Consider the following 57671-nt stretch of genomic DNA (forward strand, 5'->3'; position numbering starts at 1 on the left):
GTATTTAGCAGGGCGTTCCCTGATTGCCAGCACAATTAGATTGTATATCACATTAAAATTATTATAAATTGAAAATCCCTGATTATCAATGATTCTCATTAATTTTATTATAAATGAGCTTCTTTTACAAACGCTGATCTACAATTTTCAGGGCTATAGGACTGGCATCGGCGAACATTCTCTCCCTTCAAGCTAGATATACATGAATTATAGCTTTTGTGACAGAAGTCTACAAATTTTCATGAAGCGCATCCCTCAATCAACAAGAAGAGCCTCCCGCCGGGAGGCTCTTTTGAATCCTGAACTATCATTATTTAACTCAAAATGACTTGTCTGCTATCCAGCAGTTTTATCCCAGAAAAGAACGTAGCATCCATTGCTGCTTCTCCAGATCGCTGCGGATTTTGATGAACAGATCGGCTGTCGGCTGATCGTTTCCTTTTTCCGCCAGTTCAATCCCTTCCGTCAGCTCCTCCGATACAGTCGCGAAGTCTTCAATCAGGGTCTGAACCATCGCCCGTGTATCCTCCTTGCCCGTTGCTTCCTGGATGGTAGCCAGTTCGAGATATTCCTTCAATGTAGCGGCAGGACGTCCCTTGATGCTCAGCAGGCGCTCCGCCACCTCATCCATTTTGAGCGTGATATCGTCATATAACTCTTCAAATTTAACATGCAGGGAGAAGAACTGCTCTCCTTTTACATACCAGTGATAGTTATGAATTTTTACGTACAACACATTCAGGTTGGCTACCTCACGGTTCAGAATTTGTTCCAGCGATGCAGTATCGACTTTATTCGTTGCTTTAGCCATTCTCTATCCCTTCCTTATCCGTAGATTAACCGGCTGCAGGTTTCTGTCCGGCCTAGCGTTGTCTATTCTCCATTTACCCTTCCGTATGTAGGATGAACCAAGAAGCAGCCCCTTATGCCCCCTTCATGACATTCAAAAAAGGGCCCGCAGGCCCTCTGGACTTCTTATCCTCAGTAAAAGATATCTGGAATCTCAAAGCATGCGGAGCAATGCTTCCGATCCGGGCATACCCGGAAGAATCCCCAGATTTTCTGCTTCTATAGTTACTGACTCCAGTGGTGCTTCGAGTAGTTGCGACAACGTCCGCACGCCTACTGCACGCGCAGCGATGATCCCGCGGTCGCTCAGCTTCTCATTCAGCAGGCCTACGTCCAGGGCACCGCACATAATGTAACCCCGGCTTGTGCTGATGGTAAGCAATGTTGTTTTGGGGAGTTTGACTTCCACTCCGACCAGGACATGGCCCCCTACCGTAATGGGCTCCAAAGTAACCACAGACAACACCTCCTTGTTTTGACGATCCACGATGTATTTGTATTCATACCCAGCTCTCCGCGTGTGGACGATAGACCTATAATTTCCATATGGGCAAAAGAGAAATGAAGTCCGCGTTCCCCCATTACGAGGTATATGCTTTCGTCCTGTTTAGTGGTATAGTTTATTAAGCTTTATTATTATTTTGAAAGATCGTTTTCAAACGATTTGAGCTGGGGGAAATATGGACAAGAAACTGCAAAACACGGACGGTAATTATCTTTTCAACGTCGACATCCTGATCAATGCCCGTACTAACCCGCTTGCCTTGCAATATTTGCTTGAGATGTTGAACAACAATGACAAGATTACCGATTTTAACATTAATTCGGGCCTTGAATTGGGGCGAACAATAGACAGTCTTCTCCGTTCGGCTAAAATGGCTCTGCAGCAGGAGACTCCCCCTCCTACACCCATAAAATTGCCAGCGAAGCAGACGAAGAAGCAAACACCGCAACAAGCGGAGCCAAGCGCAGAGAAAGCTCCCGACAACGGGCCTTCCGATGTGCATGGAAAGATCCGTCAGTATATTCAGAATAATCAGTTGGTCCGCCTGAGAGCGAACCGCCGCGGACAGCAGGTATCCATTCCCTGCCGCATTTTGAATTTTGATGAGACAGACAACTCGATCAGCGTCTATCATGTCGATGAGAAGCAAGTCTACACCTTCAGTTTGTACGAGATCGACGAGTTTTCGTAAAGAACGGCATAACAGGCCAACAATAAACAAGCACCCGCCTTATCATCAAGGTCGGGTGCTTGTTTATTGTTAAATCCAAGACATTCTAGTAAATAAGATCATATAGTGTGCGACTAGCGTTGAGGTTTGCGTGCAAAGGCTTCCAGTGCCAGACAGATCCAGCCTGCAATGAAGCTCACACCACCAAGAGGCGTGATAGCGCCGAGCACCTTGATTCCGGTGATGCTCAGGACATACAGGCTTCCTGAGAACAGCACGATGCCAATCAACAGCAGCCATCCAGCCCAGCGGAGCCGGGCACTCTCTCCCCATTGTCCCGCAACCAGAGCAATCAGCACTAAGCCGAGCGCATGGAACATATGGTACTGCACGCCAGTCTCATAGACCGTCATGTAATGCTCGCTGATGACCGGCTTCAGTATATGGGCACCAAAAGCGCCAATAGCTACCGCCAGCATCGCCAGCAAGGCGCCCCAAGCCATAAATGTGCGTTGCATCATAGACAACTCCTTAGAATAAGCTTCCCCTATCTTAACGTATCACCGCAGATCATTTCCAGCCGGAATCCATGAACTTTTTGCGTCCGGAGACTTGCTTTTAACTCCACCTTATGAAAAAGTTAGGAGTACACATTTATTCTTAATATAAGGCGAACTTAAGATACTAACCTAAAGCTCGGTCGTCACTACGGTGAATTTTTGGACTTCCGGTCGCTGTTGCCCCCAGATTTCTTCTTTAAAACCGCTTCGAGCGGTTGAAATCTGGAGAGCTTATGCTTTCGAGGCGAGCTTTCCTGAGGAAAGCTTTCAGGCGATCGCTTTCGCTCCTACAGTTCCAAACCTTCCCCTTCGTTCCTTCTCCCTTTTCGTTCCTTTCTTTTGTTCATCTTATATAAATTCTAAAGGAGTGTAGTCTGTGGAGTATAATCCTCAATCGAAGCAAGAGCCGCTGGACACAGAATCAGAAGACAGGTTTGCCAGCGAACAACCGTCTGAATTCCAGCAACCCTATCACTACCAGGAGATGAAGCAGAATTTCAAGCATTCCGGGCCCGGCATCGCTTCATTCATCATCAGTATGGTCACCGTGCTTGGTTACGTCATTGCTTTTGTGGTTGTAGGCGCGATGGCAGCCTCCGTATTCGATCAATCAGGAAATCTATTGGCCAGTGCATCTGAAGTCATTATCACTATTGGTATTTCCGTACTGATTCTGTCAGCCCTGAATGTGATTGGCGTAGTTGTCGGCATCGTCGGGCTCGCCCTGCGCAACCGCCGCAAGGTGTTTGGTATTATTGGTACCATTATCAATGGGGTCATCGTACTTCTTTTCATGATGCTGATCTCTACTGTCTTCGTCAACGCTGGCGGACTTTAATCACGGTAATTCACCGTAGACACAAACGGGTGTGCCCTCCTTTTCAGGAATGGCACACCCGTTTTCCTTTATAAGTACACTAGTCGTGCGTCAGCCTCCCGTATCTGCCAAAGAAAGGTTCAACAGGATATGCTGCTTTACACTCTCATCGCCTTCTACGGTTTTCTCCACATATTCAAAGATAACAGAGTCGCCTTCATTCAGGGTCTCCGGCACATTCTCCGTCCCGAGTCCCAATTCGAATGAAGTAGCTCCATCCTTCGTCTCAATCTCCACAGAATGGTTGTCAATCTGACCATTATAAATTCCAGTTCCCATGATTGCATCAGCTTCGGAACTAGGGGAAGGTGTGGGCTCATTACTTTCAGCCGGGGTCACTGTCGGCACCGGTGTTGCATTGTTGCCGGCGGGCTGCGCCGAGTTATTTCCGCTACAAGCGGTCAAAGCCATCAGCAATACAGCAGCTGCTGCTGTGGCAGGGAATAAACGTTTCTGTCTCATCTTGGCTGCCTCCTTGGGGTTCAGATCGTATTCTCTATCAAACTATTTAACCTACCCCATTATTAACGTAAACCTGGGAGTCTTGGTTGCAAAAATATCCCGCAGACACCTCTGCGTCCTTACCATGGCTCAGGTCGCGCTATACGCCACCTGACCATTCACGACGGTCATTTGGACCTTCACCTGCAGCAGCTCCTGCGGATCAGCATGAATATCACGGTCAATAACCGTAAAGTCAGCCCAGCGCCCGGCAGCGATGGCGCCACGCTCATGCTCTTCGCCGGCTGCCACAGCACTCCCCAACGTGAACAGTCCCACAGCTTCTTCTACGCTGAGCTTCTCCCCAGGCAGATAGCCGTCATGAGTCTCCTCCGGTTTACGGCGGGTGACGGCGGCATGCAGGCCAAGGAATGGATTGATTGGCTCAATCGGAGCGTCGCTGCCACCGGCACATGGGATGCCTGAGGACAGCAGCTTGTTCCAGGCATACAGATATTCTCTCCGCTCTGTCCCCACCCGGTCCAGTACCCAAGGAAAGTCACTGGCAACGAACCGGGGCTGGATATCTGCGATCAGCCGCAGCTGCTTCATGCGCTGGACCAGTCCGGCATTCAGGACCTGGGCATGAATGAACCGGTCCGGCAATGCAGCGGACATAGGGAGCGGCGCATGCTCCATGGCGGTAAGCGTCATGCGCGCAGCGGCATCCCCGATGGCATGAACCGCAATCGGAAAACCAAGCCTGCGGGCAGCAGCGGTGATCTCATGAATCTGCTCCTGCGTATAGATGGCGATGCCTGACGTATGCGGAGCATCGCTGTACGGCTGCTCCAGCAGCGCCGTCCGGCCGCCGATGGCTCCATCGGTAAACAGCTTGACCGCGCCAAGCCGAAGCCACTCATCGCCTTGACCAGCATGAAGACCTAGCGCCTCCACCTCAGGCAGATAGGTGTTGTACAGCAGCTGATGAGTGCGGAAGAACAATCCTTCCTCCTTCAGCTCCCGGTGAATCCGCAGCATCGTCTCCACGCTGTCCAGTAACCGCAGATCCTCAGTGTGGACTGCGGTTATCCCATGCGCCAAGGCGTCCAGATACCCGCGGCGCATCGCCTCTTTCTTGGCCGCATAGTCTGGCGCGGGCTGTACGGCCATGAACGGCGCGGAAGCATCCTCGTACACCCAGCCGTTCAGACGGCCGTCCTCGCCCCGTCCGTACGCACCTGAAGCGAAGTCTGGTGTGCCTTCCGTAATCCCGGCCCGGCGAAAAGCCTCGCTATTCCCAAGATAAGCGTGGAAGCAAGTCCGGGTCAGGAACACGGGGTGACGGTCCGTGATCTCGTCCAGCTCTCCGACATGGGGAGCAACCGCCGGGCTGAACTCATTCTCGTTCCAGCCCAAGCCGAGAATCCACTGTCCGGCGGGCGTCACTTCTGCGCGTTCCCTGATCATGCGCAACATCTCTTCCTTGGAGGACACGCCGGTAAAATCAAGCATGTCCAGCTTCATCCCATGCATCCCCAGATGCAGATGGGAATCGACCAGACCGGGCAGCACATGGGCGCCCTCCCAATCCACAGTAGAGTAAGACCGGCCTGCAAGCTGCAAGGCCAGCTCCTTGCCGTTCCCTACGGCGGTAATTACGCCGTTCTCAGCTACGATTGCATCTGCCGCTACGTGGCGGAACGGCAGCTTTCCATTTTTATATAGAATCGTTGTCATTAAGCTCTGCTCCTTTACGGGTCACTTCACCTTTTACTTTCTGAGATTATCACATATCCCTCGTCGCCATGAATATACTTTATTTACAAGCCGGCAAGGTCCGGCTTCATAGCGCAACTTATATCCATGGGGAGGTGGTCATCCTGTCGCAATCATCCGGTCCCTTTACCTTTGTCGTATCCAAAGAAGACTGGTCCCTGCACCGCAAAGGCCATCAGGATCAGGAACGCCATCAGCAGAAGGTCAGGGAAGCCATCAAGGATAATCTGCCCGACCTTGTTACCGAAGAGAATATTATATTGTCGGACGGCAAGCAAATCGTCAAAGTCCCTATCCGCAGTCTGGATGAGTATCGCATTATCTATAACTTCCGCAAACAGAAGCATGTCGGGCAGGGTGATGGAGACAGCCAGGTAGGAGACGTGCTGGGACGCGATTCTTCCTCTGCCCAGCCGGGCAAAGGCGAACGGGCAGGTGATCAGCCAGGCCAGGATACCATCGAGGCCGAGGTCGATCTGGAGGACCTGGAGGACATTCTGTTCCAGGACATGGAGCTACCGCACCTTAAGCCGAAAGACAAGGAAGAGATTGAAGTGAAGTCCATCGTCTTCAACGATATCCGCAAAAAGGGTATGATGTCCAATATCGATAAAAAGCGCACCCTGCTGGAGAACCTGCGCCGCAACGCAAGCAGAGGAACGCCCGGCATTCACGGCATCAGTCCCGATGATCTGCGCTACAAGACATGGGATGATATCACGATCCCCCATTCCAATGCCGTCATTATTGCGATGATGGACACCTCAGGATCTATGGGTTCTTTTGAAAAATACTGCGCCCGCAGCTTCTTCTTCTGGATGACCCGCTTTCTGCGCCGCCAGTATGAGAAGGTCGAGATTGTTTTTCTGGCCCATCATACGGAAGCCAAAGAAGTCAGCGAGCATGATTTCTTCACCAGAGGCGAGAGCGGTGGAACCATCTGCTCCTCCGCCTACCAGAAGGCGCTGGAAATTATTGATCAGAGGTACCCACCGTCCAAATACAACATCTACCCCTTCCACTTCTCGGACGGCGACAATCTTACTTCTGATAACGAGCGCTGCGTCAAGCTGATCGGCGAGCTGCTAAAGCGCAGCAACCTCTTCGGCTACGGTGAAGTGAACCAGTATAACCGCAGCAGCACGCTGATGTCAGCCTATCGCCACCTGAAGCATGAGCAGTTCATGCATTATGTGATCAAGGATAAGAAGGAAGTCTATCAGGCACTGAAAACTTTTTTCGGCAAAAAAGAATCCGTGAACAGCTGATAACGCTCCGACCATCCACATTGAAAAGGGGCTATCCCAAAACAGGTATATTCCTTGATGAGAAGCCCATCTGCTTAAAAAATAACGTAGAAAAAAGAACATGGCGGTGTTCAGGAGGATTCCTGAACCTGCCGTGTTCTTTTTGTGGTCGGCGCTCCCCCTGCTTGAGCAAGGGATGGCAAAAGAAAAAAACAAGCTGATAAGCAAGTCGATAGGCAAATGTGCGCCGTTCAGTCTTCGGATGTGCAGATGGCATTCGAATAGGTAATCAAAGTCACTCAGCCTCGGGGGTGCAGATGGCATTCGAATAGGTAATCAAAAACACTCTGCCCCGGGGTGCAGATGGCATTCGAATAGGTAATCAAAAACACTCAGCCCCGGGGTGCAGATGGCATTCGAATAGGTAATCAAAAACACTCTGCCCCGGAGTGCAGATGGCATTCGTAAGAGGTAATCAAAGACACTCACCCCCGGGAGGTGCATATGACATTCGAAGAGGTAAACAAAGACACTCTGCCTTCGGACGTGCATATCCCTTAAAGTAAAAGGGTATGTCATACAGCGAATAAATAACTGGAAATTCTCCCGTTATTTATTTAAAACGATGGATTCCAAAAAAATTAACTGGAAAAACTCCTGTTAATCTCTAAGATCTTCCCCGATTTTCTTATAAAAAGGATAATTAACTGGAGAATTTCCCGTTAATTCGAGCAAAACCCTTGAATGGGGAGAATTAACGGTACATTTTCCTGTTAAAACAAAACTCCGCTCAGAGCCAATCTCCATAATTAGGGGGTAAGGAACTGAACCGGGCTCTGACAAGTCCACCATGCTGCGCGACATGCGCATGGCGGTTCAAGATTCCCTTTTATCTATAAATACTGCGCTTTATTACAATTTCTGTGCTTCAGGTCCTGCATATGAGAGGGAGCCTGCTGAGGATCCCTGAAAAGAAACCAGCGACTTCTTCAATTCCTCAGCTAACCCCTCCAGCTTGCCAGACAGCGCCACCAGCTCTTCGCTGACCACGGACTGCTCGGTAGACATGGATGCAACCTCTTGCGTAGAAGCGTTACTCTGCTGCACCACGGCGCTGACATTACCCATAGCGTCACCAAGCTGCCGCTGAAAGGCAATCAATTCGTTAACCGCAGCTGTAGAATTCGTAATGTGCCCGAGAAACTGTTCCATCTCTGACCGGACTTGGTCAAAGATCGCGGAAGATTCCCGTACCGAGGCAATCTGCTTCCCAAATAGCGGTGCTGCTTCATTGACCACCGTCACCGTGTTTTCGATATTCTGCCCGATTTCCTCCGTAATCTGGGATACGGACTGGATGGACTGATTCGACTGGTTAGCCAGTTGACGGATCTCATCAGCGATCACCAGAAAACCTCTTCCCGCCTCTCCTGCTCTTACCGCTTCTATAGAAGCATTGAGGGCTAGGATATTCGTCTGCTTGTTGACAGCGATCATGGGGCTGAGGATGCTGCGGATCAGATGTGTGCTTTCCCGCAGCTTGGCCGAATTCTCCTGAATGAGATTCATGAGGTTCAATACTGACTCACTCTGCTCCACCAACTGCCGCATGGTTTCCGAGCCTTGGCCGCTGATGGCAACGATTTTACCAGTTGAACTGTCCATGGTAGCGTTCAGATCCGTGACCTCCTGCATTTTCTCACCCATGACCTCCACATTGCGATGGCCTCGTTCGGCCTCTGCGGCCAGGCTGGCTGCACCACCAGCGATTTCACTGGTCGCAGCAGCCACCTCTCTCGCATGCAGCGAGATGGTGCCCGACACCTTCACCAGCTGCGCTGAGGTCGACAACACTCCGTCTGCTGACAGACGACTCTGGTCCGCCAGCCGTGAAATCTGCTCCATCATCCGGTTGAAGCTATGGCCGAGCCGGCCGATCTCATCTTGGCTCTTGAAGTTCGTACGAACCTGAAGGTTGCCCTTCTCCCCCTCCTCCATCAAACCAACCAGCTTCCCGAGCGGCTTGCCAACCAGGCGCAGCAGTAAATAACCGATCAGTACGGCAACAACACCCGCTGCCAGCACAACGGATAACGTTATGTATAACAGCTTGTTGGCTGAGCTTGTAAAATCACTGACCGGCGCATAGCCCATCATCGTCCAGCCACCGATGCCCAGCGGCTGATAGACTACCAATTGGGACTGCCCCTGCTCATCCGCTGCCGTGAAAGAATGATTGAGCTGCGGCACTCCTGCAGCATCCGGCTTGTCCCGGCCTTTTGACATGTCCGGAACCTTAATGAAGGCTTCCTGACCCAGCAGCTTGGAGTCAGTTGCATACACAATCCCGCCTTCGGGTGTGACAATGCGGATTTCACCACCTGCCCCGATTTGAAGATTGTCCAGCAGACTGGTGATGGCGCTCCCTTTTACCTCAATCAGCATGTAATATTCAGCCTCGGGATGCTGCATATTTCTCAGCAATCGGCCCATCGTCAGAGAAGGCTCGCTGTACACGTCGAAGAATCCTTTCTCCCTCACAGGGAACCAGACCGGATTGCCCTTTGCGTCTTCGATCTGCTTCACCCGGGCGGCTACACCCTCATCACTCCGGACAGCACCGGTCCCCGTAGACTTGTAGGAATCAACATCAATCAGACTTTTCGAGAGCAGCCGGATCCCGGCCATCCGTTTGTCCGAATCCCGGACGGAATCCAGCTTGCGGCGGATGCGATCCTCCGCAGCGGCTTTTGACACCGTTCCCACCTGTTTATTGTTAGCGGTCTCCGAATCAGCTTTTAATACCGGATCTACAGCGAACTGCCGGGAGAGCGCCTCATATTCGGCCAGCAGAAAATCCAGCTTGTCGGCAGCCTGTACGATAGACTGGCCCGAAGCCGCCGCCACCTCATCCATGATGATCCCTTTTGCCGTATAATAAGAAGTCAAACCAAGCACAGTGGACAGTAGGACTATGGAACAGAACACAATGAGAAATAGCTTCATGCCAACTGACTTGAACCGTATAATCCATGACCGTTTCATAACTCTTTCTCTCCCCATGATTCTTTAGATATCAAAAAGGGTACAGCCCTCACATCTTGCGTACAGGCTGTACCCCTTTCCCTTGAAGCTTATGTGTTTACTTGCCAGTTGAATCTTATAATAGTAACAGCGTCGGAACTAACCTTTGCTAGCCCCTGCTGTCAGACCGTCTACAAGCAGACGCTGCAGGAAGCCGAACAGAATCATGATTGGCACCGCGATCAGCACCGCACCGGCAGAGAATAACGTAAAGTTAGTATTCTGTTGGCTGTTGACCATATCCCACATTCCGACCGCCACGGTCCAATTCTCCTTGGAGCGCAGAATCAGGCGGGCAAAGATAAAGTCTACCCATGGGCCGACGAACTGGGTCAACGCCATGTAGGTAATCATCGGACGGGACAGTGGCAGAATGATTCGGGCAAAAATCCCGAAATTGCTCGCGCCATCAATCCGGGCCGCTTCATCCAGCGAGCGCGGAATGGTGTCCAGGAAACCCTTGGCGATAAAGGTACCACCGAGTGGTGCGCCAGCCGCGTAGACGATAATCAGCGCCAGATGCGTATCGAGCAGATGGAACTCTTTTAACAGCAGGTAAATCGCGATCATACTCATGAACCCAGGGAACATGCCGAGTATCAGAATAGTGGACAGAGCCGTCTTGCGAGCCTTGAACCGGAATCTGGATACCGCGTAGCTCGTGAGCAGGGTAAGCACGACACCAATCAGCATGGACATAATCGAGATCTTCAGCGTATTGGCATACCACTGGCCGAACATATAGACCGGCGAAGTAAACAACTCGGTGTAATGAGCCAGTGTAAATTGCTCAGGAATAAACGTTTTGCTATACAGCGATTTACCGGGACGGAAGGACGCCAAGAGAATCCAAAGCGCCGGGTACAGCGCGGCTATCGACAGTATGACAAGGACGATGTAGCTGGCGCTCAGGCGAACGGTTTTACCAAATTTGCGTCCGATCATTGGATCATATCCTCCTCTTTGAACGACTTCGTCCGGCGGTAATTATACAGGGAGAATGAAGCTACAATGATAAAGATGATAATCCCTATTGCCGAAGCCATGTTGTATTTGTTCTGGTCAAGCGTCAATTTGTACAGCCAGGTTACCAGCAAGTCCGTTGACCCTGCATATTGATAGTCTCCGTTCACCGGACTGCCGCCTGTCAGCAAGAAGATCGCATTAAAGTTGTTGATATTGCCCGCAAACTGCGTAATCAGCGTAGGCGCTGTGGAGAATAATATCATCGGCAGCGTTACAATACGGAATTTCTGATACGCAGATGCCCCGTCAACCTCAGCTGCTTCGTACATATCACGTGGAATAGTAGTCAAAACGCCCATAATCAGCAGCATGGATACCGGAATTCCGACCCACATGTTAACGAGAATAACCGTTACCTTAGCCCAGAATGGATCAGTCAGCCATGGTAAACCTCCAAGCCCGAAATACCCGAGATACTGATTGATCGGCCCGAATTGGCCATTGAACAGGTTGCGCATCAAGAGGAGTGAAATCAACTGCGGTACCGCGTAAGGCACAATCAGGATAGCTCTCCAAATTCCTTTGAAACGGATGCCCTGTTGGCTGACCAGTAATGCCACAAGCAAACCGCCGAAATAGGTAGTCACTGTAGACAGTACCGCCCAGATAATCGTCCAGGTCAAGACCCCATAGAACGTATGGCTCCAGGATTTCAACACTAGAAGGCTGCGGAAGGTCTCGAATCCGACCCAATCCACCAGCTTCGCCGGCGGCATATGTCCGGGTGCAGAATAGTTCGTGAACGCCAGCATGATCATGAAGATGATCGGCATAATGGTGAAGAACAGAATACCTACGGTTGGCAGAATCAGAAACGTCTGCGCAAACTTGTAATCCATAATATAGCGAACCGTCTGCTTGAAGGAGTTCGCTTGATGACCGGCCTCGCGCTCAGCACCGATCTTATAGGCATCTCTAATATTCATATACCAAGCGGCAAGAAAGATAATAAGTACGAGAATGGTGATCAGGCTTTGAATCAGGATGAAGATGGAATGGTCTCCCTGAACCATCTTGCTGACGCCCTTCACTTTCTCCAGGTGGCTGGGGGTTTCCCCGAGCGTCACGATTCCCCATAAGGCTCTTCCGAGATTTTGAATAAAATAATAGACGGCTAAAGCTTCAGCAGCTATGAAAATAAGTCCCTTGATGAATTGGCGATTATATATTTGTCCCAATCCCATAAATATCGTCGACAGTATTGCGGCTCTCGTTCGGTGTCGCTGCATTTCTCTTCCGTTCTCCTCTCCGCGCGGAATTCAAGGAAACTGCCCGCCGTGTGGCGGGCAAGTGGATTCCACTGTGTGCTGTTCAAGCTATCGCTAAGCGCACTTGCTATTATTGAGCCGATGTACCATTGTTCAGATCCTTGATCTGTTGAACTGCTTTGTCCATGGCTACCTTAGGATCAACATCCTTATCCCAAATTTCAGGAAGTGCAGCATTCACAGGACTCCATACGTTGCCCATTTCAGGAATGGAAGGCATCGGTTGCGAGTTCTTCGCTTGTTCTGCAAAAGCAGACACATACGGATCGTCCTTGATTTGCGGATCTTCCAGCGCTTCTTTGTTCGTTGGCACCGAACCAATAATCTTGTTCAGCTCAAGCTGGGATTCCTTGGAGGTTGCAAAATGTGCATACAACTTGGCCGCATTCGGATACTGTGAGAACGAATTGACGGCATAAATTTTGATACCGGAGAACGTGACTGCTGTTTTACCAGCAACGGTAGGCACTGGGGCAATTCCCAGGTTGTCGCCCAAAGCTTCTTTGTAACCAGCCAGTTCCCACGGACCTGTAATATCCATAGCTACGTCTCCGGAGTTGAACAGACTGCGCTTGATATCAGCATTGATATCGCCGCTCTTGATTGGCAGGGCTTCTTTCAGCTTGGCAAAAGTATTCAGGCCTTCGATTGCGCCTTCATTGTTCAAACCAATATCATCCTTGTTCGTACCGTTGTCACCAAAGAGGTAACCGCCAGTTGAAGCGATGAACAGATAGTTGTAATACAGGTTGCCAACTTCCCACATAATTCCGTATTTATTCTTGGATTTATCCGTGAACGTTTTGCTGAAAGCAAGAACGTCATCGAAAGACTTCGGCGCTTCTTTTACCAGAGATTTATTGTAGTAGAGAGCATACGTCTCAGCCGCTCTTGGATAGCCGTACAATTCCCCCTCAAACGTCGAACCTACGATCGAAGCTTCTGTGTTGTCAGCCTTAGTCTGTTCGGCAAAAATATCGTTTGGAAGCACAAGGCTCGCACTTGCAGCTTTACCCAGGTTGTCATGCGGAATGTTGATGACATCGGCTGCAAGCCCGGACGGTCCGTCCTGGGTCAGCTTGGTCACTTGATCCGGACCTGCTACTTCTTCGATTTTGACAGGAACATTATATTTGGCCGTGAATTGCTTCGCGATTTCTTCCGTGAATGGTCTTTCCTCTTTGCTCTCCCAGACGATCAGGGATGCGCCGTCTTCAGGGACGATGTCACCGGCAGCTGCGTTCCCGCTGTCTGTACCCGCATTATTTGCTCCCCCATTGTCAGCAGGTGCGTTCGTCGCGGCTGCATTCCCTCCGTTATTGGCTGTATTGCTGCCGCACGCTGTAATGGACAGGACCATAGAACACGCTGCAGTGAGAACCATGAGCTTTTTCAACTTCATTGCAATAACCCCTCCCAATTTGAATACCACTTTTGATGAAGCATTATGATGATGACAAAATGTTGTGCAAGAACTTGCGCAAACGATTTCAGAAGATACAAAAAAAATATTCGTTTTTCTGTTCGTTCTGTATGTATTCGCTTAAACAAGTTTTAGAAAGCGCTTCATCGCTGAATTAATCATACAACAGGAATGAATGATTGTAAAAACGTTTGCACATAGTGTATTTAGCGTTTTTCACTTATTTATATAATAAAATAGGCATATATCTCTCTTTTTCACACGATACCTCTTATTTATTCAGAATTATTAAGATTTCACTATCAAATTTCCCTTTAATAGATACTTATATATCTTAGCAAGCGCTTTAAGTAGAGAAATTAGAACCCTTTAGGACCAAGAGTAGTAAGATTACAAAGTGAAAAATAGTGCAATGGTTTGAACAAAGTTATTGAACCCCCTCCCCTTCCATGCTATAATCCAAATCTATACAGGGTGCTTTATCCAATACAAAGGCAATGTTACTTTCAGGTACAACCTCGGCAGGCTACTACGCTAGGTTGTGCCTTTTTTGCCTTGATCGGGCAAGAAAAGTGCGGGAGTTCCCTTCAATACCCCAACCCGCGCCGCCTACGCTGTCTGTTCTATCTGGAATGCGTATCCTGGTCTGTACTGAAGTTTTGGTAACCGTTTTCCGTTTAGGAATTATGCTTTTTTTGCACAAAACTTTGTGCAAATCCATTATCTGTATGCATAAAAGGGCACACTAATTTCATAAGTTCCCTTCAGGCATACGACAACCACTTTTTGGGAGGAATTCATTCATGTTACTGGAAGCTATATACCATCGTCCGCGCTTGAACTGGTCTTATGCCTATGATGAAACTACCATCCACCTCCGCCTCCGGGCCAAAAAAGGAGATCTCACCGAAGTATTCGCCTGGGCCGGAGACAAATACGCCTGGGATGCCACCAAAGAGCTGATTCCGATGACGCTGTTCACCTCTGATTCTATGTTCGACTACTGGGAGTGCGAATCGGTGCCGCTGCACCGCCGCTTGAAATACGGATTTCTGCTGCAAAAGGATAATGAACGCATCTGGATGACTGAGAGTGAATTTCAAACAAACCGTCCCGAGAACCCTAACAAGCTTTTTGAGTTCCCGTTCATTAACCGGATTGACGTCTTCACCCCCCCGGCATGGGTAAAAGACACTGTTTTCTATCAAATTTTCCCTGAGCGATTCGCCAACGGTGATCCGAGTCTGGACCCTAAGAACGTGTTGCCTTGGGGTGGAACCCCGGCACCGGACAATTTTTTTGGCGGCGACCTGCAAGGCGTGATTGACCACCTCGACCATCTCAGCGAGCTTGGCATCACCGGCATCTATTTCACACCCGTTTTCTCGGCGACCACGAATCATAAGTACGACACCGAGGATTATATGAGCATCGATCCCCACTTTGGCGACACGCAAACGTTGAAAAAGCTCGTTGACGCCTGTCATGAACGCGGAATCCGCGTGCTACTGGACGCTGTATTCAACCACTCCGGGCGAACCTTCGCGCCGTTTGTGGATGTGCTAGAGAAAGGTGAAGCCTCCCGCTATAAGGACTGGTTCCATATCCACAGATTCCCGCTGGAAGTCATCGATGGCATTCCGCCTTATGATGCCTTTGCGTTCGAACCGATGATGCCGAAGCTCAACACAGAGAATCCTGAGGTCAAGGAATATCTGTTAAAGGTCGCTGAATACTGGATCAAGGAAACCGGGATCGACGGCTGGCGCCTGGATGTGGCTAACGAGGTCGATCATGAGTTCTGGCGCGATTTCCGCAAAGTTGTGAAAAAAGCCAATCCCGACGCCTACATTCTCGGCGAGATCTGGCATGAGTCCGCTCCTTGGCTGGAGGGCGACAAGTTCGACGCTGTCATGAACTATCCATTCACAGATGCTGTGCTGGATTTCTTCGTTCACGGCTCCCTCGATGCCGAAGGCTTCGCCAACTCCATTGGCAGACAGCTGTCGCGTTACCCGCTGCAAGCCAGCGAGGTAGCCTTCAACCTGCTGGACAGCCATGATACACCACGCCTCCTAACGTTGGCTGGCGGCGACAAGAAGAAAATGAAACTGGCCGCATTGTTCCAGTTCACCTACATGGGCACGCCTTGCATCTACTACGGCGATGAGATCGGTATGGACGGGGGCGGCGACCCCGATTGCCGCAAATGCATGGAATGGGACCCGGAGAAGCAGGACCGTGCCCTGTTCGACTTCTACCGCAGACTGATCGACATTCGTGCCAGCCATCCGGCACTGCGTACCGGTACAATCACTTTCCTGGAAGCAGCAAGTCATGGGACCAAGCTGGCTTATGAACGCCGCCTGGGTGACGACATCGTCATTGTTATGGTGAATACCGATGAGACGGCTCAGACCTTACGCATTGACGCTAGCGAGTCCCGCTGGGAGAATGTGCTCACGGGCGATCCACTCCGTGCTGACCGCGGCAAGCTCACCATCAAGCTCCCGGCTTACGGGTACACAATCATTAAGGCTGTTGTTTAAACAGCTTGCTAGCTTAAGCCGCCCCCTCCTGTCTTCGTGACAGGTCAGATAGATAAAGAGAAAGGACTATCCTCTTAGCGATATGCTCCCCATATAGTAGACAGGTGAAATAATAAAAACCTGTTTCTGTATGGGGATCATACCATTGGCGCCAGAAATGGCCTGAGGGATAGTCCTTTTTTTAATGATAAGATCGGGTCTTGGGTGGAGCCTGTGTTGCTTTTCTCACGATCTTTACTATGGTACAGCTATAGAATAAGACCTAAATAACTGATTCGTTGAGTTACTTTTACTAAACCGTAGAACAAAACCTCTTGAAGACCTCCTAACTGGCCTGTCTCTGCTTCATTTTTTCCCCATACCTACACACTTCTGTTTTTGTTGATTTGGAGACTTGATGATTATGCTCTCAGTTTTCAGTCAAACATGGCGTGAAATTTCAGTATAAAAAAACAAATTTCCTTTGCAGATAAAACACAACTGACAATACAAACCCAATGTATAAATTAAAGTCATCGCAAGATATTAATATTGTTTTATCAATTATGGTTATAACTCAAAACCAGTGCTTGGCTCGTATTTCAGCTTGTAACGGACTCCAGAGGCTTTATGACCTGTAGTTTCAACCATTCAGGAAGATAACGGACTCCAGAGACCCTATGCGCTGAAATACTGTTCATAATCCACTGTTTGGGACGAAATAACGTCACCTGAGTACGTTGCACGTTCCGTGGGCATTTTCATGCACAAATAAGGATTATACAGTCCGTTAGAATTCCACGTTTTAAAAAGCCTTGACCTCAACTTAGGTTTAGGTTGTATCTTTCTAATTGTAACTAACTGATAGGAAAATTGGAGGAAATAGACATGAAGAAATTCGCCTTTGTAACAGGTGCCAATAAAGGAATTGGATATGAAATTGTGCGTCAATTAGCTGAACAAGATTATCATGTATTTTTAGGAGCACGGAATGAGGAGCTAGGACAAAAAGCCGTGCATTCCTTAAGCTTTTCAAATGTCTCGTTTGTTCCTGTTGATATTTCTGATACACTATCTATCCAAACCGCAAAAAATAAAATTCTTGAAGTAACAGATCACTTGGATTTATTGATTAATAACGCCGGAATCGCACTTGATTTTGGTATTCTACCCAGTGAATTGAAACTAGAGACACTACGACAAGAGTTTGACGTTAACTTCTTTGGTACATTCCAAATGATTCAAACCTTCTTACCTTTAGTGAAAAAATCTCAGGGTGGCAAGATCGTTAACGTAACAACAGATATGGCTTCACAAACCATGTTCGCGAATGGAGAAATTCCTCAACTCAATATACTGGGCTATAATTCAACAAAAACAGCTGTTAATTCATTAACATTAGCATTCGGTACAGAATTTGGGACGAGTGGGCCTGAAATTTTAGGGGTTACACCTGGTTTCACAACTACGGATCTTAATCATAATTCTCCAGGTGGTAAAACAACTGCTGAAGGTGCACAAGTCATTGTTAAATACGCATTGAGCGATACAAACTATAACGGAAAAATTCTAGATAAAAATGGGATTATCCCTTGGTAATCACCTGAGGAGAGCGTAATGAATTATACTATTGGACAAGTTGCAGCAATGAATCATTTATCCATCTCACAGCTACGTTATTATGATAACAAAGGACTGTTTCCTTTCCTCAAAAGAACTGAAAAAGGCGATCGGGTATTTGACGAGGATGCACTTAAATTTCTGGAAATTATCTTATGTTTAAAAAATACCGGGATGCCAATAAAGGACATTAAGCAATTTGTTGATTGGTCGATGAGTGGGAATCATCACTCCCCTCAACGGCTAGAAATGATGAGAAAGCACGAAATTACTGTTTTACAACAAATTCGAGATGCAGAAGAAAATCTAAAAAAAATTCAACAAAAGATCGTTAGAATTGAGTCTGAAATGAATTAAGGCACTAAGCATTTAGCTACAAAAAAAGACCTCATCCTCCACTTAATCGTGGATTTTGAGGTCATTTTCAGGTTATTCCCGTTCAATGTAAACACTAGTTGGGAAGCGTTAGTAGCACTTGGTTAGTACATTGGGTTAGTAGCGTTTAGAGCTTGGAGCGATGCCTACTCTGCAGCTATTCAAAGCCAGGGGCTGCCACTCGTCAGGCACTGCCCTCCCTAGCGCTAACTTTTAGCTGTTAGGCCTTATAGGGCCAGCAGATTATAGATTACCTGCGCGCTTTCAGCACGAGTCAGTTGTTCCTGAGGAGCAAATCCACCGTCCTCCCGTCCTTGCAACAGCCCTAGTTCCACAGTTGTATTCACCTCAGACTTCGCCCAATTGCTGATACGCAATGCGTCGGTAAAGTCACTTGAGGCGGCTTGCACATTAAATTTCTTGCCTTGCTTGATCTCTAGCGCTCGGACGACCATAACGGCCATCTCTTCGCGGGTAATTGTCGCACTAGGCGCGAATATACCCCCGCTTCGTCCATTCACAATCCCCAACTGGGCTGCTGTCGTTACATAAGAAGCATACCAAGCGTCACCTGCAACATCTTTAAATTCGTTCTTTCCTTGCCCGCTCACGCCAAGCGCACGCATTAAGAGCGCGGTGAATTCCGCACGGCTGACGCTGCGTTTCGGTTCGAACACAGTAGCGGATACACCGGTTACGATTTGCTTCGCGGCCAGGGATTTAATTGCAGGAGAAGCCCAGTGTGTCTGCGGCACATCCTTGAATGTGGTATTGATCTCAAGTGCGGCATATTTGCTGAAATGCGTAATCCCGGCGGTTATGGTATCGTCCTGAATCACGCCGCCTGCATACTCTGGTTTCCCTTGCTCCGGCAAATGGAACACGCCGGTCCAATCCTTGTTCGGCTGGCCTTTGAGCTTGAAGGACAGGGTCAAAGGCTGCTGGAATACCGTTACCGGGATGCGGCTTCCGTCTTTTTTAACAACATATAGATTGAATTCATAGATATTTGATACTGAAGCAACGCGTACGCCATCCTTGCTCAGTTCGTCCAATAGTGACCGGACCGCAGTTTCCTGCAACCCACTAACTTCGAAAAGAATCTGGGCCGTCTCCGTATCTTCCCCAGATACGTACCCTAACAAGTCTGCAAGCACCTTGTTCGGAAGAGTAATATTAAGAGAATCCGTCTTAATAACCAGACTACTTGTTCCCAATACCTGTGCAGCTTGAACCGGCAGCAGAACTGCAGTCTTGCCTGGGGTAAGCTCCACTTCAACCTTGCCGTCTTGGCCACCCTTCAGACTGTCCAGGGATACAATCTGCGGGCTACTGGACGGTGTAGCCGTTGAGACCGTGCCAGGGATAGGGCTCTGCATTGGTTGTGCCGTGAACGGCGACGCAGGATCTGGTCTAGGTGTTGCCACCGGTACTGGCGTTGCTTCCGGCGTAGGAGTGACACCCGGTGTAGCTGTAACATCAGGAGTCTGTGTCGCTACCGGTGGGGCTGTGACCACGGGTGTTGGCGTTACTATAGGGGTCGGGGTCGGTGTTGGCGTCACCACAGGCGTTGGAGTCGGCGTCGGCTCCACGCCAGCCACAACCGCCAGAATCACTGTTCCGCCTTCATTACGACCAGGCAGCTCAATCGTAAGCTTTTGATCACCCGATACGGTATAGGTTGTGCCGCTATATTCGTCTTTGACAAGCGTTCCAGCTGCAAAAGGTACCGGAACCTCAGCAGAGACAGCGTCCGTCTTCGTGTTGATAACTGTCACTACATTTTCATTGTTGTACTGCTTGTTAAAGGCCAGATAACCCACCGCATCCGAGCCAGCCAGCTTAGTTCGTTCTCCCTTGGCGAATACTTTGGAGTACTTCGCCCGGATGTTCAACAGCTTGCTGTAATGATCGTGGAGCCCTTTCTCCGCAGTTAATTGCTCCCACGGCATATCGGAGCGGTTCTCGCTGAACTCGCCTTTGGACATATCTCCGGCATTTTTACCTGAGCGGCCCAGTTCTTCGCCGTAGTAAATCACCGGCTGTCCCTTAGCCGTAATTTGCAGCGCAGCTGCAACTTTCAACTTGCCTTTGTCCCCGCCGACATATTCGGACAGGAAGCCGTCTTCATCATGGCTGCTCAGGAATTGAGCCATCATCCGGGTATTGCCGATCTTGCCTTCCCGGTCCTGAAGATAGGCGTCGGTATCATTGATTTTACCATTTGTGAAATCACGGGCAGCGCCCTTGAAGCCAAAGTCCAGCAGACTGTCCATCTGCCCGCTCTCCAGCGTTCCCCCGTCGTTGTCTGTTGTTCCGCCAAAGTATTCTCCTACTAATTTAAAGTTCGGGTCGATGGCAGTCAGTGCATTCTTGAAGGCTTTCCATGTGGTATCCTCCACATGCTTCACGGTATCCACACGGAAATAGTCGATGGTGTCCCCGCGCTGCGTCCGGGCATTGTCCAGCCAGTCACTCTGCCAGGCAACCACTTGCTTCCGCACTGCAGGGTCCTCTGTCCGGAAATCCGGCAGACCTGCTAGTTCACCACGGATCGGGTCTGTGTCGGCAGATACGCCATCTGTGCGCAGCATCCCGGCAAAACGGGCTTTATCTTCCGGTGTAATCGTAGGACTGTTATCCTCAGGCTTCAAGCCATACCCGGTATGATTGAGTACAACGTCCACCATGATTTTGATGCCCTTGTCGTGCGCCTTATCGATCAGTTCTTTGAAGACCTCCATATCGCCAAGATGCTCATCAAGCTTAGTAAAGTCCTTGGCCCAATAACCATGATAAGCGTATTGCTTGCCGCCAAAGCCAGTACCCTGATTAAAATCTATGTTATCTACAATCGGCGTGATCCACAGCGTGTTGATGCCAAGTTCCTGCAGATAATCCAGACTGTCGATCATCCCTCTGAAATCCCCGCCGTGATAGGCTTCGAGGTGATTTTTATCAACATTCTCGTTGTTGTTCGGATCTCCATCCTTGAATCTGTCTGTCAGGGCAAAATATATCCGTGCCTCATCCCAGTCAAAATCAAGGGGGTCACCGGAATAGGTTCTGGCCTTCACTTCAAGGGTAGCCGTGTGCTTATGCTTGTTGCCATACTGGTCGACCAGGACAACCGGAATATTCTTTATTCCCGCCGGGACGGTGTCTTTGGCAGCAACAGTCTGCTGCATCAGCTCTGTATCAAAGTCCACCTTGGCAGGTCCGCCCAGTGACGTTAAATCCATATAGGCTTCCTTATAGGTTACAGTTTCGCTGGAGTCTGTCTTAAGCGTTACCACCGCATTCTGATTGGAATGAATTGCTGCGGGGGATACCTCCGAGACAATGCTGACGTCTGGAATATGGTAGACGACCTGGGACTCGCCATTCACTGTATTTTTGGGATCTGTAAATTCAGTTGTATTCCCGTCTTTGGTGACCAGGAATGTGTATTTATAGGTTCCCTGCGCTATGTCAGTCAGAGAATAGCTGAACCATTCGCTTGCCTGATCATACACCATCGGATATTCCGTACCGTTCACCTTGACCTTAACGCCTGTGATTGCGTCTTGACTGCCACTACGGAACAAATTCTCGTCACGGTACCGGAACGTAATCGTTCCGTCTTTCAGCACCGGACCACTGATGTTCGGCTTGATATCCAGCTCTTTGACCATGCTGGTGACATTAACCTTGGTGAACGCTTCGCCAGGCGTGAGCGGAATCAGACGGTCGTCTGGATAATCCTGCTTCGCCGTGTTCCAGTCCGTACCTTTGCGGAGCACGAACCCGACATTCGTGGCGTTCGGTGCCACTTCGATCAGAACGCTTGCCGTTCCTTTTTCAAACGTTGTGAAGTCAATCTGGTCGTTCTTGGCTCCGGTGTTCCAAACCCAGAGATTCCAGTCTGTATAGTTCTTATCCTCACGGGTATAGGTAAACTGGACATAACGTTTGTTATTCACCGGTTCTGTCGTTACTGTAACTGCAACTTTGGTAGAGAAACCGCCATAGGATGCAGTAATCACAGCGGTTCCCGCTGATTTGGCTTTAACCAATCCTTTGTTCGTAACCTCAGCCACAGCCGGTTGATCGGACACAAAGGTTGCTTTTGCCGTCACATTGCTTCTGCTGCCATCATCGTATTTGGCGAATACAGCACTCTGATGAGTGTCGTTCACCTGAAGCGTATAACTCGCAAGATCACTTTCCAGTGAAGTCAGGGCAGCTGCGGCAGAGTCTTTTCTGATCACCACTGCGGTGAGCGGCTCTAGCGTAATAGAATGGGTCGTCAGATTGAACCCGGTCTGGCTCGTGACAGGAATAGGCATTGTTCCTGCCTTCGCACCGTCAACCAGCACCTCACCGTCTGTCAAATCCTCAGATAGCGTAAGCGTTCTTGCAGTGCTGTCCCCGTTCATGAAGACATAATAGGTACCGGTGCCATCGGTTGCCTTGTTTTTGTAGCCAATGACCAAATCGCTGGCCTTAACCTCAAGTGCCGTAATAAGAGTCACATTGGAATCCACGAGACTTTTGTCAGCCAACCGGAAAGCATTGGTTGATTTCCTCAGTTCCACCAGGCCAGTCGTGTATTCTCTCGTGATATTCTCTACGGGGAAGCTTGCTTCATCCGTTGCCTTACTCCAATCGAACATGTTGATAGCATCCGAGGAATCATAAGAATCATGGATAAAATAACCGAAGGAGACTCCATCCTTATCCTTCATCTCCGTATATTTATCCTCGGGAACGCCACTCGACTTCCACTGCTTTGTGCGGCCGTATTCCTGACCCGCATGGATAAAGGCTGTTCCCTGGGAAGTCAGAACCAACAGGTTGCCCAGTCTGATCCGCTTCTGGATCTCCAGCTCATTTTCCGGGATCGCCGGATCTTTCTTAATCGACTGCGCAATCACATCATGAAGCGGCAGATTGTCATGGGCATCAATATACTGCACCATATCGCCCGGACTATCTGCAGGTGTATTGGACGGCTGTCCCTTGATATTGTTCAGGATCGTGCTGATCTGGCGTGCACCGCCTGTAATGAATCTTGGTTCGCCCTCGGAGCCGAAGCCGGATTTCAATTCATTACGGAACTCATCAGAGAATACCCCGACACTATCCGTCTTATCCATCCAATCCTGATCTGCGCCTTTGCCGGCAAGGGCTGGATCGGACGCTGCACCACCGAAGGTCCGCCAGCCTTCACCAATGAACAGCGCCTTTGGATTCAGCGCGGCAGCGGCATCATAGGCGTTCTGCACCGATTCGTACGTGGCATCGCCCATCATGTCCCAGCGCATCCCGTCGATTTTATACTCGGAGAACCAGTACTTTACAGAATCGACCATCAGCTTCTCGGCCATCTTGTGGTTGGTTGCCAGATTATTGCCGAAGCCGCCGATAAAATTACCATTCGCATCCTGGAACGCATAGTAGTTCGGCACGATGTCGTTCAGCAGCTCGGTCTTCGCCATATGGGTGTACACCACATCCAGCACCACACCCATCCCGGCTTTATGCACAGCATCGATCAGGCCTTTTAATTCCTTGACCCGTAGTTCCGGGTCGGCAGGATTTTGCGAATAAGCCCCGTCCGGGGAAAAATAACTGTGGGGATCATAGCCCCAGTTGTATTCATTTCCTTTTGCCGAATAATTCAGCTCCCGCTGATCCATCTTCGTCTCGTCCCCATAATACCAAGCCATTACAGGCAGCAGCTGAACATGAGTTACGCCCAGGGATTTGATGTAATCCAGCTTTTTCTCAAAAGCCGCATAAGATCCCCAGCGCTCGCCGTCCAAACTGACTTCGATAGAAGGATCAGAGGTGAAATCCCGGACATGCACTTCATAAATGATAGCGTCTTCACGATTCTCATAGCCACTAATATCGGCATAGCTGAAGTCAGCAGGATTGCTACCGTTCAAATCGACAATCGCCGCTTTGCCGACGGTATCGCCGCCCTCTCCTGGTGCCCCTGTCGTGTCTACCGTGAACACTGCCATGGATTTCGCATAGGGGTCCAATACATTCTTCGTTACCCCGTCATTAGTGACTTCATATTGATAATAAAAACCTCTCACATCGCTTGCAGCTGCACCAGTCAGATCCTCCGGCTTCAGCTTGACCGACCAGACACCCTGTTCGCCCCGTGCCAACGCGACTGTGCCTACAAGAAGATTGGAATCATTCTTATCGTATACCTTGGCCGATACCGAGCTGGCTTTCGGAGCCCAGAGCTTCAGCGTCGCAGTCTTCTCCTCAGGGTGATAAGTTGCTCCAAGATCGTCCCCTGTATAGTTGTACATCTCATCCAGCATTCTCCAGCCGGAAGAAGCCGCTACGGTCTTGCCCGCGTAAGTTATACTCAGTGGTGTCTGATCCAGCTCAAAGGCTTCGGTATCCACCTCGATCGCGGTGGGACTGGTGATCGATACGGATGTAACCGGAATGACGGTTCCCGCGTTGTCCTTCACGGAAATCGCTGACTGTAATTCAGCTGAATCCAGGCCGTCCGTCAGGGTGAAGCCGAGAAGGATTTTTTGAGTTGACAGAACCTCAGCAGATACTAATCCGATCGGCACCTCGCCAAACGGAGAGACATAAACATTATTATCGCCTTCCCGTACCCAGAGCTGATTGTAACGGTCCAGCAGTGTAAAACCTTTATCACCGCCATCCTTATCACCGCTTGCCGGGTCCAGGACAAGAAAGCCGATTTTCTTCGCATTCTCTTTCAGCGGAATATCGGCATAGGCCCCGAAACGGTCTCTTTGTCCATCCGAGAATGGCGTTGCCCCAGTAGGCCAATTCGTGGATTCTGCCGTAACATCTCCCCACAGCCACAATCCATGCGAGCGATAGTTGTTATCCGCTCTCATGTAATGCACCCGCACCGTATTGGCAGGAAGTATAACCGGCTCATATGGCGTAATTACGTCAGAGCCTTCCTTGATCCAAATCTCGTTTGTCTGCGGTGTGTTAATGGCAAACAGCTTATCCCCGGCATCCTTCGCCTGCGTACTGCGGTTTACCACCAGGAACGAGAATTTCTTGGCCCCTTCCTTCAGCGGGATATCGACATAAGCCCCGTAGGCATCCCTCAGTCCTTCCGGAAATGGTGTTGCCCCACCCGGCCAGTTCTCGGAAGGCGCTGCGGCACCATCCCACACCCACAACCCTTGGTCGGCATAATCGTCAGACGTCCGGTTGTAGTGAACCCGCATGTGCCCGTCTGGTACAGGATTTACTGCACCGGGTTCCGAAAGGACGTTCGTTTCAGCACTGTCACTGTGGTTCGTTTCATTGAATTCTAAAGCCTCTCCTGGCGCTGCCGATTGAGAAGTTTCCACAAGCACGCTTTCCAATGCCGTTGCCTGTGCAACCGCCGGATGAATCCCCAAGCAGGATAACAGCAGAACTATAACCATTCCTGCCGCAAAATATTTCTTGATCCAAAGCGTCCGTTTCATTCCGTTAACCCCTCCAATGATTCCATGATTTCACTACAAGTGCCCTTTAGTAATAGATTACTGCTCTACTTCTCTCACCCGATTCAGCTGCCTGATCCTGAAGTTCTTAAGGAACCTCTTTATGTAAGTTTTGCCCCAGCAGTCATCGAATGGCAGGCACATTATGTCATATAACGGCTTGTCAGGCCTCTGATAGACACACATCCTCCTTCACAGAATAAGCCAATGATATTTTCAGGTAGTGCATAGCGAAGTGAACATCTGATAACATCAATCTCTAACAGTGAATACTAGCAAAAATTGCGCAAACGTTTGCAAAAAGTTCCAAGAAAAACTTACTCTAGTAACGATTACATAACCATTCTGTCATGTTCCAATAAAAAATATCACTTGAAAGCGCTTGCTACAATTTGATTAACATACTAATCCCAAAATTAAGAAGTTGTCAACAAGAAATTGTAGTAGCTCCGTTCAACTTCCACTTTAAAAAATTCCTTCAATGCACAACGTTTGCACTAAAATATCAGGGACAAATCACTATTTACACCCTGTTTTCTCCAAGAAACTCATGAAATCAGCGCTATTCTAGCACTTTAGTGAAAATATACAAACCTGGTGGCAAAAATCCTGCACCCTCTCCAAAAGTGGCTTATCCCCTGTCCTGACGGACTTTTTCTATTTACAATTGGCAGTACTTCGATTAATATTACTGTGTAAAGCAAACGGTTCCATAAGGAGGTTTCTATGACAGTTACCATTAAGGATGTGGCGAAAAAAGCGGGAGTATCCCCGTCCACAGTATCCAGGGTGTTGTCAGGCCATCCCAGAATCAGCCTGGAAACCTCACGTAAAGTTAAAGCGATTATGGAGGATATGGGCTACACTCCCAATATGATGGCCAAGAGTCTGGTATCGAAGACTACCAACAGTATTTGCATTATCCTCCCGAAACCGGCTGAAGAGTTGTTCTCCAACCTGTTCTTCATGGAATTGATTCGCGGGATTGTCACGCAGGCCAGCCGATCCGGCTACGATGTACTGATCAGCTCCGGCGCGAATGAAAAGGAAGAACTGGAAGCCGTCTCCCGCCTCCTGAAGGGGCGCCGTGTTGACGGTGTAATTCTGTTGTATTCACGCAAAGATGACGCTGTGATTGATTTTCTACAGGGTGGTGGCTATCCCTTCGTGCTAATCGGAAGAAGCGACCGCTATGAGAATATATTATCTGTCGATAATGATAACGTCATGGCAGCGTATGACGCCACGAATCACCTGATTTCCATGGGACATGAGCGTATCGGCTTCGTCAGTGGCCCACCCAATCTCATCGTTTCCCGCGATCGTCTGGAAGGTTACCGCAAAGCTATGGAGAACAGCGGATTGACCATGCGACCGGAATGGATTGTGGAAGGTGAATTCTTACAGGATAGTGGCTACAGGGCGATGTCTTTCTTCATGAATCTCCCGAACCGACCCACTGCGCTGGTCGCGGTGGACGATATGGTGTCCTTTGGTGTGCTGCGCGGATTGAACGAACTGAAATATAAGGTTCCCGATGATCTGGCGATTGTCAGCTTTAACAACATTCCGTTGTCCGAGCTGTCCAGTCCCCCTATCAGCAGTATTGATATCGGTATCTACCATCTGGGCTACACTGCCTCGCAGGTACTGATTCAGGGCATACAGAAACCTAATAATGATGCGGGTTATACGAATAGATTTGTGATTCCGCACCGCCTCATTGTCAGAGAGTCCTCCATGCATACACCAAGCAAGCCGTAACAGACCGGGAACGAACAGGAACGAATAAATGAAGCGTAGATGCTTCATTTATTTTTTGGATCTTTGTTCAAACGTTTGCGCTAATATGCAGATTAATGATTCCTGAGTCCATTCTAATACGCATGGACAGAAGCAATTCCGCGTATATCTTTCTAGGAGGTTCCATTCATGACAACTATTCATGCCTGTTTATTTGATTTGGATGGTGTGCTTGTAGACACCGCTAAGTATCATTACATTGCCTGGAAAGAGCTGGCTGACGATCTAGGCTTTCCTTTCACCGAGCAGGATAATGAACGCCTTAAAGGTGTCAGCCGAGCGGCGTCACTCGATATTTTGCTAGAGATAGGCGGGCTAACTATGGATGAGCACGAAAAAGCGAGGCTCGCTGATAAAAAGAATGCCCGTTATGTTGAGTACATCTCCTCTATGGACAGCTCAGAGATTCTGCCCGGCGCCCTTCAATTCCTGATGGAATGCCGCCAGAATGGCATCAAGGTCGCTCTCGGCTCCGCCAGCAAAAATGCGATGACCATCTTGAACAATACTGGCTTGACCCCATACTTTGACGCCATTATTGACGGCACCCACACCAGTGCTGCCAAGCCTGACCCTGAAGTGTTCCTGCTGGGAGCCAAAGCTTTGGGCGTAGAGCCGGGGCACTGTGTCGTCTTCGAGGATGCCGAAGCTGGCATAGAAGCCGCTATCCGTGCCGGAATGACCAGTGTCGGCATCGGCTCTCCAGCCACCCTTGGAGCCGCCAATATAGTCATCCCTTCCCTGCAAGAAATGAAAGTTTCGACGCTTAGGGAATCTTTTACCAGTAATTAAGCAACATTAAGTTATACACCTATCGCGGGATGTACGATTGCTCCCTGCCTCTCCCTATTCATAAAGAACCATGTCCTAGTTTTACTCCGAGCGGAGAAGGCAAAAGGATTGTAGAGAAGCGCAACGTTCACCTGAAAGCTTTCCGCAGGAAAGCTCGCATCGGAAGCCTAAGCTGTCCCCGGATGCTTACATAACCCTATAAATTCAGTATATCCGGGGACAACAGCGATCGGAACAACCTTAGCCATCGGAGCGGTCTGCGTATAACCTCAGTAGTTATAGTTCTATATATTATCCCCAACTTAAAAGGAGCCGATAATCTTGAAGCAATATTTGAAAATTGATGAATGGTCCATTATCGAAGAATCATTTGATCCGGGAACCCAGGAAATTTCCGAGAGCGTATTCAGCATCGGGAACGGATATATGGGCGGACGCGCCAATTTCGAGGAGCAATACAGCGGCCACAGTCTGCAGGGCAGCTATATGGCTGGCGTATACTATCCGGATAAGACACGGGTCGGCTGGTGGAAGAACGGCTATCCCGAGTATTTTGCCAAAGTGCTGAACAGCACGAACTGGATCGGCATCAACATTGATATCGACGGCACCCCGCTCGATCTCGCGAAATCCACAGTGACCGACTTCCGCCGGGTCTTGAATATGAAGGAAGGTACGTTATCCCGCAGCTTCACCGCTGAACTGGAAGACGGCAAGCAAGTCAAAGTAGAGAGCATCCGCATTGTCAGCATGACCCGCCAGGAGATCGGTGCGATCCGCTATTCCATCGTTCCTCTCAACTTTGCTGGCCAGCTCACAATCACGCCTTACCTGGATGGCGACATCAAGAACAAGGATGCTAACTATGACGAGAAATTCTGGAATGAAGTCGAGAAGAAAAGTGCAGGGGATAGCGGTTATCTCACCCTAAAGACCAAAAAGCTCGATTTTCACGTTACCTCGGCTATGGCCTTCGATATCCTCGTGAACGGCGGGAACACAACGGCGCAAGCGGAAGCCATCGAGCAGGAAAAATATGTTGCTAGCCGAGTTGCTGTAGCGGTACAGCCGAACGATCAAGTCGTGATTTACAAATATGCGGCTAATGTAACCTCCCGCAATCATGGTCTCGGGCAGCTGGTGGATGCCGCCAAGACTGCACTGCAAAGCGCACGGGAAGCCGGATTTGTAGCGCTTTTGACCGAGCAGGCAGATGCCTGGAGAGACAAATGGAAGGAAAGCGACATTATCATCGAAGGCGACGTGTCTGCGCAGCAGGCGATCCGCTTTAATATTTTCCAACTGAATCAGACGTATAACGGTGAGGACGATCGTCTGAACATCGGGCCGAAGGGCTTTACCGGGGAAAAATACGGCGGCAGCACGTACTGGGATACCGAAGCATATTGTGTACCTTTCTATCTTAGTACGGCGGATGCGTCCATCGCCCGTAACCTATTGATCTACCGTTACAAGCACCTGGAAAAAGCTAAGGAGAACGCCCGCAAACTCGGCTTCACTAAAGGCGCCCTCTACCCGATGGTGACGATGAACGGCGAGGAATGCCATAACGAGTGGGAAATTACATTCGAGGAGATTCACCGCAACGGGGCGATTGCCTATGCTATTTATAACTATGTGAACTACACCGGCGACCAATCCTACCTTGGCCAGTACGGACTTGAGGTGTTGGTAGAAATCTCCCGCTTCTGGGAAGAGCGCGTGCACTATGTACCGCACAAAGACAAATATGTCATGCTAGGTGTTACTGGACCAAACGAGTACGAGAACAACGTCAATAACAACTGGTACACGAACCGTATCGCGTCCTGGACGATGGAATACACGCTGGAAGCTCTGGCTTACCTGCAAGAGAATGAACCCGCCCGCTACGCAGAATTGCTGGAGAAGCTCGGACTTCAGGACAGTGAAACTGGCAAATGGAGCGAGATTATCGCCAAAATGTACTATCCGGTGGATGAAGAACTGGAGATTTTCCTCCAACAGGACGGATTCCTCGACAAGGAGATCATTAAGGTTAAGGATCTGCATCCAGAGCATTTGCCACTGAACCAGAAATGGTCATGGGACCGCATCCTGCGTTCCTGCTTCATCAAGCAGGCGGATGTGCTGCAAGGGCTATATTTCCTCGGTGACCGTTACGATCTAGATACAAAAAAACGGAATTTCGACTTCTACGAGCCGATCACCGTCCATGAGTCCTCCCTCTCCCCTTGCATCCATGCGATTCTCGCCTGTGAGCTGGGCTACAAGGAAAAGGCTTATGAGATGTATCTGCGCACCTCTAGACTGGATATGGACAACTACAATAATGATACAGAAGACGGTTGCCATACCACGAGCATGGCGGGTACGTGGATGTCAATCGTTCATGGCTTCGGCGGTCTGCGCGTGCTAAATGGACGGTTGAACCTGAACCCTTCTAATCCAGGTCACTGGACGTCCTATTCCTTCAAAATTATGTTCCGTGGATCTCGTCTTCTGGTCAGCGTAACCGATACCCAGGTAACTGTGACCAACGAAACCGATATTCCGGCCTCGCTCACGATTTATGGCCAGGAATATACAGTGAATGGACTTAGTAGCGTTACTGCTCAAGGAACCAACATTACCGCATAATCAGCCCGTATTCTCCCGGCCCCCGAGGCTGTCTGCTTTCGGGGGCCGAGTACTGTTTAAAGGGTTGTACAGGCTGGACTATAAACAACATTTAAGGAGATCTCACAATGAAAAAAGCTTTTTGGAAAGAAGCCGTAGTATACCAAATCTACCCTCGGAGCTTCATGGACAGCAATGGTGACGGCATCGGCGACCTTAAGGGAATTATCTCCCGTCTGGATTATCTCCAGCAGCTCGGCGTTGATGTCGTCTGGCTCTCCCCCGTCTACAAGTCGCCGAATGATGACAACGGTTACGACATCAGCGATTATGAAGATATCATGGATGAATTCGGTACGCTTCAGGACTGGGAGGAACTACTTGAGGGCCTCCATACCCGGGGCATCAAGCTGATGATGGATCTCGTGATCAACCATTCCTCGGATGAGCATGCCTGGTTCGTGGAATCCCGTTCCTCCAAAGACAACCCTTATCGCGATTATTACATCTGGCGCCCCGGCGGTCCGGACGGCAAGCGTCCTAACAACTGGAGCTCCATATTCAGCGGCCCGGCTTGGGAACTGGACGAGACTACCGGTGAATACTATCTGCACCTGTTCTCGCGGAAGCAGCCGGACCTTAACTGGGAGAATCCGCAGCTGCGTGAGGCACTGTACAAGATGATAACCTTCTGGCTGGATAAAGGGGTAGACGGACTGCGGATGGACGTCATCAACCTGATCTCCAAAACGCCAGGCCTCCCTTCGTCAGGCGATGCCGAGCTTGGCGGTGGTGGTGAATACTACATGAACGGTCCAAGAGTGCATGAATTCCTGCATGAAATGAACCAAAAGGTACTCTCCAAGTATGACGTCATGACTGTCGGCGAAACGCCGGGGGCGTCTGTAGAGGATGCCATTTTATATACCGGTGAGGACCGGGAAGAATTACAAATGGTCTTTCAATTCGAGCATATGGACGTCGACTCCGGCCCCAGCGGCAAGTGGGAAGTAACCCCATGGACTCTTCACCAACTGCGTGGAATCCTGCATAAATGGCAGGTCGGCCTGGCCGAACAAGGCTGGAACAGTCTGTACCTGAACAATCATGATCAGCCACGCATGGTATCCCGTTTCGGTAATGACGGCGAGTACCGTGTCATCTCCGCCAAAATGCTGGCAACCCTGCTGCACACGCTGAAGGGCACCCCGTATATTTACCAAGGGGAAGAAATCGGGATGACCAACGTGAAATTCCCTGTGCTGGAATACTATCAGGATATCGAGACCCTGAACATGTACCGTGAAAAAGTCACCGAGGGCGGCGCCGATCACGAGACGATCTTGAATGCCATCTATGCCAAAGGACGGGACAACGCCCGGACGCCTATGCAATGGAATGGTTCTGCCAACGCAGGCTTTACTACCGGAACACCTTGGCTGCGGCTGAATCCGAATTATAGCGAAATTAATGCGGAGCAGGCAATGGCCGATCCCGATTCGGTGTTCCATTACTACCGCAAGCTGATCGCGCTGCGCAAAGAAAACCCGATCATGGTCTACGGAGAGTACAAGCTGCTTCTACCAGAGCATGATAATATCTATGCTTACACCCGTACCCTGGACGATGAGCAATGGCTCGTGCTGCTGAACTTCAGCGATGTTGCGCAGCCTGTCGATCTTCCTGAGGAGCTGGCAGCCGTCAAGGAACTGGTGATTGGAAACTACGGGGATGTATCCTCTGACCTTAGTGTTCTGCGGCCGTACGAAGCAGGCGTGTACCGACTGGGGAACTGACGAGACCCGTCTAGCTGAGTTATACTATTAGAAAGATTGAACTCAAAGTCTCCCTGTCACCTGTCTTCAGAACGCACGGAAGAACCGGATGAACAGACCAGGGAATGATAGTATGGATTCAGAAGGAGATGGCGCACTTGGAATGGTTGATTCGAATGAAGGATGCTCTGAATTATGTAGAGGACAATTTAGAGGAACCGCTGAATATTGATGAGATCGCAAGGGTAGCTTGCTCTTCGCCCTTTCACTTTCAGCGTATGTTCAATCTCCTGACCGGATTCACGGTATTCGAGTATATCCGCAAGCGGAGATTGTCGCTTGCGGCGCAGGAGCTGAGCGTGTCAGATATTAAAGTGCTAGACGTAGCACTGAAATACGGCTACGATACCCCTGAATCTTTTTCCAAAGCGTTCCGTAAACTGCATGGGGTGTCCCCTTCAGCCGCCCGCGAGAAGGGCGTACAGCTCAAGGCCTTTCCACGCCTCTCTTTCCATCTATCATTGAAGGGAGATAAAGAAATGGAATACAGAATTATCGAGAAAGATAGCTTCAGAGTGATCGGCAAGTCTATCGAGGTATCCTTGAAGGATGGGGAGAATCTGCGGGAGATCCCGGCCTTCTGGAGTGCCGCCAACGGAGACGGAACGTCTGACCAACTGACTGAAATCGGCAAAAAAGAGGATATCCTCGGAATCTGTATGGGTGTGGATCATCCCAATGAGAAGCTCTCTTATTGGATCGCCGTAGAAGACGATTCCAATACGGACCCACAAGGCTATGAAACGGCTATTGTACCTGCCTCCACCTGGGCTGTCTTCACCTCGGTTGGACCGATGCCGCATGCGATTCAGGACGTCTGGAGCCGAATCTTCCAGGAATGGTTCCCCAGCACAGCGTATGAACATTCGGGCGGACCCGAACTTGAACTCTACCCGCTTGGTGATGTGAACGCAGAAGACTATCGTTGTGAAGTATGGATTCCGATTAAGCAGAAATAAGCATTATATTCGTCACTATCGAAAGATCCTCCATAACCCAAGAGGCCGCCCGAACAACGGGGGGTCTCTTTTCATATCATAGAGTAGAAGCTTAGTAATCCATCCCCGTGGCTATTTTCCATTTTGAGAAATGGCTTCGTCTTGGTATAATAAACAAATTATGTGGATTTTATAAAAAGTCCGATACTCGGTGAAGGAGAATTTCATGTCTACTGTGAAAATTTTTTCAGACAGCACTTCCGATTTGCCGCAAGGCTGGAAAGAGAAGTATGATGTCGGCCTCGTCCCGTTATATGTAGTATTCGACGATGGTACTTATAAGGATGGAGTGGATATTACGCCCGAAGAGGTGTACCGCAAGGTTGCTGCCAAAGGCAGTCTGCCCAAAACGGCTGCACCTTCGCCAGCTGACTTCATGGCAGCATTCGCGCCAGTTATTGAGAGCGGTAGTGATATTGTCTATATCAGTTTGTCCTCTGCCTTATCTTCTACATATCAGAATGCCCTGCTGGCCGCAGGTGAGTTCCCTGAAGGAAGAGTGGAGGTCGTAGATTCGGAGACGCTGTGCGGGGGAATCGCCTTGCTTGTCATGAAGGCCGTGCGCGCCGCTGCCAAGGGGCACAGTGCAGCTGAGATCGCAGAGCTGCTTAAGACAGCCCGCAAACACATGGATACTCAATTTGTAGTCGATACGCTTGATTACTTATATATGGGCGGGCGCTGCTCCGGCATGCAGAACTTTATCGGCAGTCTGCTCAAAATCCGGCCCGTGCTGAAGCTGATTGACGGCAGTATTGTCCCGGTCAGCAAAGTCCGTGGCAAGAAGGAAAAAGCTGTCGAGCAGATGCTTCAGAACGCGCTTGCCGACATCAAGCAAATGGATAAGGAACTGCTTATTGTAGCACACACCCTGGCTGAAGAAGATGCGCAATATTTAAAGAGTGCGCTGCAGCAAGCCACTGGCGCCCAAGAGATTGCGGTGATCGAAGCCGGCTGTGTAATCGGCAGTCATTGCGGTCCGCAAACGGTAGGTCTTATGTATTTGCGTGAATCATAATTTCAATACGATAAAAGCAAACATGGCGGGCTGCCCGGAAGTCAGAAGATGACTACGGGCAGCCTTTTTTGGGCTCTGGTAGCTAAAGCGCCTGGTTACCGATGAGATAACGATTCGACGACTGTGGCCCACCAGCTAAACCTACAGTTCAAATCCGTCCCTGTCTTCCTCCTTCAAAAAGGGCAGCATAAAGCGAAAGGTAGACCCTCTTCCCTCCTCGCTTTCCACAAAAATCGTGCCCCCCATCAGCTCTACCAGCTGTTTGCAGATCGCCAGTCCGAGGCCTGTCCCCCCATATTTGCGGGTATGCGACGGGTGAAGCTGTGAGAAGGACTGAAACAAGAGATTCAGCTTGTTATCGGCGATGCCGATACCTGTATCCCGTACCGAGAACTCCAACAGGTAATTCTGGGAATGCGGTAGCACGATGTTCTTCACGGACAAGGTCACGCTTCCTTGCTCTGTGAATTTCAAGGCATTGCCTACGAGATTGACAATGATCTGCCGCAAGCGGCTAGGATCAGTAGTCAATACCTCTGGGACACTGGTATCGGCCCACCACCGCAGGGCCAGCTTCTTCTCCTCGGCTTTGGGCGTGAACAGGTCCACAATACTGGACATCATTTCCCGCAGGTCGAACATTTCAGACTGCAGGATCATTTTGCCCGCTTCCATTTTGCTAAAATCAAGGATATCGTTCAAGATACTCAGCAGACTGTAACTGCTGCTGCGCAGAATCTCTGCATAGCTCCGCTGCTCCTCGCCGAGCTCCGTCTCCAGCAGCAAGTCCGCCATCCCGATCATCCCGTTCATCGGTGTCCGGATCTCATGACTCATCATCGCCAGAAAGTCGGCCTTAGCCCGGGCAGCCTTCTCCGCAAACTCCTTGGCCCGGATGATCTCCCGTTCATTCGTAATGTCGCTGAATACAATAACAGCGCCTTCGATCATACCATTGTCCACAATTGGAGCTACCCGATAATTCACCAGAAAGCTCGTCCCATCTTTACGCCAGAAGATTTCTTCCTCCATGCTGCGCGTAACTCCGTCTCTGACCGTCCGATTAATCGGAGATTCCTCCAGGGCGTAATGAGAGCCGTCCGACCGGGTGTGCTGGATATGTGAGAAACTATGAATACCGATGAACTCATCCAGCGTATACCCCAGCATCTCCATCCCCGCCGGGTTTATGAAGATCGTATGCCCCGTTTTGTTCACCCCGAAGATGCCCTCTGATACAGAATTTAGGATCAGGCTGTGCCGATCGTTCAATTCTTTGAGATGCCCAGGACTGCGGATGTCGTCCACACCAATATAATTGGTGATGTCTTTGACGATCGCGTAGACACCTGCCACTTCATTCTCAGCTTCAATGGGTAAAAAAGTAATGACCACCCGGTGAAATTCCCCGTTAGGACGGACCGTATCCATCTCAAAGCTGGACGATTCACCCTGAAGCGCCTGCGCAAACTGCCGCCGGCATACCAACTGATAGTCCGCAGTGGAAGCCTCCAGCACCGAATGGCTGTTCAGTCCTTCAAATTCCACTCCCGACCGTTCCCTCGCAGAACGGTTCACGCCCAGGCAGTTCCCCTCCGTGTCCAAAATGTAGATGGGATCAGGGTGATTCTCATATAGAATAGAGTGGTTTTCCTTATCCATAGTTTTCATCCTCTCCGTACTCAATCCACATATTATAACAAGTTCTGCAGGGTAAATCATGAGTAAAGAGAGGTGTTTTCTATACCCAAAAATAGCCACCTGCACGGGTGCAGGGGCTATTCTATGGCCTACGGCATCAAGCGATATCATCTGTTTCGATCTTACGAATGGATACATAGGCAATGGCGATTCCAATGAGGCCAAGGCTGATGGAAATGGCCGCAAAATTGCCTAGCCGAGCCTGGTCAAATCCTCCAGAAATCAGAGTCACAAGCACCACCGACGAAATGATCGTGGCTGAGACCGATTTCTTCCGCATCCCAAAATACAATGGAATGAGTCCAATCCCTGCCGCATAAAGTGCCCCTGTCCCCAGCTTCACCAGTTCGTCTTTCACCAGGATCCAAGTTAGTTGACCCGGAATGATCTGTAAGTAGTGATTGATCCAGAACAACAAAGCCCCTAGCACCAGATCTGAAATCATAATCGTACAAAAAGTGAAGAGGAAGACGATAATCAATTTGGCGGTAAGCAGTTTTTTACGTGGGATAGGATACATGAAGAGCAGGCTGATCGTATTGCTTCTGTATTCTTCGATAATCAGTCTGCCCAGCAGAGCTGAAGCAAAGATGATGAATACCGCCTTTACAAAAACGAAGAGTCCTTCAAAAACATCCCCGAATGATGTGAATGTCGAAACCTGCTCATTCTGGTCCACAAACAATACAAGTACCATAAAGCTTAGGATGATGAGATTCGCGATGAGCACGCCCTTGATGAGTCCTGTCAATTTATGCTTACGGATTTCCAGTGACATCAATTTAAGCAATGCCCTCACCCCCGATCAATTGCAGAAAATAATCTTCGAGCGAATGCTGCTTCCTGCTAAGGCTCGCAATATAGACATCTCCGAGAACGAGCGCTTTGTTCAGTGCCTGCTGCGAAACGCCATCGTCATATATGCGGATGATTCCAGCGTCCATCGCCTTGAAATTGGTGAGGCTCAGCTTATGCTGCAGTACATAGACTGCCTTGGTGACTTCCGGGGTGGATAGCTCGATATAATCTGTATTCAGTCCACGAATCGTATCCATCGCCACTTCTTCTAACAAACGGCCCTCACGGATGACACCGATCGTATCCGCAACCTGTTCGATTTCGCTCAATAAGTGACTGGAAATCAGAAGGGTCATGCCATACTCTCTGCTCAGCATGCGGAACACCTCGCGCATCTCCTTAATGCCCACCGGATCGAGACCGTTGATCGGCTCATCCAGAATCAATAGCTCCGGCTTCGTCATGATCGAACGAGCAATGCCCAGCCGCTGCTTCATCCCCAGAGAGAACTGCTTTACCGGCTTGTTGTCGATGCCCGAAAGCTTCACTAATGCTAACGCCTCTTCGATTGCTTTCTTGTCATAGTAGCCCATATATTCTCCATGCAGAAGGAGATTCTCTCTGGCGCTCAATTTATCGTAGAACACCGGGTTCTCAATAATGCAGCCCATCCGCTTGAGCATTTCGTAAGAACCGGGGGTCACTTTTTCCCCGAAAAATTCAATCTCTCCGCCCGTTGGCTTCACCAGATTGGTGATCATTCTCATCACTGTTGTTTTGCCGGCACCATTCGGTCCCAGAAATCCGTAAATCTCGCCCTGCTTGATCGTCATATTGACACTGCTTACCGCTTCCCTGCCATGGTATACCTTGGTTAAATCCCGTGTACGAAGGATTGAAGTCATATCCGCTATCTCCTTTGTGTTCATCTCTCTTCCATGTTTTTATTGTACACACCACAATTTTCTTTTTTCTTACCCTATTCTTACGAATTTCTTAAGTACAGTTCTTTAGAAGCGCATCCGGGGAAAAGAAACCGTAAACGCTGTTTTGACATGCGGTTTGCTGATTAATGTGATCGTTCCGTTCATCTGCTCAGTTAATCGCTTTGTAATAGTCAGTCCGAGACCACTGCCCTGATAATTCCGGTTGCGCGAGTCCTCCAGGGTATACAGCCGCTCAAACACCTGATCCTGATGGGAGGCGGTGATTCCTTTCCCCCGGTCCCACACCTCCACACTGACGTTCTTGTCATCAAAAAAAAGCCGTAAACCCAGTATCTTCCCCGCATCGCCGTAAGTGATTGCATTCGAGATCAGATTGGAGAGAATCCGGTCCATTGACTCTTCATTGCCCATTATGTACAGCGGCTCATCCGGAATCTCGATCTGCACCTCACTACCCTTACCGTTCAGAATGTCGTAGAAAGATAAAATGTTCTTCCTGCACACCTCATTCATGTTCAACCGGGAGAGTGGAAGGTTACAGTCACCTGATTCCAGCTTCGCCAGGTCAAAAAAAGTATTCATCAGCGTAATCACCTCACCCGCCTTCCGGTGAATGATCGTCAGCATAGCATCCCGTTCCGGTTCTGTCATATCTTTGTCCTGCAAAATCGTCTCGATATAGCCGAGCACTACCGTCAGCGGGGTCTTGAGATCATGCGATACATTGGACAGCATCCCCCGCATGGCTTTCTCCAGTCGCCGCCTCTCCACGCCGCCTCTATGATTGGCATCCAGCAGGTGGTTCAGGTCAGTCAACAATACACGCAGCTCCTGGTTGCCGCTAAACAGCAGTAGCCTTTCCTGTGTCCCGGCATCCAAAATACTGTTCAGCTTCTCATGAATATAGGTGAGCTGGCTGGCAGTAGCTTTGGCCGATTTAAATTGCCACAGGATAACGAGCAGCAACAGTACAATAACTACGCCAAGAACAGCGATCATTGCACTTCCGCTCCCAGTTTGTATCCGATTCCCCACAGGGTCTTGATATATAACGGATGCGAGGGATCGTCTTCGATCTTCTCCCGCAATCTTCTCATATGGACATTAATCACATTCTCGTCCCCGTAATACTCATCAGCCCACACGCTGGCATAGATCTGCGCCTTGGTGAACACCCGGCCAGGGTTCGTCACAAACAACTTAAGAATGTGGAATTCCTTGGCTGTTAACTTCACTTCCTCCCCATGCTTCAAGGCCGTGAAATTGTCGAGATCCACAGTCAGCCCTTCCAAACTAATCGTCTGGCGCGCCGCAGCGGCTGCTTCCGGCTTAACACCTGCGGCTACACCGCCGTATCCCGCCCGGCGGATCGCTGCTTTCACTCTCGCTACTAGTTCAATCATAGAGAAGGGCTTCGTGATATAGTCATCCGCCCCGAAGCCCAGACCCAATGCCTTGTCTACATCGCTGTCCTTTGCAGACATGATCAGCACAGGGACAAGGCTATTAGCTCGGATCGTCTGCAGAATATCAGTCCCGCTTCGCTTGGGGAGCATAAGATCCAGCAGAACAAGCTCATAGGTGCCGCTGCGAAAAACACGCTCTGCCTCCTCACCGTCATACACTGACTTGACCTCAAAACCCTCTTTTACAAGATAAGAAGAGACCATTTCACTGATACTTTCATCGTCTTCAATCAGCAAGATCCGCTGCTGCATTCCATCGTCGCCTCCAATAATAAAGCTATAAAATAGCTGGATAATCTTCTAAATAGAAAGGATTTTAAAAAACAAACATACCAAGAAAAAAGAAAGCTTATATAAGCAGGATCGAAGTGTAATTAACGGCATTTTTGTACCTTAAATCCTCAGTAGCTAAGGCTTAGTAGAGATTAAGTGCAAAATTGTACCTTAAATCTTCCAGAATGCCCTGTCCAGCGTGATTTTCCGAAAAATAAGATACAATAATGCCTCTATTTCCCTATTTTTACGATATTAAAGAAAAATAAGGTACAAAAATGCTGCTAATTGGAGAGGTTGCCCTCTTTTTCACTGTTTATATAGCTAAAATTCATATTCTTTTTCAAAGTATACCAATAACTTCTAAATCTGAGTAGCGAAAACAGGCCGCTCACCAGTCAAGAGTGACTGCGAGCGGCCTGTTTATCTATATATTGCAGACGACTATCTGATTATCGAGCAGCCACCATCAACCATAAGCACATGACCTACGATATAAGAAGCCATGTCGCTCAGAAGGAAGACTACCGCGTTGGCTACTTCTTCTGGCGTTCCGTAGCGTTTCAGAACCGGAAGCTGGGCAATAGCTTGCTCAAGCGCCTCAACATCGTCTGTGAGCAATTCTTCATAGCGTCTCATCATTTTGGTAGGAACCGGTCCTGGAGCGACAATATTTACCCGGATTCCTTTAGCTGCGAACTCCGCCGCTGCTGATTTACCTAAACCAATAACCGCATGTTTACTTGCAGAGTAAGCTACATCACCCGCCATAGCAATCGTTCCATGCAAAGAAGCACAGTTAACGATCGCACTTCCAGGTTTCATGTGAGGCACGGCATACTTCATCAGAAGCTGCTGCCCTCTGACATTGACATCAAACACTCTGTCGAATGTTTCAGTCTTATAATCCTCTAGAAGCTCATTATCCCCTGTAATCGCCGAGTTGTTGTACATGTAGTCAATCGAACCAAAACGTTCAATAGTTTGGTTGACCAGGGCAATAATTTGTTCTTCCTTGGCCACATCCGTTTGGATGAATGCCGCACTTCCTCCAAGCTCCTCAATTTCGCGTACAGTCGCAACTCCATCCGCTTCAGACCGGCTTGCGATAACAACATTGGCTCCGAGCTCCGCTAAACGCAGTGCTGTAGCTCTGCCAATGCCTGTACCCCCACCTGTGATAATTGCTGTCTTCCCTTTGAATTCCTCAAATACTCTGAACATTATGAAGCACCTCGTTGTTAGTTTTTCAGAATACGATTGAACCATATACACCCTGTGGAGGTATAGGAAAATCTATCCTTTATCTATCATAACATCTCTAGAATTAATTCATATGTAAATTGTTCCAGATCAATATTAATTTAGCTCTTAATTTCAGATAAAATCCTGGGCGATGCTGAATTAAGCCGCTACGGGTTCGGAGGTTTCTTACGATTGCTGTTAAAGCCCGATCTCTAGATTGTAAAAGGAATTACAAGGTTGAAATCGGCCTTTAAAGGCGAACACTTCGTTTCTCCAGAAATCCTCCAACCCTCCGCTCTACTTTCAGCATAAAGTCAAACTCAGATTCTAAGATAGAATCAGCATTAATAGGGACAGAAAATGTCTGTCCCTAGTTTGTGGAAGTCTTTTTAATTGATGAGATTCTCTTCGTGTTTGATAAAATGAGCAAAAGGAAGGTGACTCAAATGTCTATTCCCAAGAATCAATTTTGGGAGAAGCGTTGCTAGTTCGACTATGCCTAAATGGATATCCGCAAAACTTTTCATAAAATGAAGTTTCAATATGATTTCAAAGAACAAAAATAACCGGTCGAGATTATATCTCGCCGGCTAGTTGTGTGTGTTGTTATAGACTAAATAACGTGTTCATTGGAACTTGTAAATCTTTAAAGACAACGGACTGGATCGTCTCCTGCTCTGTATATAAATGGCGCACCTGATAACTGCCGTCCTCCAAAGTATAGATGTGAGCCGTCTGATTTCCAGGATCAACAATCCAATATTCCTGAACTCCGTGCTTCTGATATAAGTTGAACTTCTCATTAAAATCCTTCAGGGCAGTGGCAGGTGACAGCACTTCAATAATGAGTGTCGGGGCACCGTTACAGCCGTTCTTTGATATTTGGTCCTTAAAACAAACAATCGAAAGATCTGGTTGAGTAACCTGATCGGGTGATTGATAATCTTCACTTTCAGAGAAAAGCACATCAAACGGATCGATGCTAATTTTCACTCGTTCAATATCGGTGCGCAAATCACAAATCCTGACCTTTGCTTCTTCTGACAAATGCCATGCTTTCCTTTCTCAGGCATCTCCCTCCTCATCATACTTCCATCTCTCCACCCATATACATAAGAAGAACGGCTCCCGCTTAAGCTGGGGAACGTACTTTAGACTCTGCCAGTACACGGTGCGTTAGAAGAAGGAAGGAGAGATGGGTTCATGCCCGGCGATGATGAACTGAAAGCGCTAGAGAGGGCCATTGCGGAGATTACGGAGATTGCTACCGGCTTCGGGCTGGATTTCTATCCGATGCGCTATGAGATCTGCCCTGCCGATATTATTTACACGTTCGGTGCCTATGGAATGCCAACCCGGTTTGGCCATTGGAGCTTCGGAAAAACTTTTCATAAAATGAAGTCTCAATATGATTTCGGCTTGAGTAAAATCTACGAGTTGGTCATCAACTCTAACCCGTGCTATGCGTTCCTGCTGGACGGCAACTCGCTCATCCAGAACAAGCTAATTGTGGCCCACGTGCTGGCCCACTGCGATTTCTTCAAGAATAATGCCCGCTTCTCTATCTCCAACCGGAATATGGTCGAGAGCATGTCGGCAACCGCCGATCGGATCGCCGACTATTCGGTGACCTACGGCACAGAGGCTGTAGAGAGCTTTATTGATTCCGTGCTCGCGATCCAGGAACATATCGATCCCAGCCTGATCCAGCCGCGTAAGCTCGGTAAGACCCATCTGCTGGAAGCAAAGATGAAGGACCGCAAGGACACACCACCCGGCAGCAACACTCCGGCCAATCCTTATGACGAACTATGGAATCTGGATCAGGTCAGCGCAGGTCCCCCAGAGCCGGCACCTAGTAATCGGGCTTTCCCGCCAGAGCCGGAGAAGGACATCGTGTGGTTCATCCAGCAGTATTCCACTTCGCTCGAAGATTGGCAGCGGGACATTATGACAATGCTGCATGACGAGATGCTCTATTTTTGGCCACAGATGGAAACGAAGATCATGAACGAAGGTTGGGCTTCCTACTGGCATCAGCGGATCGTACGCGAGCTAGACCTGACGTCTGAGGAAACAGTGGAATACGCCAAGCTAAATTCCTCAGTGGTGCAGCCCTCCCGCCAGAGCCTGAACCCCTACTACCTCGGCCTGAAAATATTCGAAGATATCGAGCGCCGCTGGGATCGCGATAAAATCTTCGAGGTGCGCGAGCTGGATTCCGACACCTCTTTTATCCGCAGCTATCTGTCCAAGGAACTGGTCAATGATCTGGATCTTTATGTCTTCGAGAAGAAAGGCCCGGAGTGGAAAATTACCGATAAGGCCTGGGAAAATGTCCGGGATCAACTTGTGCTGGCCCGCGTGAACGGAGGCTCCCCTTATCTCGTCATCAAGAATGCGGATTATGAGCGGAACGGCGAGCTGTATATTGAGCATCAGTACGAGAGTATTGAACTAGACCTGAAGTATCTGGAGCGGACGCTCCCGCATATCTACAACCTGTGGGGCCGTACAGTGCATTTACAAACAGTTGTGGAAGACAAGAGAGCACTTTTCACCTATGACGGAAAAAAGGTGCAGCGGCGGTTTGTGTAAACAAGAGGTTTGACCACCGCCTTGAGCCAAGCACCTGCGCCGGGAGGCGCACCCGGTGCGGAAATTGCAAGAAGATGTATATCTACTGGAAAAGCCCGCTCGCACTATTCTGTGCGCTGCGGGCCTTTTTGTCGATCGATACAATAGAAATACTATCAGACAAATCTTGTGAGGGGCGTAGAAGTCCAATCCCTCGTCAGTTAGACTTTTAACCGAACCACATCAGGCACACGGATCTTTATTGCTCCAGTCGCTCTTTTACAGGCACATAAATCTCCATCACTGTATCCACCCGGGAATGACAGCGCTCGTCGTAGAACTCAAAGTCCAGTTTGCCCTCATCATATATATAATTGCTGCCAGGAAACCATTCTTCAAAAATATACTTCCAAGTGCTCTTTATCACCTTAACAAAATCCTTCTGATCCTTCCCCTCCGAGGTATCCAGAGGCGGCGTGGTAAAGACAGCATATTCCGCTTCAGAGACGCTCGCAGTCAGCATATCCCCGGTCACCTGGTTGAAGTCTTCTACAATCACGCCCAGGAGATATGTGGCGTTACCACTATCCAAGGCAGGAATACACAGCCCTACCTCCCCATGCTTAGGCGGATTCAGAATCTCGTACATTTTGGATTCCAAATTTTCTCCTTCATATTGACTCCAGAAAGAAGCGACATCCTTCGTATAGTTGCCTTCAGCCACATTCGTTTGAATGCCGTAACCGGCAACCTTGAACGCTGGCTTTTTTACAATAACAGGGTTCATCAAATAACCTCCGATTTCGAAAATAGATTCATTCTGAAGAAATCCGAGGCAGCGGCAATATTTTCAGCTGTTAAATTTTCTTTAATATTTTGTTCAATATATTCGATGCATCGCTCAATATCCTTACTGTAATTCAAGCACTCACCCAGCCTTTCCCCGTACGGTGATTTCATTATAGCAATTGGCTGCCAAGGTGACTGTTCCTGTTTTGCTGAAAAAATAGGGTCTGGGAGGATGCTCTCAGCGCTTTATGCTGTGTCATTCAGGTTCCAGGATGAATAGAATAGGCTGATATCATTATTTTACTAATGGAGGTATTTCGTATGACCTATGGAAATGGATATCCAAACCATCAATATCATCAACAGCCAGTTTATCTATATACACCTCGTTACATTCAGTACCCTTATTGTCATTACTTTCATCACCGCTCGGAAGTCAGTCCAACATCTCCTCCCCAAAACACCCAGAACCCGAAACAGCATATTGTGAATGGTCAGTTGAACGCAAGTGTGGGTAGCGGGCAAGGCGTTACTGTAAAAACAGGGGCGGATATCGGCGGTAAGCACGGGGTTGGCTTTAATGCCGGTGGAAATCTGAATTACAATGGCGTAGGTACGCATGCCGATGCCCACCTGGGGTCAGAGCAATATGGCATCCATGCGCAGGGCAACGCTCATCTGGACAGCAGTCAGGGCTTTGGATTCAATACTGAGGCGCAAGCCTTGGGCCAATACGGAATTAATGCACAAGCGAATTCGCATCTCAGCATTGGTCAAGGCGTCGGATTTAATACTGGAGCGCAACTGGGTGGTCAGTACGGCTTAAACGCTAACGCAGAAGGTCACTTGAGCCAAAGTCAGGGTGCCGGGTTCAATACCGGATTACACCTCGGGGGAGATAATGGTGTCGGGGCACAGGCCAAAGCCCAGTTCGGGGGCGGGCAAGGAGCAGGTCTCGGAATTAACGGTCACTTCGGCAAATATAACGGGGAGTTAGGCTTTAATCTAGGCGGCAAAATCAATGAACCCAAGGATTCGGCCGAATAAAGAAAAGGAATATCCTTAGCCAGTTGTGACGGCTTAGGATATTCCTTTTTAAATTAGCGGTTCAGCAGGCTTCCGACATAGCGCAGCAGTTCGTTGGCGCATACCGGGCAGTAGTTATGCTCGTCGATGAGACGTCTCGTCACCTCGTTGATCCGTTTCAGCTGGCTCTCGTCCGGTGTTTTGGAAGAGGTGGTGATTTTGACAATATCCTTGAGATCGGCGAACAGCTTCTTCTCGATGGCTTCACGCAGACGGTCATGATTATTGTATTCGAACTTCTTTCCTTTGCGGGAGTAGGCGGAGATTCGAATCAGAATCTCTTCCCGGAAAGCCTTCTTGGCATTCTCGGAGATGCCGATCTGCTCTTCAATAGAGCGCATCAGCCGCTCATCCGGCTCCATCTCCTCATCCGTGAGGGGATCACGGATTTTGGCCCAGTTGCAGAAGGCCTCGATGTTGTCGAGATAATTCTCGAACAGCGTTTTGGCCGACTCCTCGAAGGAATAGACGAATGCCTTTTGCACTTCACTTTTCGCCAGGACATCGTATTCCTTGCGGGCAATAGAGATGAAGTTCAAATACCGCTCCCGCTCCTCCTTGGTGATGGAAGGGTGCTGATCCAGACCGTCCTTGATCGCCCGCAGAACATCCAGTGCGTTCATGCACTGCAAATCGCCTTTGATCAGCGCACTGGAGATCCGGTTGATGACGTAACGCGGATCGATGCCGGACATCCCTTCGTCCTGATACTCGGTTTGCATTTCTTTCAGATCCGCTTCCTTGTAGCCCTCGACCTCTTCCCCGTCATACATCCGCAGCTTCTTGATGAGATCCATCCCCTGCTTCTTGCTCTCCTTCAGACGGGTCAGGATCGAGAAAATCGCCGCTGCACGCAGCGCATGAGGAGCAATATGCACATGCTTCATGTCACTCTGGGAAATGAGCTTCGCATAAATCTTTTCCTCTTCAGACACTCTGAGATTGTACGGAACGGGCATGACGATCATGCGGGACTGCAGTGCCTCATTCTTTTTATTCGAGATAAAGGATTTGTACTCCGTTTCGTTGGTATGGGCCACAATAAGCTCATCCGCACTAATTAACGCGAATCGCCCAGCCTTAAAGTTCCCCTCTTGGGTAAGCGACAACAGGTTCCAGAGGAATTTCTCATCGCATTTCAGCATCTCCTGGAACTCCATCAGTCCCCGGTTGGCTTTATTCAATTCCCCGTCGAAACGGTATGCGCGCGGATCAGATTCTGAGCCGAATTCGGTAATGGTGGAGAAGTCGATGCTGCCGGTCAGATCAGCAATATCCTGTGACTTCGGATCAGATGGACTGAAGGTACCGATGCCCACCCGTTCTTCCTCTGATAAAATGACGCGGACTACGCCAACCTTCTCAATGTCGCCACCATATTCATTCTTCAGCCGCATTTGGCAGGAGGGGCACAGGTTGCCCTCAATACGCACGCCAAGCTCTCGTTCAATCTCGGGACGCAGCTCATGCGGGATCAAATGCAGTGGGTCCTCATGCATCGGGCAGCCCTCAACAGCATACACGGCACCTTCCGGTGTTCTTGAGTATTGCTCCAGGCCACGTTTGAGTAGCGTAACGAGTGTCGATTTCCCTCCGCTGACTGGCCCCATCAGCAGCAGAATCCGTTTGCGAACATCCAGGCGCCGCGCGGCAGAATGGAAATATTCCTCCACCAGCTTTTCCACAGCCCGGTCCAGACCGAAAATCTCCTGTTCAAAAAACTTATACCTTTTGCGTCCATTAATTTCCTCTACGCCGTGAGATTTGATCATGTCGTATACACGGGCGTGAGCGGTTTTGGCGGGAGATGGGTCTTTCTTCAGCAGTTCAACATAATCCTTGAAGGTGCCGTTCCACGCCAAACGGTCGTTCTCAGCCCGATACGAAGCTATACGCTCAAAAATGTCCATTGCTCGCTGCCTCCTCTTGCGCTCCTAATGCTCCTCTATGGCTCCAAATGGCTTTCAAAAGTGTATTACATACCTATGCGGCAAGCTCCGAATAGTTGACCTATTTTTTGCTGTGCTATAATAGAGAATCAGTAAATCACCCCACAAAGTTAGAGATGGGCGATCATGCCTGTTTTAAATAACGGGCAGCAGACCCTGCGAATATGGGTACAGGAGTGACAAACTATGGCCGTACGGCATGAGACGGAGCTGTATGCTCCATTGAAAGTTTTTTTTGAAAAGCAGGGTTATGAGATCAAGGGTGAGGTGCGGACCTGCGACCTGGTAGGCATCCGGGAGAACGGAGAACCGCCGCTGATCGTGGAGATGAAAAAATCCTTCAACCTTGCCCTGCTGCTGCAGGGGGTTGAACGGCTGAAGCTTAGCCCAAGCGTCTATCTTGCGGTCGAGCGCAATCGGGACAAGAAAGGCGCGGTCAATCAGCGCTGGGGCGAATTGAGCGGACTCTGTCGCCGGCTCGGTCTCGGGCTTATCACCGTAACCTTCTACAAGACGAAGGCTCCGGTGGTAGAGGTGCTGGCGGAGCCGGACGAGACCCTGCCCGCCCAGCGGGGCGGCGGTCGGCGGCGCGAGCGCCTGCTCTATGAGTTTCACGAGCGCAGCGGCGACTACAACACCGGCGGCAGCACGGGCGTCAAGCTCGTCACCGCCTATCGTGAGAAGGCACTGCGCGTGGCTCTGGCTCTGCAGGAGGCGGAAGCCGAGCTGCAGGGCGTCCGTTCAGCGCGCGGCAGCGCTGAACGGGACGGAGAGGCGGCTGCTGCGCAGCAGCCGCCCGGGACCGCTTCCGCTGCATCGCCGGAAGCGGAACAGGCCGGGCAGCAGCTGCTGGCTGCCCCGTCTGAGATTGCCGCCGCTGGCAGCACGCTGGCAGAGCGCTCCGCCGGCATCACCCCGGCGGAATTGCGCAAGCGCAGCGGAGTGCCCGGCGCAGCGGCCATCCTGCAGCACAACTACTACGGCTGGTTCCTGCGGATCACCCGTGGCCGCTACACCCTCACCAAGGGCGGGCATGCCGCCCTGGTGGAATATGCCGCTGTCACCGGGAACGTGACAGCGGGCGTGTAACAGCCGCGCCGCCCCATAACAAAAAGCATCCCGGCCCACGGGATGCTTCTTCACGTTATTCAAGTCACGCCTGTTCCGGGGTGTTGTACACCCGACCGGCGCTTTAACTACGGGCGGTGAACTCGGTAACCGCCTCACTCATCAGATTCATGCCGAGCAGCAGCTCGTCGCGGCCCGGATGGGTAAAGTTCAGGCGGATATATTGCCCTCCGCCATCCACACTGCACAGAGGCCCGGGCAGAAAGGCAACGCCCTTGCCAAGCGCGCAGCGGAGCAGCGCATTGACATCCAATCCATCTGGAAGGGACACCCAGAGAAACATGCCCCCTACGGGAAGCTCATATGAGCTCTGCTTCCAGGCGGGTCGCTTTAGCAGCTCGATCATCAGCTTGAAGCGTGTATGATACTCCCGATTCAGCAGCTTGATATGTTCCCGCAAATCAAATGCGGAGACATCCAACAGATGATGTAGCAGCCGCTGGTTCAGAGAACTCGACTGCCAGTCCGCCATTTGTTTTGCCGCAGCCATTACAGAGATCAGCTCACGGCTTCCAGCCGCCCAGCCTGTGCGCAGCGCAGGAGCAACCGTTTTGCTAAAGGAGCCAATGTAGAGTACATGTCCACCGTCGCTGACATTTTCCAGTGCATAAAGCGACGGATACTTGCCGAGAGGATGCTCATTGTACCGCTCAAAGTGAAGATCTCCATAGGAATCATCCTCTACAATCAGCACATCATGCGCGATACACAGCTCCAAAATCTCCTTGCGCCGTGTAAGGCTCCATAGAACTCCGCTGGGATTGGTAAAGCTCGGGGCTGCATACAGCATTTTGGGACGGTGCTGAAGGATCTGGCTTCGCAGATGATCCGGAAGCAATCCATCCCTGTCGCCCTGGACTGGAATAATCACAGCACCCTGCATCCGCAGCGCCTGGAGCATGCCTGGCGAAGTCGGATTTTCGACCAGCACACAGTCCCCTGGATCAATATAGACCCGGGATAGCAGATCAATTGCTTGCTGGCTGCCTGTTGTCAGCAGCACCCCGCCTTCGGCGACGGCCACTCCTTTGGCTTTTAACCAGTCCGCTGTTAACCATTCACGCAGTGGCCCATATCCTTCCGGGTCTCCATACTGGAGCGCACCGGCATCGGCAGAGATGACCGTGGAAGCTGTCTCGGCCAGCAAGGATAGTGGGAATAACTCTTCCGCAGGTAATTCTTCGGCTAGCGATATCATGGAGCCTCTCCGCGTTTGGGTACGTATGCTCAGGAGCTGTGATGACAACAGTGTGTGAGCACGTGCGGAAAAGTCATATTTCATGCGAAATCCCCCTCCCTCGTTCCAAGAATATTCAGGCCCTGCCAGCATTATGTCGTCCTGCTCTAGCTCAAGCGTAGATTTGTCGATGCTGTCTGGAGAAGAGCGCGAATTTCTCAATCGCTTGTGCCCTTGTAGTGACATCCAGCTTCACATAGATTTTGCGAAGGTAGTTATCGATGGAACGGCGGCTCACATCAATCTCCAACGCAATTTTGTCATACGTAATCCCCTGCACAATTCGTTCCATTATAAAAGTCTCTGTCTGGGTTAATTGCAGAACGCTGTCGAGTCCTTTAGACGGGGATATCGGCCAGAAGCCCTTCTTGATCCATTCTAGCGGGATGGAGATAAAGCCTTCACGTAATCCTTTGATCAGCTGCAGCAATTGTCCGGGTGATGCCCCTTTGGATAGTATGCCGCTGGCCCCAAGTTCTATAAATGATTGCAGCAGTTCTCTGCCGTCTTCGTCGGTCATAACAACAAAATGAGAGGCTGGCGAACTGTTCTTCATGTCAAACAGCACACTCTCTACCTCTCCATCTGGCATTTGATAATCGGTAAGCACCAGATTAGGCTGCTTCTCCCGCACTACCGCGGCCCCTTCGGTCCATGTAGAATACATCCCCAGAACCTCCAGTTCCCCTCCTTCTTCCAGAATCAACTTCGTTCCCAGCATGCTTGTGGGATGACATCCCACAATGACCACCTGCCAAACCTTCATCATTGACGCCCAGACCTCCTGCTATATATGTATTTACCCAGAATGGAAAGCGCCGCGGCGGTTCCGGTTTGACGCAAGCAAGGATGTATGATGTCTTATTGGCCTAATTCTCTCTATTACTTACCTTGAATACGTCCCACAGATATTCCAATCTATAGCAAATTGTATCGCAGTAGTTTAATAGGATGCAATTATTTTTTATCATGATCTGACTCTCTTACATTTTTGCGAAAATAATCAAAGTCTGATAGAATGGGGACTTGAAAAGAACAAGCCCCGAGGTGATAAAATGCAACCGCTAGCGGAAACGACACCGGTTCAATCGCGCCGCACAGCTGCGAGAAACGGATCTTCCGTAAAATGGTTTTTACTGTTCTGGGTTGTGATGATCGGAATTGGCGTTTATGCCGTATACAGCTACACCAACCATCTGAAGCAGCAGGTGCTGAGTCAGCTCAGCGCACAAAGCCAGCAGCAGCTTACCGTTTTGAAGACCGATTATGAAGCTAGAATCGCCGCCCTCTCTGATGAAGTTAAGGAATTGCAGAGCACTGTGCAGACCTTCAACGAGCTGTTGACCTTCACCAAGGACAATGCGAGCGCCAAGACAGACAACAGCAACAAGCTATATACCCAGCTCAGTGAGGTACGCAAGCAGCTTGATGCACTCAAGAAAGAAATGGATCTGCTCAAATGATGACACCTGTCAAAAGAGTCAATCGCTTCTTCATGACGCTAACCGCTCCGTTCATCGGCCTCTTGATTGGTCTATTGTGGATTCAGCCCCCGCTTGATTTGCAGCTCCATGTAGATCAATTCTCTCCTGTTCAGGGACCAGTGAAGGAGACAAGCTTAATCAAACAAGAACTGATTCAAGCCCAGGCTGCCGCAGCCTACACAATAGATTCCGTGAGTGCCAGTGCCAAGCTCTACAAGGCCACCACGAGCGAAATGAACCAAATTGTGAATACAGCAGAGACGCAGGCCTCTCGCCCACAGATCATTTACAATCGCCGGATTAGCGCGAAGCTTGGCATTCCTTCCGAAGTCGTGAGCAGCGACCGTATTGTCATCGAGCTGTTCCAGCTTAACCCCGGAAATTATAAAGCTTATGCCTTGAAAATCAAGCTTAAAGATGCGTCTGCCGCGACCATGAGCCTCGCGGATGCAGTAAGCGGAGCAGAGACCACAATGCGTGCCGTCAGCCGCAGCGGCGCCATCGCCGGAATTAATGCCGGCGGTTTTGCAGACAAGGATGGCAAGCGTTATCCTTTAAGCACAACTGTAGTCGGGGGCCAATACTTGAACGGCTTTGAGTCAAGTTTCAAGGATCTTAGCTTCGTTGGACTGAATAAGAACGGTCAACTGATCGGCGGTAAATTTTACAGCCGTGAGCAATTGGACCAGCTGGAACCACAATTCGGTGCAACCTTCGTTCCTATTCTTTTGAAGGACAGCATGAAGATGCCGATCCCCGAGAAATGGAAAATATCTCCCAAGCGAGCCCCCCGCACGGTGATGGGTAAATATAAAGATGACCAGCTCCTGCTTCTGGTCGCTGACGGATACAATGAGAACGGTAGCTCCGGAGCTACGCTAGAGGAATTACAGGACAAGCTCTTTAATATGGGAGTTATAGATGCATATAATTTAGATGGAGGAGGCTCTTCCTCGCTGATCTTTAACGGAAGAGTGGTGAACAAGCCTTCGGATGGCAATCTACGGCCTGTGCCTACGAATTTCCTGTTTTTTAAGTAACAGGATAGATTGTCTATGTCACTTCTCACATTTACGTTTATTTTTACCAGATGAACGGGTATAATCATGATAACGAATACAGTCCCTTTTGGAGGTGCCCGGCATGTCGTTTTCATTGACCTTTTGGATCGTTACCCTTGTTTTCGTTCTATTCCTGACCGGCATTTTGACTGCTTCTTACAACGAAGATAAAACCAAAGGCCTCTAAAAAATTCCCGATTTGCGTAAAGCAGATACAGGATTGCTTGGCTCCATCTAGGAAAGTGACTGGCGAGCCCGGCCTGAACAAGAAAAAGCACCGCAAGAAGCGGTGCTTTTTCTTATGTAATCATAGTTCGAGCGACTTCTCTAATGAGAAGGCTTAACCGTTATATTATGCATGTCTTTGCAAATGAGTCATCTCTGTAAGGCACTCGGCACAAATATAACGATCTTTATACTCGCTTACTTCTTCCATCGATCCGCAGAATACACATTTCGGACGGTAGCGCTCCAAAATAATGTGGTCGCCCTGTACCAAAATTTCCACCGGATCTCCTTCATTCATTTGATATCTCTTGCGCAGGGATTTTGGCAGAACAATTCTACCAAGTTGATCCACTTTGCGAACTACACCAGCAGGTTTCATATCTAACTTACACCTCTCCTGTTCAACTAAATAATGGATTACATATTTATATCGGACCTGTACTAAGATTTCGTTATGAAATTGTCGAATCCTGCTGAATTAATAAAAAAACATGTCTTATTTTAAACAAGTTGTGGAAAATCTAGCTGACGGAGGGCTTCGTAGACAATAATAGCGGCCGAATTTGATAAATTAAGCGATCTCACCGCTGTACCCATCGGCATCCGCATACAGGTTTCCTTCCCCGCTTCGAGAATCTCCGCCGGGAGACCCTTGGTTTCTTTGCCAAATACAAAGAAATCTCCATCCTGGAATTCAAAGTCACTGTACCGCTTGTCTGCCTTTGTCGTTGCATAGAAAAAACGCCCTTCGCTGTATTTCTCCAGTACTTCTGCGAAGGAATCATGATATTCAATATGGACTGCGTGCCAGTAGTCCAATCCCGCCCGTTTCAGCGTAGCATCATCCGTTCGGAACCCCAGTGGACGTACCAGATGCAGATGCGTACCTGTTGCCGCACAAGTGCGTGAGATATTGCCGGTGTTTGCCGGAATTTCCGGCTCGACTAGAACGATGTGAAGTGCCATAGTTTGTAATTCCTCTCTGTCCGGACTATAAATCCTTATATTGTTAAAGCAGAAAACCTTCCGCCTGTTGGCGGAAGGTCAGGAACAGCATTGATTAACCTTGAGTTTGCCGGAAATGCTTCATGAAATCGGCAAGTGCCTTAACGTTCTCGTAAGGAACAGCGTTGTAAATGGAAGCGCGCAGGCCGCCAACACTACGGTGACCCTTAAGACCGATAAAGCCTTCCAGTTCCGCTGCTTTTACAAATTGCTTCTCCAGGTCTTCCGACTGCATCCGGAACGTAACATTCATAATGGAGCGACTGTCTTGTTCTGCGACGCCACGGTAGAAGCCGTCACTTCCATCAATGTATTCATATAAGAGACCGGCCTTTTCACGGTTTTTGGATTCAACCCCAGCCAAGCCGCCTTGCTCTTCAATCCATTTTAACACTTCATTAACCATATATACAGAGAAGGATGGTGGCGTATTGTACAAAGAGTTATTCTTCGTATGAGTGCTGTATCGCAGGATTGTCGGAATATGGGAAGGGGACTCAGCAATAAGCTCTTCCTTGGCGATAACCACCGTTACCCCGGACGGTCCCAGATTCTTCTGGGCACCTGCATAAATCAGCCCGAACTTATTCACATCGAACGCGCGACTCAGAATATCGCTGGACATATCTCCAATAAGCGGAATGGAACCGGAATCCGGGAACTCTGCATACTGTGTGCCTTCAATGGTTTCATTCGACGTTACATGCAGATAAGCTGCATTGTCCGCAGCCTTGATGGAGCTCAGCTCAGGAATCTTCAGAAATTTCTGATCTTCCGAGGAAGCTGCGACATGAACGCCGCCCACCAGCTTGGCTTCTTTGTAAGCTTTATCCGCCCAGCTGCCTGTCATCACATAGCTGCCCACTTTACCTTCGGAAAGGAAGTTGAGCGGGATCATTGCAAATTGGGTACTCGCTCCGCCCTGAGTGAACAAAACCTTGTAGCCTGTCGGGTTGCCCAAAAGCGAAAGCAGACGTTGTTGTGCTTCGTTATGCACAGATTCGTATATGGCCCCACGGTGCGACATCTCCATAATAGACATTCCGCTCTCCCGAAAATCCACAAACTCCGCTTGTGCGCGTTCCAATACTTCTAGCGGCAGTGCCGCAGGACCGGCATTAAAATTGTATGCTCTCTTGCTCAAAACTCTCCCACCCTTTCTCTCCTATCAATATGGATATCGATATGATAGCAGTAATCTCACACACCAGCAAGTATAATTATTCACATAGGAGACGAGTTTATACCTTAGGAATGCTTGAAAAACTCATAAGAACGGCGCCAGTGCTTGCTTTGACGCGGTAAAAGACTAATGTTCACAAAAACTTCAGGAGAGATCACGTGCCCTACTCCCCACAAAGCTATTTGTGAAATGGGAAAATCTCCAATTTCCCTCAGACCGACTCCGCTTGGCTTATGAATTAGCTCCCAGTTGAAGTCCGCCTCTCCTTTGGCATCAGAGGAGAGCATGCAATAGAAAGGACGGTCCGGCTGGCGCTTCCAGCTAAGCCGTTCTCCTTCCGTCAGTAGCAATTCCGATGTATACGAGGATTCGGGCTTTTCAATGGAAATAACACCTGGCAGTCGTAGTTCATAGTCCACTCCGACCGGATTGCCGTCGATCCCGATGAAATTATGAATATATTCTTCTGTTTCAATAGTCTTTGTTCCTTTGTTTTTAAGCACATAGTCAATGGTCAATGTATTCTGATGGATGGCTATTCTCTTAGTTAAGAGCATGCTGTACCCATTACATTCCATTGGCTGAACCGTATACGTGATAGAGTCCGAACTTGCCTCAACTTCGGCAACAAACAAAGTCCGCTCGTAATCCCCCATAAAGCTGTAAGACTCCAGATTTTTCCTCTGCAGCAAGCCGACACCTGGCTTCGGGAACCAGCCCCCAACCGGAACTTCGTCATATCCAATTGCCCGGGAAATGCCAAATTCGTTGCATAACCCCCTGCCGCCGCTGCCTTGTCCGGGAATCAGGCTTTCCGGCACACAAAACGTATGTTTTCCCTGTTCCAGGGTTACTTGAGTAATAAATCCTGTCCAATCAAAACGGGAGCCTGTATAGGCTCCCATCTCAGCAATTTCGACCGACAGGATACCATTCGATAATATATTGCCCATAAAGATTGCATCCTTTCAGCAGTGCAAGGGTAGAGATGAACCGTCGATTACGCCAGTTCCACTTCAAGTAGATGACGTTTGTCAGCTGACAGAGCGTCTAGTACTGCACGTGGGATAATAACTCCTTCTAAACTGTGCTGTAGCGCCACAGGAGTGCCATTCAATGTAACTCCCTGAATTTGATACTCCCCATAGGCAGAACGATTAGTGGACGTATAGACGACCTCCAGCTCACGACCTGCGAAGATGGTCTTAATTCCTGCCTGTCCGTTATTGTCAAATTGCTCTTGCACCAATTTAGGCTGAAGCAGCAAGTCGCCCAGCTTTCCTTTGACACCGAACACTTCAGTCACCATGGTCAGCAGCAGCCAGCTAGCCGAGCCGGTCAAATACGTATACATGCCGCGTCCCTGCTCATTGATATACTCCGGAATCCCCGGATACATGCGGCTGGTCGCAAAATCAGCACTAAGCTGATACAAGGAGTCCAGCACTTTCCGCCCTTCCTTAACATATCCGCGTTTATAGAGCGCGTTGCCGTACATAACCGTCATATGGCTGAACATCGCACCATTTTCTTTATGGCCGAAGGCAAAACCAAACGCACGACCGAGGTTCTGCTGAATCCCGCCAAAACGGGAATTTAAGCGGTAACCGATTTTATCGTCTAGCAGATTTTTCTCCACAGCGTTAATAATATTCGGAATCTGTTCAGGTGCAGCAGCATGGCCAAGGAGCGGGAATACCTGACCTGTCAACGTCATGCGGACGCCACCAGGGAATTCGCCCTCTACGCGTTCACCGTCATTATTGTAATAACCGTTGAACCAGCCGCCACCGTCTTCCGCTTGCACCCATTCATTGCTACGCAGATGTTCGAAGAGCCAATTAGCCTTGCGCTCCAGGTCTGCTGCTACCTTGTCAATATCCAGTGCTACCCGGACACCACTAACTTTATTTGGCGCTACCGCATAGTAGCGTTCAAGCTGCTCATGCTTGCCCGACACAGAAGTATAATCCACACCTTCTCCAAGAGAATCAAACAGCACCGTCATTTCTTCCGCCAGTTCAACGGTCGACAGACCCTTGCGCTCCTTCAGGTCGCGCAGCAGGCGGGCAATATCAAGCAGGTTGCTGGCATAGAAGGATGTGAAGGTCACACTCTCCCCGCGGTCGGCAGCCATATCAAGCCCATCATTCCAATCCGCGCCTTCAAGCAAAATGTTGTTGTGCTCTCCGACGTTGAAGAATGGAACCAGGTTTTGCAGAAGGATATGCTCCAGAATGGTACCGGTATAGACTTCGCCGGAGGTCGTTCTTAGCGAGCTGCCTGCCTCGGCATCCCATGAAGTATCGCGTTTCTGAGCACGGTTCATGAAGACATCGCGGAAGTAGATTTGCTCCTGCAACAAGAAATCAAGATCACCACTCTGATCCAGATACAGCATTGTAGTCAGGAACGGCCAAGCGCCGTGGTCCATCCAGACCCGTGGAATATTGTTGCGGTCAGCGATAAATTCGCCTGGCTGCGAGCCAATAATGGTCGCATTACTGCCGTCAATCCGCACACCGGCATAGTTGTTCAGAAGAAGGCTGCGTACTTCTTCCGGCTCCATGATAAGCAGCGCAAGGCAGTCTTGCCAAAGGTCACGCCATCCGCGTCCCCCTCTGCCATAATCGTGATATGGAAGGAAGGAGTTCCCGTAAAGTCTTCTCAGTACCGGTTGAAGGGTTACCCACTTCATCCA

43 protein-coding genes (1 of these 43 running past the window's edge) are annotated in these 57671 nt (G+C 49.4%); 17 read left to right on the top strand and 26 right to left on the bottom strand.

Annotation, left to right across the window (positions count from 1 at the left end; translation table 11 throughout):
• Positions 1-349: 349 nt before the first annotated feature.
• Positions 350-811: a Dps family protein gene (locus tag ACFRAM_RS06000; RefSeq protein ID WP_175374196.1), complete on the bottom strand. Its 462-nt coding sequence runs from the start codon at positions 809-811 to the stop codon at positions 350-352.
• Positions 812-1003: 192 nt separating this feature from the next.
• Positions 1004-1306 (bottom strand): YunC family protein, encoded by a 303-nt coding sequence (locus ACFRAM_RS06005; protein ID WP_066374063.1) that lies wholly within the window; start codon positions 1304-1306, stop codon positions 1004-1006.
• Between the two features lie 223 nt (positions 1307-1529).
• Between ACFRAM_RS06005 and ACFRAM_RS06010 the strand changes: the two genes are divergently transcribed.
• Positions 1530-2045, top strand: coding sequence for a hypothetical protein (locus tag ACFRAM_RS06010; RefSeq protein WP_379464982.1), 516 nt, complete (start codon positions 1530-1532; stop codon positions 2043-2045).
• 113 nt (positions 2046-2158) lie between these two features.
• On the opposite strand, the gene ACFRAM_RS06015 is transcribed toward ACFRAM_RS06010, so the two are convergent.
• Entirely contained in the window at positions 2159-2542 is a 384-nt protein-coding gene (locus ACFRAM_RS06015; protein ID WP_379465524.1) for a DUF423 domain-containing protein, read from the bottom strand.
• A 418-nt stretch (positions 2543-2960) separates the two neighbouring features.
• On the opposite strand from ACFRAM_RS06015, the gene ACFRAM_RS06020 reads away from it, so the two are divergent.
• Positions 2961-3422: a hypothetical protein gene (locus tag ACFRAM_RS06020; protein WP_379464983.1), complete on the top strand. Its 462-nt coding sequence runs from the start codon at positions 2961-2963 to the stop codon at positions 3420-3422.
• Positions 3423-3512: 90 nt separating this feature from the next.
• On the opposite strand, the gene ACFRAM_RS06025 is transcribed toward ACFRAM_RS06020, so the two are convergent.
• Together ACFRAM_RS06025 and ACFRAM_RS06030 are read right to left on the bottom strand one after the other, a co-directional pair.
• Positions 3513-3923 (bottom strand): hypothetical protein, encoded by a 411-nt coding sequence (locus tag ACFRAM_RS06025; RefSeq protein WP_379464984.1) that lies wholly within the window; start codon positions 3921-3923, stop codon positions 3513-3515.
• A gap of 129 nt (positions 3924-4052) precedes the next feature.
• The gene (locus tag ACFRAM_RS06030; RefSeq protein ID WP_379464985.1) at positions 4053-5642 is read right to left on the bottom strand and encodes an amidohydrolase; all 1590 of its coding nucleotides are present in this window, start codon (positions 5640-5642) and stop codon (positions 4053-4055) included.
• A 143-nt stretch (positions 5643-5785) separates the two neighbouring features.
• Between ACFRAM_RS06030 and yhbH the strand changes: the two genes are divergently transcribed.
• The gene (yhbH, locus tag ACFRAM_RS06035; RefSeq protein ID WP_379465525.1) at positions 5786-6949 is read left to right on the top strand and encodes a sporulation protein YhbH; all 1164 of its coding nucleotides are present in this window, start codon (positions 5786-5788) and stop codon (positions 6947-6949) included.
• Between the two features lie 891 nt (positions 6950-7840).
• Here the strand turns inward: yhbH and ACFRAM_RS06040 are convergent.
• The 4 genes from ACFRAM_RS06040 to ACFRAM_RS06055 form a co-directional block, all read right to left on the bottom strand.
• A complete protein-coding gene (locus ACFRAM_RS06040; protein ID WP_379464986.1) occupies positions 7841-9973 on the bottom strand; it encodes a methyl-accepting chemotaxis protein in 2133 nt (710 codons plus the stop codon).
• A 138-nt stretch (positions 9974-10111) separates the two neighbouring features.
• Positions 10112-10957 carry a sugar ABC transporter permease gene (locus ACFRAM_RS06045; RefSeq protein WP_379464987.1) on the bottom strand — a complete coding sequence of 282 codons (846 nt, stop codon included), beginning with the start codon at positions 10955-10957 and terminating at the stop codon, positions 10112-10114.
• Positions 10954-12267: a sugar ABC transporter permease gene (locus tag ACFRAM_RS06050; protein WP_379464988.1), complete on the bottom strand. Its 1314-nt coding sequence runs from the start codon at positions 12265-12267 to the stop codon at positions 10954-10956. The genes ACFRAM_RS06045 and ACFRAM_RS06050 overlap by 4 nt, the downstream gene beginning before the upstream one ends.
• A gap of 109 nt (positions 12268-12376) precedes the next feature.
• A complete protein-coding gene (locus ACFRAM_RS06055; RefSeq protein WP_379464989.1) occupies positions 12377-13708 on the bottom strand; it encodes a sugar ABC transporter substrate-binding protein in 1332 nt (443 codons plus the stop codon).
• 824 nt (positions 13709-14532) lie between these two features.
• Between ACFRAM_RS06055 and ACFRAM_RS06060 the strand changes: the two genes are divergently transcribed.
• The 3 genes from ACFRAM_RS06060 (at position 14533) to ACFRAM_RS06070 (ending at position 18234) form a co-directional block, all read left to right on the top strand.
• Complete coding sequence (locus ACFRAM_RS06060; RefSeq protein WP_379464990.1) at positions 14533-16278, top strand: alpha-glycosidase; 1746 nt, start codon at positions 14533-14535, stop codon at positions 16276-16278.
• An 867-nt stretch (positions 16279-17145) separates the two neighbouring features.
• Entirely contained in the window at positions 17146-17856 is a 711-nt protein-coding gene (locus ACFRAM_RS06065; RefSeq protein ID WP_379464991.1) for an SDR family NAD(P)-dependent oxidoreductase, read from the top strand.
• 18 nt (positions 17857-17874) lie between these two features.
• Positions 17875-18234 (top strand): MerR family transcriptional regulator, encoded by a 360-nt coding sequence (locus ACFRAM_RS06070; protein ID WP_379464992.1) that lies wholly within the window; start codon positions 17875-17877, stop codon positions 18232-18234.
• Between the two features lie 245 nt (positions 18235-18479).
• Here ACFRAM_RS06070 and ACFRAM_RS06075 read toward each other — a convergent pair whose 3' ends face one another.
• The gene (locus ACFRAM_RS06075) at positions 18480-25730 is read right to left on the bottom strand and encodes a pullulanase (RefSeq protein WP_379464993.1); all 7251 of its coding nucleotides are present in this window, start codon (positions 25728-25730) and stop codon (positions 18480-18482) included.
• 744 nt (positions 25731-26474) lie between these two features.
• On the opposite strand from ACFRAM_RS06075, the gene ACFRAM_RS06080 reads away from it, so the two are divergent.
• The 6 genes from ACFRAM_RS06080 to ACFRAM_RS06105 all read left to right on the top strand — a co-directional run bounded on the left by ACFRAM_RS06080 (position 26475) and on the right by ACFRAM_RS06105 (position 34813).
• Positions 26475-27512: a LacI family DNA-binding transcriptional regulator gene (locus tag ACFRAM_RS06080; protein WP_175374183.1), complete on the top strand. Its 1038-nt coding sequence runs from the start codon at positions 26475-26477 to the stop codon at positions 27510-27512.
• 168 nt (positions 27513-27680) lie between these two features.
• Entirely contained in the window at positions 27681-28343 is a 663-nt protein-coding gene (gene pgmB / locus ACFRAM_RS06085) for a beta-phosphoglucomutase (RefSeq protein WP_379464994.1), read from the top strand.
• A gap of 321 nt (positions 28344-28664) precedes the next feature.
• Complete coding sequence (locus ACFRAM_RS06090; protein WP_379464995.1) at positions 28665-30983, top strand: glycoside hydrolase family 65 protein; 2319 nt, start codon at positions 28665-28667, stop codon at positions 30981-30983.
• A 107-nt stretch (positions 30984-31090) separates the two neighbouring features.
• Complete coding sequence (locus ACFRAM_RS06095) at positions 31091-32758, top strand: glycoside hydrolase family 13 protein (protein ID WP_379464996.1); 1668 nt, start codon at positions 31091-31093, stop codon at positions 32756-32758.
• Between the two features lie 137 nt (positions 32759-32895).
• A complete protein-coding gene (locus ACFRAM_RS06100; protein WP_246317453.1) occupies positions 32896-33756 on the top strand; it encodes an AraC family transcriptional regulator in 861 nt (286 codons plus the stop codon).
• A gap of 205 nt (positions 33757-33961) precedes the next feature.
• Positions 33962-34813, top strand: a complete 852-nt coding sequence (locus tag ACFRAM_RS06105) for a DegV family protein (protein WP_379464997.1) — start codon at positions 33962-33964, stop codon at positions 34811-34813.
• 141 nt (positions 34814-34954) lie between these two features.
• On the opposite strand, the gene ACFRAM_RS06110 is transcribed toward ACFRAM_RS06105, so the two are convergent.
• The 7 genes from ACFRAM_RS06110 to ACFRAM_RS06140 form a co-directional block, all read right to left on the bottom strand.
• Positions 34955-36475 (bottom strand): ATP-binding protein, encoded by a 1521-nt coding sequence (locus tag ACFRAM_RS06110; RefSeq protein WP_379464998.1) that lies wholly within the window; start codon positions 36473-36475, stop codon positions 34955-34957.
• Positions 36476-36611: 136 nt separating this feature from the next.
• Entirely contained in the window at positions 36612-37304 is a 693-nt protein-coding gene (locus ACFRAM_RS06115; protein ID WP_379464999.1) for an ABC transporter permease, read from the bottom strand.
• Positions 37297-38217 (bottom strand): ABC transporter ATP-binding protein, encoded by a 921-nt coding sequence (locus tag ACFRAM_RS06120; RefSeq protein ID WP_379465000.1) that lies wholly within the window; start codon positions 38215-38217, stop codon positions 37297-37299. Before ACFRAM_RS06120 ends, ACFRAM_RS06115 begins: the two co-directional genes overlap by 8 nt.
• 105 nt (positions 38218-38322) lie before the next feature.
• Complete coding sequence (locus tag ACFRAM_RS06125) at positions 38323-39258, bottom strand: sensor histidine kinase (protein WP_379465001.1); 936 nt, start codon at positions 39256-39258, stop codon at positions 38323-38325.
• Positions 39255-39977 (bottom strand): response regulator transcription factor, encoded by a 723-nt coding sequence (locus ACFRAM_RS06130; protein ID WP_379465002.1) that lies wholly within the window; start codon positions 39975-39977, stop codon positions 39255-39257. The genes ACFRAM_RS06125 and ACFRAM_RS06130 overlap by 4 nt, the downstream gene beginning before the upstream one ends.
• Before the next feature lie 465 nt (positions 39978-40442).
• A complete protein-coding gene (locus tag ACFRAM_RS06135) occupies positions 40443-41222 on the bottom strand; it encodes an SDR family NAD(P)-dependent oxidoreductase (RefSeq protein ID WP_379465003.1) in 780 nt (259 codons plus the stop codon).
• Between the two features lie 627 nt (positions 41223-41849).
• A complete protein-coding gene (locus tag ACFRAM_RS06140; protein ID WP_379465004.1) occupies positions 41850-42290 on the bottom strand; it encodes a Uma2 family endonuclease in 441 nt (146 codons plus the stop codon).
• Positions 42291-42446: 156 nt separating this feature from the next.
• Between ACFRAM_RS06140 and ACFRAM_RS06145 the strand changes: the two genes are divergently transcribed.
• The gene (locus ACFRAM_RS06145) at positions 42447-43841 is read left to right on the top strand and encodes a SpoVR family protein (protein WP_379465005.1); all 1395 of its coding nucleotides are present in this window, start codon (positions 42447-42449) and stop codon (positions 43839-43841) included.
• Positions 43842-44079: 238 nt separating this feature from the next.
• Here ACFRAM_RS06145 and ACFRAM_RS06150 read toward each other — a convergent pair whose 3' ends face one another.
• The gene (locus ACFRAM_RS06150) at positions 44080-44607 is read right to left on the bottom strand and encodes a GyrI-like domain-containing protein (protein ID WP_379465006.1); all 528 of its coding nucleotides are present in this window, start codon (positions 44605-44607) and stop codon (positions 44080-44082) included.
• Positions 44608-44930: 323 nt separating this feature from the next.
• Between ACFRAM_RS06150 and ACFRAM_RS06155 the strand changes: the two genes are divergently transcribed.
• Entirely contained in the window at positions 44931-45656 is a 726-nt protein-coding gene (locus ACFRAM_RS06155) for a hypothetical protein (protein WP_379465007.1), read from the top strand.
• A gap of 53 nt (positions 45657-45709) precedes the next feature.
• Here the strand turns inward: ACFRAM_RS06155 and ACFRAM_RS06160 are convergent, their stop codons facing one another.
• Complete coding sequence (locus ACFRAM_RS06160) at positions 45710-47605, bottom strand: PrkA family serine protein kinase (RefSeq protein ID WP_175374168.1); 1896 nt, start codon at positions 47603-47605, stop codon at positions 45710-45712.
• Positions 47606-47830: 225 nt separating this feature from the next.
• Between ACFRAM_RS06160 and ACFRAM_RS06165 the strand changes: the two genes are divergently transcribed.
• Entirely contained in the window at positions 47831-48733 is a 903-nt protein-coding gene (locus tag ACFRAM_RS06165; RefSeq protein WP_379465008.1) for a DUF2161 family putative PD-(D/E)XK-type phosphodiesterase, read from the top strand.
• A 103-nt stretch (positions 48734-48836) separates the two neighbouring features.
• Here the strand turns inward: ACFRAM_RS06165 and ACFRAM_RS06170 are convergent, their stop codons facing one another.
• Together ACFRAM_RS06170 and ACFRAM_RS06175 are read right to left on the bottom strand one after the other, a co-directional pair.
• On the bottom strand, positions 48837-50054 hold the full coding sequence (locus tag ACFRAM_RS06170; RefSeq protein ID WP_379465009.1) for an aminotransferase-like domain-containing protein: 1218 nt from the start codon (positions 50052-50054) through the stop codon (positions 48837-48839).
• A 67-nt stretch (positions 50055-50121) separates the two neighbouring features.
• Positions 50122-50778 carry a response regulator transcription factor gene (locus tag ACFRAM_RS06175; RefSeq protein ID WP_379465010.1) on the bottom strand — a complete coding sequence of 219 codons (657 nt, stop codon included), beginning with the start codon at positions 50776-50778 and terminating at the stop codon, positions 50122-50124.
• Between the two features lie 286 nt (positions 50779-51064).
• On the opposite strand from ACFRAM_RS06175, the gene ACFRAM_RS06180 reads away from it, so the two are divergent.
• Complete coding sequence (locus ACFRAM_RS06180) at positions 51065-51472, top strand: hypothetical protein (protein ID WP_379465011.1); 408 nt, start codon at positions 51065-51067, stop codon at positions 51470-51472.
• Positions 51469-52533, top strand: coding sequence for a phosphodiester glycosidase family protein (locus tag ACFRAM_RS06185; protein WP_379465012.1), 1065 nt, complete (start codon positions 51469-51471; stop codon positions 52531-52533). The genes ACFRAM_RS06180 and ACFRAM_RS06185 overlap by 4 nt, the downstream gene beginning before the upstream one ends.
• A 373-nt stretch (positions 52534-52906) precedes the next feature.
• Here the strand turns inward: ACFRAM_RS06185 and ACFRAM_RS06190 are convergent, their stop codons facing one another.
• The 5 genes from ACFRAM_RS06190 to ACFRAM_RS06210 all read right to left on the bottom strand — a co-directional run.
• Positions 52907-53161 (bottom strand): AbrB/MazE/SpoVT family DNA-binding domain-containing protein, encoded by a 255-nt coding sequence (locus tag ACFRAM_RS06190; protein WP_066373981.1) that lies wholly within the window; start codon positions 53159-53161, stop codon positions 52907-52909.
• Positions 53162-53283: 122 nt separating this feature from the next.
• The gene (trmL, locus tag ACFRAM_RS06195) at positions 53284-53748 is read right to left on the bottom strand and encodes a tRNA (uridine(34)/cytosine(34)/5-carboxymethylaminomethyluridine(34)-2'-O)-methyltransferase TrmL (RefSeq protein ID WP_379465013.1); all 465 of its coding nucleotides are present in this window, start codon (positions 53746-53748) and stop codon (positions 53284-53286) included.
• Between the two features lie 94 nt (positions 53749-53842).
• Positions 53843-54931: a 3-phosphoserine/phosphohydroxythreonine transaminase gene (serC, locus tag ACFRAM_RS06200; protein ID WP_066373978.1), complete on the bottom strand. Its 1089-nt coding sequence runs from the start codon at positions 54929-54931 to the stop codon at positions 53843-53845.
• A gap of 104 nt (positions 54932-55035) precedes the next feature.
• Positions 55036-55923: a hypothetical protein gene (locus ACFRAM_RS06205; protein WP_379465014.1), complete on the bottom strand. Its 888-nt coding sequence runs from the start codon at positions 55921-55923 to the stop codon at positions 55036-55038.
• A 47-nt stretch (positions 55924-55970) separates the two neighbouring features.
• Positions 55971-57671, bottom strand: partial view of a GH36-type glycosyl hydrolase domain-containing protein gene (locus ACFRAM_RS06210; RefSeq protein ID WP_379465015.1) — the 3' portion only. The gene runs 1032 nt beyond the window's last position; only the last 1701 of its 2733 coding nucleotides appear in the window; its start codon lies off the right edge, out of view; it ends in the stop codon at positions 55971-55973.

The sequence above is a fragment of the Paenibacillus sp. NPDC056722 genome, assembly GCF_042790635.1.
Classification (GTDB): domain Bacteria; phylum Bacillota; class Bacilli; order Paenibacillales; family Paenibacillaceae; genus Paenibacillus_AQ; species Paenibacillus_AQ agri.

Bases quoted from the DNA above. Each gene is read 5' to 3' on its own strand.
- ACFRAM_RS06120 (WP_379465000.1), bottom strand. From the start codon at position 38,217: ATGACTTCAATCCTTCGTACACGGGATTTAACCAAGGTATACCATGGC.
- ACFRAM_RS06165 (WP_379465008.1), top strand. From the start codon at position 47,831: ATGGCCGTACGGCATGAGACGGAGCTGTATGCTCCATTGAAAGTTTTT.
- ACFRAM_RS06010 (WP_379464982.1), top strand. From the start codon at position 1,530: ATGGACAAGAAACTGCAAAACACGGACGGTAATTATCTTTTCAACGTC.
- pgmB (WP_379464994.1), top strand. From the start codon at position 27,681: ATGACAACTATTCATGCCTGTTTATTTGATTTGGATGGTGTGCTTGTA.
- ACFRAM_RS06175 (WP_379465010.1), bottom strand. From the start codon at position 50,778: ATGATGAAGGTTTGGCAGGTGGTCATTGTGGGATGTCATCCCACAAGC.
- trmL (WP_379465013.1), bottom strand. From the start codon at position 53,748: ATGGCACTTCACATCGTTCTAGTCGAGCCGGAAATTCCGGCAAACACC.
- ACFRAM_RS06070 (WP_379464992.1), top strand. From the start codon at position 17,875: ATGAATTATACTATTGGACAAGTTGCAGCAATGAATCATTTATCCATC.
- ACFRAM_RS06155 (WP_379465007.1), top strand. From the start codon at position 44,931: ATGACCTATGGAAATGGATATCCAAACCATCAATATCATCAACAGCCA.
- ACFRAM_RS06160 (WP_175374168.1), bottom strand. From the start codon at position 47,605: ATGGACATTTTTGAGCGTATAGCTTCGTATCGGGCTGAGAACGACCGT.
- ACFRAM_RS06135 (WP_379465003.1), bottom strand. From the start codon at position 41,222: ATGTTCAGAGTATTTGAGGAATTCAAAGGGAAGACAGCAATTATCACA.
- ACFRAM_RS06205 (WP_379465014.1), bottom strand. From the start codon at position 55,923: ATGGGCAATATATTATCGAATGGTATCCTGTCGGTCGAAATTGCTGAG.
- ACFRAM_RS06000 (WP_175374196.1), bottom strand. From the start codon at position 811: ATGGCTAAAGCAACGAATAAAGTCGATACTGCATCGCTGGAACAAATT.
- ACFRAM_RS06065 (WP_379464991.1), top strand. From the start codon at position 17,146: ATGAAGAAATTCGCCTTTGTAACAGGTGCCAATAAAGGAATTGGATAT.
- ACFRAM_RS06180 (WP_379465011.1), top strand. From the start codon at position 51,065: ATGCAACCGCTAGCGGAAACGACACCGGTTCAATCGCGCCGCACAGCT.
- ACFRAM_RS06125 (WP_379465001.1), bottom strand. From the start codon at position 39,258: ATGATCGCTGTTCTTGGCGTAGTTATTGTACTGTTGCTGCTCGTTATC.
- ACFRAM_RS06110 (WP_379464998.1), bottom strand. From the start codon at position 36,475: ATGGATAAGGAAAACCACTCTATTCTATATGAGAATCACCCTGATCCC.
- ACFRAM_RS06080 (WP_175374183.1), top strand. From the start codon at position 26,475: ATGACAGTTACCATTAAGGATGTGGCGAAAAAAGCGGGAGTATCCCCG.
- ACFRAM_RS06025 (WP_379464984.1), bottom strand. From the start codon at position 3,923: ATGAGACAGAAACGTTTATTCCCTGCCACAGCAGCAGCTGCTGTATTG.
- ACFRAM_RS06185 (WP_379465012.1), top strand. From the start codon at position 51,469: ATGATGACACCTGTCAAAAGAGTCAATCGCTTCTTCATGACGCTAACC.
- ACFRAM_RS06015 (WP_379465524.1), bottom strand. From the start codon at position 2,542: ATGCAACGCACATTTATGGCTTGGGGCGCCTTGCTGGCGATGCTGGCG.
- ACFRAM_RS06145 (WP_379465005.1), top strand. From the start codon at position 42,447: ATGCCCGGCGATGATGAACTGAAAGCGCTAGAGAGGGCCATTGCGGAG.
- ACFRAM_RS06150 (WP_379465006.1), bottom strand. From the start codon at position 44,607: ATGAACCCTGTTATTGTAAAAAAGCCAGCGTTCAAGGTTGCCGGTTAC.
- ACFRAM_RS06050 (WP_379464988.1), bottom strand. From the start codon at position 12,267: ATGCAGCGACACCGAACGAGAGCCGCAATACTGTCGACGATATTTATG.
- ACFRAM_RS06060 (WP_379464990.1), top strand. From the start codon at position 14,533: ATGTTACTGGAAGCTATATACCATCGTCCGCGCTTGAACTGGTCTTAT.
- ACFRAM_RS06095 (WP_379464996.1), top strand. From the start codon at position 31,091: ATGAAAAAAGCTTTTTGGAAAGAAGCCGTAGTATACCAAATCTACCCT.
- ACFRAM_RS06105 (WP_379464997.1), top strand. From the start codon at position 33,962: ATGTCTACTGTGAAAATTTTTTCAGACAGCACTTCCGATTTGCCGCAA.
- ACFRAM_RS06170 (WP_379465009.1), bottom strand. From the start codon at position 50,054: ATGAAATATGACTTTTCCGCACGTGCTCACACACTGTTGTCATCACAG.
- ACFRAM_RS06040 (WP_379464986.1), bottom strand. From the start codon at position 9,973: ATGAAACGGTCATGGATTATACGGTTCAAGTCAGTTGGCATGAAGCTA.
- ACFRAM_RS06075 (WP_379464993.1), bottom strand. From the start codon at position 25,730: ATGAAACGGACGCTTTGGATCAAGAAATATTTTGCGGCAGGAATGGTT.
- ACFRAM_RS06045 (WP_379464987.1), bottom strand. From the start codon at position 10,957: ATGATCGGACGCAAATTTGGTAAAACCGTTCGCCTGAGCGCCAGCTAC.
- ACFRAM_RS06055 (WP_379464989.1), bottom strand. From the start codon at position 13,708: ATGAAGTTGAAAAAGCTCATGGTTCTCACTGCAGCGTGTTCTATGGTC.
- ACFRAM_RS06190 (WP_066373981.1), bottom strand. From the start codon at position 53,161: ATGAAACCTGCTGGTGTAGTTCGCAAAGTGGATCAACTTGGTAGAATT.
- ACFRAM_RS06130 (WP_379465002.1), bottom strand. From the start codon at position 39,977: ATGCAGCAGCGGATCTTGCTGATTGAAGACGATGAAAGTATCAGTGAA.
- ACFRAM_RS06030 (WP_379464985.1), bottom strand. From the start codon at position 5,642: ATGACAACGATTCTATATAAAAATGGAAAGCTGCCGTTCCGCCACGTA.